General features: G+C 75.2%; 49 protein-coding genes (2 of these 49 only partly in view). 23 read left to right on the top strand and 26 right to left on the bottom strand.

Going from position 1 to position 56,381, the window contains the following annotated elements:
• Both ACZ5D2_RS07190 and ACZ5D2_RS07185 read right to left on the bottom strand, forming a co-directional pair.
• On the bottom strand, positions 1-1,022 hold the 5' end (the start) of the coding sequence (locus ACZ5D2_RS07190) for an ABC transporter permease (RefSeq protein ID WP_371680215.1). The gene continues 1,285 nt to the left of window position 1, outside the view; only the first 1,022 of its 2,307 coding nucleotides appear in the window; the start codon lies at positions 1,020-1,022; its stop codon lies beyond the left edge, outside the window.
• Positions 1,019-1,729 carry an ABC transporter ATP-binding protein gene (locus ACZ5D2_RS07185; protein WP_371680216.1) on the bottom strand — a complete coding sequence of 237 codons (711 nt, stop codon included), beginning with the start codon at positions 1,727-1,729 and terminating at the stop codon, positions 1,019-1,021. Before ACZ5D2_RS07185 ends, ACZ5D2_RS07190 begins: the two co-directional genes overlap by 4 nt.
• Before the next feature lie 482 nt (positions 1,730-2,211).
• Between ACZ5D2_RS07185 and ACZ5D2_RS07180 the strand changes: the two genes are divergently transcribed.
• Positions 2,212-3,078 (top strand): sensor histidine kinase, encoded by an 867-nt coding sequence (locus ACZ5D2_RS07180; protein ID WP_371680217.1) that lies wholly within the window; start codon positions 2,212-2,214, stop codon positions 3,076-3,078.
• Entirely contained in the window at positions 3,075-3,785 is a 711-nt protein-coding gene (locus ACZ5D2_RS07175; RefSeq protein ID WP_371680218.1) for a response regulator, read from the top strand. Before ACZ5D2_RS07180 ends, ACZ5D2_RS07175 begins: the two co-directional genes overlap by 4 nt.
• A 21-nt stretch (positions 3,786-3,806) precedes the next feature.
• Here ACZ5D2_RS07175 and ACZ5D2_RS07170 read toward each other — a convergent pair whose 3' ends face one another.
• The 3 genes from ACZ5D2_RS07170 to ACZ5D2_RS07160 form a co-directional block, all read right to left on the bottom strand.
• Positions 3,807-5,330 (bottom strand): hypothetical protein, encoded by a 1,524-nt coding sequence (locus tag ACZ5D2_RS07170; protein ID WP_468927795.1) that lies wholly within the window; start codon positions 5,328-5,330, stop codon positions 3,807-3,809.
• Positions 5,327-6,331, bottom strand: coding sequence for a LysR family transcriptional regulator (locus ACZ5D2_RS07165; protein WP_371680220.1), 1,005 nt, complete (start codon positions 6,329-6,331; stop codon positions 5,327-5,329). The genes ACZ5D2_RS07170 and ACZ5D2_RS07165 overlap by 4 nt, the downstream gene beginning before the upstream one ends.
• A gap of 192 nt (positions 6,332-6,523) precedes the next feature.
• Complete coding sequence (locus tag ACZ5D2_RS07160; RefSeq protein ID WP_371680221.1) at positions 6,524-7,276, bottom strand: GntR family transcriptional regulator; 753 nt, start codon at positions 7,274-7,276, stop codon at positions 6,524-6,526.
• Between the two features lie 231 nt (positions 7,277-7,507).
• Here ACZ5D2_RS07160 and ACZ5D2_RS07155 point away from each other — a divergent pair, with 231 nt between their 5' ends.
• Genes ACZ5D2_RS07155 through ACZ5D2_RS07135 form a run of 5 tightly spaced genes read left to right on the top strand, consistent with a single transcriptional unit; the run spans position 7,508 to position 12,300 of the window.
• The gene (locus ACZ5D2_RS07155) at positions 7,508-8,683 is read left to right on the top strand and encodes an ABC transporter substrate-binding protein (protein WP_468927790.1); all 1,176 of its coding nucleotides are present in this window, start codon (positions 7,508-7,510) and stop codon (positions 8,681-8,683) included.
• A complete protein-coding gene (locus ACZ5D2_RS07150; protein WP_468927787.1) occupies positions 8,683-9,591 on the top strand; it encodes an ABC transporter permease in 909 nt (302 codons plus the stop codon). Before ACZ5D2_RS07155 ends, ACZ5D2_RS07150 begins: the two co-directional genes overlap by 1 nt.
• The gene (locus tag ACZ5D2_RS07145) at positions 9,579-10,493 is read left to right on the top strand and encodes an ABC transporter permease (protein WP_371680225.1); all 915 of its coding nucleotides are present in this window, start codon (positions 9,579-9,581) and stop codon (positions 10,491-10,493) included. The genes ACZ5D2_RS07150 and ACZ5D2_RS07145 overlap by 13 nt, the downstream gene beginning before the upstream one ends.
• A gap of 5 nt (positions 10,494-10,498) precedes the next feature.
• Positions 10,499-11,599: an ABC transporter ATP-binding protein gene (locus ACZ5D2_RS07140; RefSeq protein WP_371680226.1), complete on the top strand. Its 1,101-nt coding sequence runs from the start codon at positions 10,499-10,501 to the stop codon at positions 11,597-11,599.
• Positions 11,596-12,300, top strand: a complete 705-nt coding sequence (locus tag ACZ5D2_RS07135; protein ID WP_371680227.1) for an HAD family hydrolase — start codon at positions 11,596-11,598, stop codon at positions 12,298-12,300. The genes ACZ5D2_RS07140 and ACZ5D2_RS07135 overlap by 4 nt, the downstream gene beginning before the upstream one ends.
• Here the strand turns inward: ACZ5D2_RS07135 and ACZ5D2_RS07130 are convergent.
• Entirely contained in the window at positions 12,258-12,737 is a 480-nt protein-coding gene (locus ACZ5D2_RS07130) for a hypothetical protein (RefSeq protein WP_468927781.1), read from the bottom strand. The two genes, ACZ5D2_RS07135 and ACZ5D2_RS07130, sit on opposite strands and share 43 nt — an antisense overlap.
• A gap of 231 nt (positions 12,738-12,968) precedes the next feature.
• On the opposite strand from ACZ5D2_RS07130, the gene ACZ5D2_RS07125 reads away from it, so the two are divergent.
• Positions 12,969-14,048, top strand: coding sequence for a DUF2330 domain-containing protein (locus tag ACZ5D2_RS07125; RefSeq protein WP_371680228.1), 1,080 nt, complete (start codon positions 12,969-12,971; stop codon positions 14,046-14,048).
• Between the two features lie 55 nt (positions 14,049-14,103).
• Here the strand turns inward: ACZ5D2_RS07125 and ACZ5D2_RS07120 are convergent, their stop codons facing one another.
• Genes ACZ5D2_RS07120 through ACZ5D2_RS07110 form a run of 3 tightly spaced genes read right to left on the bottom strand, consistent with a single transcriptional unit; the run spans position 14,104 to position 16,891 of the window.
• On the bottom strand, positions 14,104-15,153 hold the full coding sequence (locus tag ACZ5D2_RS07120) for a zinc-dependent alcohol dehydrogenase family protein (protein WP_371680229.1): 1,050 nt from the start codon (positions 15,151-15,153) through the stop codon (positions 14,104-14,106).
• Positions 15,154-15,203: 50 nt separating this feature from the next.
• Positions 15,204-15,995: an ATP-grasp domain-containing protein gene (locus ACZ5D2_RS07115; RefSeq protein WP_371680230.1), complete on the bottom strand. Its 792-nt coding sequence runs from the start codon at positions 15,993-15,995 to the stop codon at positions 15,204-15,206.
• Positions 15,992-16,891: an ATP-grasp domain-containing protein gene (locus ACZ5D2_RS07110; RefSeq protein WP_371680231.1), complete on the bottom strand. Its 900-nt coding sequence runs from the start codon at positions 16,889-16,891 to the stop codon at positions 15,992-15,994. The genes ACZ5D2_RS07115 and ACZ5D2_RS07110 overlap by 4 nt, the downstream gene beginning before the upstream one ends.
• 232 nt (positions 16,892-17,123) lie before the next feature.
• Here ACZ5D2_RS07110 and ACZ5D2_RS07105 point away from each other — a divergent pair, with 232 nt between their 5' ends.
• The 7 genes from ACZ5D2_RS07105 to ACZ5D2_RS07075 are packed head-to-tail and all read left to right on the top strand — an operon-like array spanning position 17,124 to position 23,727.
• Positions 17,124-18,653, top strand: coding sequence for a sensor histidine kinase (locus ACZ5D2_RS07105; protein WP_468927775.1), 1,530 nt, complete (start codon positions 17,124-17,126; stop codon positions 18,651-18,653).
• The gene (locus ACZ5D2_RS07100) at positions 18,650-19,051 is read left to right on the top strand and encodes a roadblock/LC7 domain-containing protein (protein ID WP_266836659.1); all 402 of its coding nucleotides are present in this window, start codon (positions 18,650-18,652) and stop codon (positions 19,049-19,051) included. Before ACZ5D2_RS07105 ends, ACZ5D2_RS07100 begins: the two co-directional genes overlap by 4 nt.
• Positions 19,048-19,404: a DUF742 domain-containing protein gene (locus ACZ5D2_RS07095; RefSeq protein ID WP_371680233.1), complete on the top strand. Its 357-nt coding sequence runs from the start codon at positions 19,048-19,050 to the stop codon at positions 19,402-19,404. Before ACZ5D2_RS07100 ends, ACZ5D2_RS07095 begins: the two co-directional genes overlap by 4 nt.
• On the top strand, positions 19,385-20,029 hold the full coding sequence (locus tag ACZ5D2_RS07090; protein ID WP_371680234.1) for a GTP-binding protein: 645 nt from the start codon (positions 19,385-19,387) through the stop codon (positions 20,027-20,029). The genes ACZ5D2_RS07095 and ACZ5D2_RS07090 overlap by 20 nt, the downstream gene beginning before the upstream one ends.
• Complete coding sequence (locus ACZ5D2_RS07085) at positions 20,026-21,255, top strand: cytochrome P450 (RefSeq protein ID WP_468927770.1); 1,230 nt, start codon at positions 20,026-20,028, stop codon at positions 21,253-21,255. Before ACZ5D2_RS07090 ends, ACZ5D2_RS07085 begins: the two co-directional genes overlap by 4 nt.
• On the top strand, positions 21,252-22,499 hold the full coding sequence (locus ACZ5D2_RS07080; protein WP_468927767.1) for a cytochrome P450 family protein: 1,248 nt from the start codon (positions 21,252-21,254) through the stop codon (positions 22,497-22,499). The genes ACZ5D2_RS07085 and ACZ5D2_RS07080 overlap by 4 nt, the downstream gene beginning before the upstream one ends.
• Before the next feature lie 58 nt (positions 22,500-22,557).
• Positions 22,558-23,727: an alpha/beta hydrolase family protein gene (locus ACZ5D2_RS07075; RefSeq protein WP_371680237.1), complete on the top strand. Its 1,170-nt coding sequence runs from the start codon at positions 22,558-22,560 to the stop codon at positions 23,725-23,727.
• Between the two features lie 137 nt (positions 23,728-23,864).
• Here ACZ5D2_RS07075 and ACZ5D2_RS07070 read toward each other — a convergent pair whose 3' ends face one another.
• The 3 genes from ACZ5D2_RS07070 to ACZ5D2_RS07060 form a co-directional block, all read right to left on the bottom strand.
• Positions 23,865-24,590: an anti-sigma factor family protein gene (locus tag ACZ5D2_RS07070; protein ID WP_371680238.1), complete on the bottom strand. Its 726-nt coding sequence runs from the start codon at positions 24,588-24,590 to the stop codon at positions 23,865-23,867.
• Positions 24,587-25,189, bottom strand: a complete 603-nt coding sequence (locus ACZ5D2_RS07065; RefSeq protein ID WP_371680239.1) for a sigma-70 family RNA polymerase sigma factor — start codon at positions 25,187-25,189, stop codon at positions 24,587-24,589. Before ACZ5D2_RS07065 ends, ACZ5D2_RS07070 begins: the two co-directional genes overlap by 4 nt.
• Positions 25,190-25,273: 84 nt before the next feature.
• Positions 25,274-26,257, bottom strand: a complete 984-nt coding sequence (locus ACZ5D2_RS07060) for a DUF1996 domain-containing protein (protein ID WP_371680240.1) — start codon at positions 26,255-26,257, stop codon at positions 25,274-25,276.
• 239 nt (positions 26,258-26,496) lie between these two features.
• On the opposite strand from ACZ5D2_RS07060, the gene ACZ5D2_RS07055 reads away from it, so the two are divergent.
• The 3 genes from ACZ5D2_RS07055 to ACZ5D2_RS07045 all read left to right on the top strand — a co-directional run bounded on the left by ACZ5D2_RS07055 (position 26,497) and on the right by ACZ5D2_RS07045 (position 32,431).
• On the top strand, positions 26,497-27,243 hold the full coding sequence (locus tag ACZ5D2_RS07055; RefSeq protein WP_371680241.1) for a DUF1838 family protein: 747 nt from the start codon (positions 26,497-26,499) through the stop codon (positions 27,241-27,243).
• A gap of 368 nt (positions 27,244-27,611) precedes the next feature.
• A complete protein-coding gene (locus ACZ5D2_RS07050) occupies positions 27,612-29,423 on the top strand; it encodes a S8 family serine peptidase (protein WP_371680242.1) in 1,812 nt (603 codons plus the stop codon).
• A 263-nt stretch (positions 29,424-29,686) separates the two neighbouring features.
• Positions 29,687-32,431 (top strand): helix-turn-helix transcriptional regulator, encoded by a 2,745-nt coding sequence (locus tag ACZ5D2_RS07045; RefSeq protein WP_468927761.1) that lies wholly within the window; start codon positions 29,687-29,689, stop codon positions 32,429-32,431.
• A gap of 49 nt (positions 32,432-32,480) precedes the next feature.
• Here ACZ5D2_RS07045 and ACZ5D2_RS07040 read toward each other — a convergent pair whose 3' ends face one another.
• The 12 genes from ACZ5D2_RS07040 to ACZ5D2_RS06985 form a co-directional block, all read right to left on the bottom strand.
• Positions 32,481-33,404 (bottom strand): glycoside hydrolase family 19 protein, encoded by a 924-nt coding sequence (locus ACZ5D2_RS07040; protein ID WP_371680244.1) that lies wholly within the window; start codon positions 33,402-33,404, stop codon positions 32,481-32,483.
• A 186-nt stretch (positions 33,405-33,590) separates the two neighbouring features.
• Positions 33,591-34,001 (bottom strand): rodlin, encoded by a 411-nt coding sequence (locus ACZ5D2_RS07035; protein WP_371680245.1) that lies wholly within the window; start codon positions 33,999-34,001, stop codon positions 33,591-33,593.
• A 228-nt stretch (positions 34,002-34,229) separates the two neighbouring features.
• Positions 34,230-34,451, bottom strand: coding sequence for a DUF5302 domain-containing protein (locus ACZ5D2_RS07030; protein WP_356212494.1), 222 nt, complete (start codon positions 34,449-34,451; stop codon positions 34,230-34,232).
• An 85-nt stretch (positions 34,452-34,536) separates the two neighbouring features.
• Positions 34,537-34,815 carry a hypothetical protein gene (locus ACZ5D2_RS07025; protein ID WP_371680246.1) on the bottom strand — a complete coding sequence of 93 codons (279 nt, stop codon included), beginning with the start codon at positions 34,813-34,815 and terminating at the stop codon, positions 34,537-34,539.
• Positions 34,812-35,573 carry a GmrSD restriction endonuclease domain-containing protein gene (locus ACZ5D2_RS07020; protein ID WP_371680247.1) on the bottom strand — a complete coding sequence of 254 codons (762 nt, stop codon included), beginning with the start codon at positions 35,571-35,573 and terminating at the stop codon, positions 34,812-34,814. The genes ACZ5D2_RS07025 and ACZ5D2_RS07020 overlap by 4 nt, the downstream gene beginning before the upstream one ends.
• 325 nt (positions 35,574-35,898) lie before the next feature.
• The gene (locus tag ACZ5D2_RS07015; RefSeq protein ID WP_468927754.1) at positions 35,899-36,546 is read right to left on the bottom strand and encodes a restriction endonuclease; all 648 of its coding nucleotides are present in this window, start codon (positions 36,544-36,546) and stop codon (positions 35,899-35,901) included.
• Positions 36,547-37,028: 482 nt separating this feature from the next.
• Positions 37,029-39,032 carry a hypothetical protein gene (locus tag ACZ5D2_RS07010; protein WP_468927751.1) on the bottom strand — a complete coding sequence of 668 codons (2,004 nt, stop codon included), beginning with the start codon at positions 39,030-39,032 and terminating at the stop codon, positions 37,029-37,031.
• Positions 39,029-42,628: a DUF5682 family protein gene (locus ACZ5D2_RS07005; RefSeq protein ID WP_468927749.1), complete on the bottom strand. Its 3,600-nt coding sequence runs from the start codon at positions 42,626-42,628 to the stop codon at positions 39,029-39,031. Before ACZ5D2_RS07005 ends, ACZ5D2_RS07010 begins: the two co-directional genes overlap by 4 nt.
• The gene (locus ACZ5D2_RS07000; protein WP_371680251.1) at positions 42,625-43,779 is read right to left on the bottom strand and encodes an ATP-binding protein; all 1,155 of its coding nucleotides are present in this window, start codon (positions 43,777-43,779) and stop codon (positions 42,625-42,627) included. The genes ACZ5D2_RS07005 and ACZ5D2_RS07000 overlap by 4 nt, the downstream gene beginning before the upstream one ends.
• Before the next feature lie 108 nt (positions 43,780-43,887).
• Positions 43,888-48,858, bottom strand: coding sequence for a DNA-binding protein (locus ACZ5D2_RS06995; RefSeq protein WP_468927746.1), 4,971 nt, complete (start codon positions 48,856-48,858; stop codon positions 43,888-43,890).
• Positions 48,855-49,712 (bottom strand): DUF4132 domain-containing protein, encoded by an 858-nt coding sequence (locus ACZ5D2_RS06990; RefSeq protein WP_468927744.1) that lies wholly within the window; start codon positions 49,710-49,712, stop codon positions 48,855-48,857. Before ACZ5D2_RS06990 ends, ACZ5D2_RS06995 begins: the two co-directional genes overlap by 4 nt.
• A gap of 207 nt (positions 49,713-49,919) precedes the next feature.
• Complete coding sequence (locus ACZ5D2_RS06985) at positions 49,920-51,476, bottom strand: MFS transporter (RefSeq protein ID WP_371680254.1); 1,557 nt, start codon at positions 51,474-51,476, stop codon at positions 49,920-49,922.
• Between the two features lie 139 nt (positions 51,477-51,615).
• Between ACZ5D2_RS06985 and ACZ5D2_RS06980 the strand changes: the two genes are divergently transcribed.
• Positions 51,616-52,056, top strand: a complete 441-nt coding sequence (locus tag ACZ5D2_RS06980) for a MarR family winged helix-turn-helix transcriptional regulator (RefSeq protein ID WP_371680255.1) — start codon at positions 51,616-51,618, stop codon at positions 52,054-52,056.
• Between the two features lie 13 nt (positions 52,057-52,069).
• Here ACZ5D2_RS06980 and ACZ5D2_RS06975 read toward each other — a convergent pair whose 3' ends face one another.
• Positions 52,070-52,543: a MarR family winged helix-turn-helix transcriptional regulator gene (locus ACZ5D2_RS06975; RefSeq protein ID WP_371680256.1), complete on the bottom strand. Its 474-nt coding sequence runs from the start codon at positions 52,541-52,543 to the stop codon at positions 52,070-52,072.
• Between the two features lie 120 nt (positions 52,544-52,663).
• Here ACZ5D2_RS06975 and ACZ5D2_RS06970 point away from each other — a divergent pair, with 120 nt between their 5' ends.
• A complete protein-coding gene (locus tag ACZ5D2_RS06970) occupies positions 52,664-53,074 on the top strand; it encodes an organic hydroperoxide resistance protein (protein ID WP_266836607.1) in 411 nt (136 codons plus the stop codon).
• 54 nt (positions 53,075-53,128) lie between these two features.
• Here ACZ5D2_RS06970 and ACZ5D2_RS06965 read toward each other — a convergent pair whose 3' ends face one another.
• Positions 53,129-53,524, bottom strand: a complete 396-nt coding sequence (locus ACZ5D2_RS06965; RefSeq protein ID WP_371680257.1) for a hypothetical protein — start codon at positions 53,522-53,524, stop codon at positions 53,129-53,131.
• Between the two features lie 176 nt (positions 53,525-53,700).
• Here ACZ5D2_RS06965 and ACZ5D2_RS06960 point away from each other — a divergent pair, with 176 nt between their 5' ends.
• The 3 genes in view from ACZ5D2_RS06960 to ACZ5D2_RS06950 are tightly spaced (each overlapping or abutting the next) and all read left to right on the top strand, a layout consistent with a single transcriptional unit that may run on beyond the window.
• The gene (locus ACZ5D2_RS06960; protein ID WP_371680258.1) at positions 53,701-54,969 is read left to right on the top strand and encodes a sensor histidine kinase; all 1,269 of its coding nucleotides are present in this window, start codon (positions 53,701-53,703) and stop codon (positions 54,967-54,969) included.
• Positions 54,957-55,613: a response regulator transcription factor gene (locus ACZ5D2_RS06955; RefSeq protein ID WP_371680259.1), complete on the top strand. Its 657-nt coding sequence runs from the start codon at positions 54,957-54,959 to the stop codon at positions 55,611-55,613. Before ACZ5D2_RS06960 ends, ACZ5D2_RS06955 begins: the two co-directional genes overlap by 13 nt.
• Positions 55,610-56,381: the 5' portion of a DUF4097 family beta strand repeat-containing protein gene (locus tag ACZ5D2_RS06950; protein WP_371680260.1), read on the top strand. It continues 50 nt past the right edge of the window; 772 of the gene's 822 nt are visible here — the first part of the coding sequence; it begins with the start codon at positions 55,610-55,612; the stop codon falls past the right edge of the window. The genes ACZ5D2_RS06955 and ACZ5D2_RS06950 overlap by 4 nt, the downstream gene beginning before the upstream one ends.

Below are 56,381 nucleotides of genomic sequence, written 5' to 3'. Positions count from 1 at the left end.
CCGTACGCGCCGACGGAGGCCCGGCCGGTCTCGATGCCGGCGAACGCGACCTTCAGGATCGGCCCCGCCAGGGCGTTGCCGGCGAGGGTGCCGAGGACGCAGCCGACGGCGGCCGGCAGGCAGACCATCGTCAGGTAGACGCCGACGACCTGGTTCGGGGTGAAGCCCACGGCCTTGAGCACGCCGATGTGCCGGTAGCCGGAGACGACGGCCCCGCTGACGACGTTCCCGACGATCAGGCAGGACACCAGGAGGCCGAGCACGCCGAAGAAGGTGATGAAGGGGAGGTAGGAGTCGGCCAGCGCCGAGAAGGCCGCCTTCAGGGTGAAGTAGTCCTGCGCGCCGGTCAGCGATCCGCCCGGGAGGTCCGCGGTGGCTTCGGCCAGGGCGGCGTCCAGCCCGCTCCGGCTCGACGCGTCGGTGAACCGGTACAGCATCTGCGCCGAGGTGGGGTGCATCGCGGCCATCTGCTCGGGCGTGACCCAGGCGCTGGCCGACTTGCTCATGCCGGCGGCGAAACCGACGACGGTCAGCTTCGGCCCCCCCGGGGAGTCGAGGGTGGTGCCGAGCAGTTCCGGGCCGGGGGAGCCCTGGGAGGGCCAGTTGACGACGATCTCCCCGGGCTCGGTGGCCCAGTGCCCTTCGAGGATTTCGAGCCGGTCCACCGGGCCCGCCGGATCGGCCCGGCCCACGACGGAGAGCGTGCCGCCCGCCGTCCAGAGCCAGCCGTCGGGAACGTTGACGACGGCCTGCCCGAAGGGGCCCGCCGAGGCCTCCACCCCCGGTCGGCCCGCGGTCCGCGCGAGCTGCTCCGGCGAGACCCTGCCGGTGTCGAAGGACGCCACCACGTGCGCGCCGCGCTGGCGGGCGTGCGCCTTCTCGAAGGGGCTCGACGCGGCGTCGAGCAGGGCGAGGGCGAGCAGCACGGTGGTGGTGGAGCACAGGACGACCAGCCCGATGACGAAGGTCTGCACCCGGCGGCGCCGGACGGCCGCGCGGGCCGCCCGCCACACGGCGTTCACGCGGTCACCGCCAGCGCGCTCTCGCGGGCCACGCGGCCGTCGGCGACCTCGACCAGGCGGCTCGCGCAGCGGGTGGCCAGGTGGGGGTCGTGGGTCACGATCAGCAGGGTCTGGCCGATCTGGTTGAGGTCGATCAGCAGGTCCATCACCTGTTCGCCGGAGCGGCTGTCGAGGGCGCCGGTCGGCTCGTCGGCGAGCAGCAGCGCGGGCCGGTTCATCAGCGCCCGGGCCACGGCGACCCGCTGGCGCTCGCCGCCGCTGAGGGTGGCGGGGTAGTGGTCGCGCCGGTCGGCGATCCCGAGCTCGTCGAGGAGTTCCAGGGCCCGGCGGCGGGCCTGACGGGCGGAGACGCCGGTCAACTGGGCGGCCAGCGCCACGTTGTCGAGGGCGGGCAGGTCGTCGATGAGGTTGAAGAACTGGAAGATCATGCCCACGCCGCGGCGGCGGAACAGGGCCAGACCGGTCTCCGACAGGGACCCCAGGTCCTGGCCGTGCACCTCGACGGTGCCCGCCGTCGGCCGGTCCAGGCCGGCCACCATGTTGAGCAGGGTCGACTTGCCGCAGCCCGAGGGCCCCATCACGGCGACCGCCTCCCCCTTGCGGATCTCCAGCGAGAGGCCGTCCAGGGCCTTCGCGTCGCCGTACTCCTTGTGCACGCCGTCCAGCCGGACGACGACCCCGGGGGCGCTGTCGTGATCTTTTGTCATGCCCCGAACTTAGAAGGCCCGCCCCGCGCCGGGCGTCACCCACCGGATGTAACCCGGGGGGCGGGTCATCCCACAGATGTACGCGGGCGCGCCGCCGCCCCTGCCCTTCTGGTGCCCGGGGGCCTTCGGGTCCCCGACCAGGCTGGGGTTGGAGAAGTGCACCCGGGTCTCCCGGCCGTCAGCCGTCGACGTCCCGGAGTTCCCTCCAGTTGCCGAGCAGTTCGCCGGGCGGCGAGTGGAAGAGGCCCGGCGGGTAGCTTCTCGTCGAGCTGATCGGCAGTGCACCACTTCACCACGGGGTTGATCCCGGCGCCGAATCCCGCGGGCGGGGCGGTGAAGGCGCGCCGTACCTGCTCGGTGGTGGGCCTTCCTTCCCCGGCGAATAGCCCGGTGCGGCCGTTCAACACGAGGGCGCGGTTAGAGTACTGGGCGGTCCGCGGGGGACGGGCCGGGTGTGCGGGGCGGATGAGGGGGAGGGTGCGGTGGGCTGGCTGACGGGGGTGGCGCTGGCGTCGGCGGGCGCGGCGGCCGTGGTCGCGCTCTGCCTGGGGGTCGCGCTGGCGCGGACCCGGCGTGCGCACCGGGCGGCCCGGGGGGAGCACGGCTGGCTGCTGGAGCGGGAGCGCGAGAGCGCCGCCCGCGGGGCGGTCGACGCGGAACGGGCCAGGATCGCCGCCGAACTCCACGACATCGTCAGTCACAACGTGAGCCTGATGATCGTGCAGGCCGGGGCGGCCCGCGAGGTGCTCGCGACCATGCCGCAGGAGGCAGCGGCCGCGATGAGCGCGGTGGAGAACGCCGGCCGGAACACCATGACCGAGCTGCGCCACCTCCTCGGCCTGCTCGCGCCCGCCCAGGACGGTGAGGACGAGCCCTACGGGGGCGTCGCCGAGCTGACCCCGCAGCCGAGCCTGAGCCGGCTGAGCCCGCTCATCGACAAGATCGCCTTCGCCGGGCTGCCGGTGGACGTACGGATCTCCGGCGAGCCGCGGCCCCTCCCGGCGGGGATCGACGTGACGGCGTACCGGATCATCCAGGAAGCGCTGACCAACGCGCTCAAACACGGGGACGGGGTGAAGGCCGAGGTGACGGTGCGGTACGCGGACAGTGCCTTGCGGGTGGAGGTGCTCAGCGGCGGCCCGAGCGTGCTGACCGCCGACGCGGGCGCGGACGACGGCGGGGCCCGCGCGGGCGGGCGGCCCGGCGGGCAGCCGAAGGCCGAGGGGACCGGTCGGGGGCTCCTGGGCCTTCGGGAACGCGTCGCCGTCTACGGGGGCGACCTCGATGCCCGCCGCCGCCTAGGCGGCGGGTTCCGGGTCCGCGCGCGCCTTCCCCTGGACCGGCCGTGACGGCGGCCGCACCCGGGCCCCGGGTGCTGATAGCCGACGACCAGGAACTCGTGCGCACCGGCTTCCGGCTGATCCTGACGGCCCGGGGGATCGAGGTGGCCGGGGTGGCCGCGGACGGGGTCGAGGCGGTGTCGATGGCGCGGAGCCTGCGCCCCGACGTGGTCCTGCTCGACATCCGGATGCCGCGCATGGACGGTCTGGAGGCCGCCCGCCGGATCATGGCCGAACTCCCCGGCTGTCGCGTCATCATGCTGACCACCTTCGACCTCGACCAGTACGTCTACGCCGCCCTCGCGGCCGGGGCCAGCGGGTTCCTGCTCAAGGACGTCACCCCCGAACACCTGGCGGCCGCCGTACGGCTGGTGGGGACAGGCGATGCCCTGCTCGCGCCCTCCATCACCCGCCGCCTGGTCGAGCGGTGCGCCCCGGCCGCCGGCCCGTCCGCGAACGCCGCGGCCGGGGGCCCGGCGCCGCACCGGGACCTGGCCGCGCTGACCCCGCGCGAGCGGGAGGTGCTGACCCTGATGGGCCACGGGCGGTCCAACGGCGAGCTGGCGGGGGAGCTGACGCTCAGCGAGGCCACCGTGAAGACCCACGTGGCGAGGATCTTCGCCAAACTCGGCCTGCGGGACCGGGCCCAGGCCGTGGTCCTCGCCTACGAGACGGGGCTGGTCACCCCGGGATCGGCCGACGGCCCTCCGGTGTAGCGGCCCCGCCGGGCGTCCCCCTCAGGGCATCGAATCCCGCATCACCGCGAGCGGGAGGGCCGGGTGGGCCGCCGCGGCCTCCACCACCTGCCAGTCCGGGTCGTCCAGCAGGCGGGGCAACTCCCGTGCGGGCAGTGCAGGATGGGCGGCGGCGTGCCGGCGGGCCCTGACGTCGGCCAGGCAGCCGAGCAGCGCGGGCCCCGTGGCGTTCGGATGCCGCGCCACGGCCCGCAGCACTCCCAGCACCGGCGGATCGTGGCGGACCAGTTCCTCCAGCAGGGCGCCCGGGGCGTCCGGGTTGGCGGCGACCTGCGCCAGGACCGCCACGCCGTGCCGCGCCGCCATCGCGCGCAGCCGGTCCTCGCCCAGGCCCGGGTGGGAGGCGACGGCCTTGACCACCTTCGCGTCAGGATCGGCGGCGAGGGCGTCGCGGACCGCGGGCGGCAGATCGCGCCGCCGCGCCACGAGCGCCCGTACGCCCGCCTCGGCCGAGGCCGCCAGCCGGTCGACCTCGGCCTCCGTCGCGGCGGCGATCCGGGGCAGCGGCTCCCGGCCGGCCCGCGCCCGGCCGACCGGCCCGGCCAGTAGGTCGAGTGGCAGGCGGGGGTGGCGGATCAGGCGGGACAGCACCTCCGGGTCCCGGACGCCGGCGAGTTCGCGGATCACCGCCTCACCGGTCCCGGGATTGCCGGCCAGGGCCCACAGGACCCCGGGCATCGGGTCGCGGGCGAGTTCCGCGTACACCCGCTGAGGCAGACCGGCCCGTGCGGCCACGCGCTCGCGCAGCAGCATCGAGGGGTCGCCGGCGAACCGGGCCACGTCATCGGCGGGAGTCGAGGGGTTGGCCAGGGCGGCCTGCCGCGTGTCCTGGACGGTGGACCGGTGGGAGCCGTCGCAGGCGGCTCCGCTGCGGACGTAGGGCTGCCACCAGCGCAGTTCCGGGTCCTTCTCGCAGACGGAACACTCGGACGCCGGGGGCAGTCCCTCGCCGGTGAGCAGCGCGGAGAGCAGGGCCGGGGGCACCGCCTCGTTCTCGTTGAGGGCGGTCATCAGGCGCACCTCGGCGTGCGGATGCGCGGCCAGCAGGGCCGCCGTTGCCGGGTCCGGGGTCCCGTACAGCGCGAGGCCGCTCACCACGTCGAGCTGGTGGTCGGCGGCCAGCAGGGCGGCGACCTCCGGCGGCAGACCGGGGCAGAAGGCCAGCTTCCGCCGGCGGTCGGAGTCGGTGTCCGTGACGAGGAGAGCGGGCCAGTGCGGCAGGCCCAGGCCCTCGTCGAGCAGGGCGAGGGCGGCGTCCGGCAGGGCCCGCGGATCGATGTCGTCGGCGCGGAGCACCCCCCGGCGGACCGGCCCGACGGCCAGGATCCCCCGGTGGGCGGCCAGGGCCAGGGCCTGGTCACGGCTCAGGTCCGCCCGGTCGGAGAGGGCGGAGTCCACCCAGCCGCCCTCCTCGGCGCCCTCCCCGACGGCGAAGGCGATCAGCCGGGCGACGAACGCGGGCGGCAGCGCCGGATTGGCGGCGAGCCCTTGCAGCAGGTGCCTCACCGGCCCACCTCCACGCCGGTCGGTGTGGCCGCGCCGGTGCCGGGGCCGGACTCGGGGCCGGACCCCGGGCCGGAGCCGGTGCCCGCGCCGGAGGCCGCCCCCGAGTCGGCCGCCGCCGCTTCGCGCAGGGCGTCCCGCAGGGCGGCGGCGAGCGGGTCGAGGGGGGTGCGGCGCGGGGTCGCCACCCCGATGTGGCGGGCCGGGCGCGGTGGGGCGAGGGCCACCGGGGCCGATCCGGCGGCCGGGGCCAGCGCGATGCGGGGGATCAGGGAGACCCCGACGCCCGCCCCGACCAGGGTCTGGGCGAAGAAGTAGTCGGTGGTCGACGCGGCGACGCGGGGCTCGAACCCGGCGCGGTCCGCGTACCGGCGAAGGAAGGCCTCCGTCTTCAGGCAGCCGAGCACCCACCGGTCGCCGGCCAGTTCCGCGGGCTCCAGCACCTCCCGCTCCGCCAGCCGGTGGCCGGGTGGCAGGACCGCGTACAGCGGGTCCTCCATCAGGGGCAGCCAGGCCGGACCGGCCGGACCGGCGCCGCCGGCCGGGAGGGGCCCGTCGAAGTGGTAGGCCAGTGCGAGGTCCGCCGCCCCGGAGCGCACCATCGCCAGCGAGACCTCCGGTTCGGCCTCCACCACCGTCAGTTCGACCTCGGGACGCACGGCCACGAAGGCGGCGAGCGCCCGCGGCAGCAGGTGCCGGCCGCCGCTGGTGAAGGTGGCCACCGTCAGGCGGGCCCGGTCGGCGGTCAGCCGGTCGATCCGCGACCGGACGAGGTCCAGCTCGGCGGTGACCGTCTCGGCCGTCTCCACCAGCAGCCGTCCGGCCTCGGTGAGCGCGACTCCGCGCGGGCTGCGCCGCGCCACCGGGTGGCCGATGCCGCGCTCCAGGGCGGCGATGTGCTGGGAGACGGCCGAAGGGGTCAGCCGCAGGGCCGTCGCCGCGCGGTTGAAGCTCCCGTGCTCGGCCACGGCGCGCAGGATGCGCAGCCGGTGCACGTCGATCAAGGTTCTCCCTCACGCAGGTTCGGCGATGGACCGGTTTTCGGTGGGGACACTACAGCGGCGGAGTCGACAGCATGATCGAGCTTCCGGTCACCGACGGCAGCCGGCGCTTCGGCGGGCACCCGGTCGCACCGCTCCGCGACGGGGCCGGCGCGGTCACCGCCCCGGCACGACGGCGGCCGCGCCGCCCCCGCCTCAGCGTTCGCCGCCCCCCGGATGCCGCTCCAGCGGTGTGGCTACCGCCGAGTTGCTCACACTGAAGGTGACGCTGCCGGCCCGGTACCGGTCGTCGGACCATTCGATCGGGCGACCCGTGCGGGTGGCCGAAGTGTGTCGCTGGCGCAGCAGCGGACCTCCCCGCCGGATCTCCAGCAGCCGGGCGTCCTCGCTGCCCGCCGGGAGCGCGTCGATGAGGTGTTCCCCGTAGTGGGCCACGATCCCGGAGTCCGCGGCGAGGCTGTCCATCACCGAGCGGCAGTCCTCCGGCAGCGCCTCCACGGCCGCCGCGACCCAGTCGGCGTAGGCGGTCCGTTCCACCATCGTCGGCTCGCCGTCGAGCGTCCGCAGCCGCAGTACGGCCATGATCTCCGTACCCGGAGGCAGGGCGAGCCGCTCCGCCTCCTCGGCGGTGGCGGGGCGCCGGGTGCGGGACAGGAAGCGGCTGCGCACCTCGTGGCCGACCCCCTCGGCCCATTGCGCGAAGCTGTTCAACTCGCCGAAACTGTGCCGTCGTTCGTGACGCAGGACGATCCTGCGAGCGCCCTGGCTGGAGCCGATGAGTCCCTCGGCGGCGAGGGTGGCCACGGCCTGGCGGACGGTTCCGCGCGAGACCGACCAGCGGGTGGCGAGGTCGCTCTCCGAGGGCAGCCGGCCCCCCACCGGGTGGGCGCCGGACAGGATCGCCCGGCGCAGCTCGTCGGCGATCTCCAGATACCGGGCCGTTCCCATGCCGTTCCCCCTCGTTGCGGTGCTCTGCGACCTCAAGGTCTTGATCATCATCGATGAGCATCCGGGCGGATCTGTCACGCCTCCTTTCGGTCATTCTCGTCTCTTCGTCGAGCCGTGCTCCACGGTCCAGCCACCGTTCACCGTCCGTACAGCGAGCACGGGCGAACTGGAGCCAACTTGTTCAGACAAGTGATCTGACAAGTGCAGCCCCCTTCGTCTCCGGGAGAGACCGTGCTCAGTTCCACCGCCCGTCGCGGCGCGGCCGTACTGCTCAGCGCCGCCGTCCTGACCACGCTCAGCGCGTGCGGCGCAGCGCCCGACCCGCAGCAGCCCGGCGGCGCCGCCTCCGGCGACGCCAAGGGCAAGACCCAGCCGGGCGCCGCGACCTCGGCGGCCGACCTCGGCGGCATGGAGGCCCTCGTCGCCGCCGCCGAGAAGGAGGGCCAGCTCAACGTCATCGCCCTGCCGCCGGACTGGGCGAACTACGGCGAGATGGTCAAGGCCTTCCAGGCGAAGTACCCGAAGATCAAGGTAGGCAGCGAGAACCCGGACGCCACCAGCGCCGACGAGATCGCCGCGGTCAAGTCCCGCAAGGGCCAGAAGCGCGCCCCCGACGTCCTCGACCTCGGCATCGCCTTCGCCCGCAGCGGCGCCGCCGAGAACCTGTTCGCGTCCTACAAGGTCACCGCCTGGGACAAGATCCCCGGCTCCCAGAAGGACGCCGACGCCCGCTGGTACAACGACTACGGCGGCTACGTCTCCATCGGCTGCGACGCCGCGCGCATCCCCAACTGCCCGCAGACCTTCGCCGATCTCCTCAAGCCCGAGTACAAGGGCAAGGTCGCCCTCAACGGCAACCCCACCAAGTCCGGCTCCGCCTTCGGCGGCGTCTACGCGGCCGCCCTCGCCAACAAGGGCTCCTTCGCCGACATCCAGCCCGGCATCGACTTCTTCGGACAGCTCCGCAAGAGCGGCAACTTCATCCCCGTCGAGTCCACCCCGGCCACCGTCGAGAAGGGGGAGACCCCCATCTCGATCGACTGGGACTACCTGAACGCCGGCTACGCCGAGCAGTTCAAGGGCAAGGGCGTCGACTGGAAGGTCTCCGTCCCCTCCGACGGCGTCTACGCCCAGTACTACTCGCAGGCCATCAACAAGGACGCCCCCAACCCGGCGGCCGCCCGCCTGTGGATGGAGTTCCTCTACAGCGCCGAGGGCCAGAACATCTGGCTGAAGGGCCACGCCCGCCCCGTGCTGCTCCCCGTGATGGCCGCCGACGGCACCGCCGACAAGGACGCCGTCACCAAGCTCCCGCAGGTCCAGGGCACCCCGTCCTTCCCGGCCTCCACCGAGCTCGACAAGGCCAAGGCCACCCTCGCCGAGAAGTGGGACAAGGCCCTCAGCTGATGTCCGCACCCACCCCCACCTCCCCCACGCGGGGGACCGCCGGCGGCACCACCCTCCGCCGCCGGCGGCGCGGCCCGCGCACCTGGCTCGCCGCCCTCCCCCTCCTCGCCTTCACCGGGCTCTGCTTCGGCCTGCCGCTCGGCGCCATCGCCTTCGGCGCCGTCACCCGCACCGACCCGGGCACCGGCGCCACCCGCGTCACCGGCGAGCACCTCGCCCGTTCCCTCCAGGGCCCCTACCTCGACTCCCTCATCGGCAGCGTCCAGCTCTCCGCCCTGACCGCACTGCTCGGCGGAGTCCTCGGCGTCCTGATCGCGCAGGCCCTGGTCACCTCCCGCTCCACCGCCCTGCGTTCCGCGGCCCTGACCGCCTCGGGCGTCCTCGCCAACTTCGGCGGGGTGCCGCTCGCCTTCGCGTTCATCGCGACCGCCGGGATCTCCGGAGTCGTCACCCAGCTCGCGGACCTCACCGACCTCGGCTGGGACCTGTACTCCTTCACCGGCCTCGCCGTGGTCTACCTGTACTTCCTCACCCCCCTGATGGTCCTGGTGATCGTGCCCGCCCTGGACGGGCTCCGCCCGCAGTGGCGCGAGGCCGCCCAGGACAACGGGGCCACCGGACGGCAGTTCTGGCGCCACGTCGGCCTGCCCGTGCTGGCACCCTCCCTGCTCGGCGGGTTCGTCCTGCTCTTCGGCACCGCCTTCGCCGCCCACGCCACGGCCGCGGCCCTCGTCGGCGGCTCCGTACCGCTGGTCACGCTGAAGATCGCCGACGCCCTCTCCGGCAACGTGCTCACCGGCCAGGAGAACGTGGCGCTCGCCCTCGGCCTCGACATGATCCTGATCGCCGGCCTGGTCATGGCGGTCTACCTGCCCCTCCAGCGACGGAGCGCCCGATGGCTGCGATGACCCCGACCGCCCCCCGGGCGGACCGTGCCGAAGCGGCCCCCGGGGCCGCCCGCGCGCGGGCCCGCCGCCCGCGTCCGCGCATCTGGCGCGGAGCCGTCCTCGCACTCGCGGGCGCCTACTTCCTGCTCCCGCTCGCCGCCTCCTTCGTGTTCACCGTGCACGTGCCCGGCCAGGGCCTCACCTTCGAGGCCTACACCGAACTCCTGGGCGCCGAGGGCTTCTTGCGGAGCCTGCTCCTCTCGCTCGGCCTGGCCGCCGCTACCATCACGCTGTCCCTGCTGCTGGCGGTGCCGGCACTGGTCGCCGTACGGATCGGCTCGCCGAGGCTGCGGCCCGTGGTGGAGGTGATGTGCATGCTGCCCCTGGTCGTACCGCCCATCGCCCTGGTCACCGGCATCACCACGGTGCTCCGCTGGGGGCCCGAGCACCTCTCGCGGACCCCGCTGTACCAGACCTTCCTCGCCGTCCAGAACCCGGACTTCCCCGTCGTCCTGGTCCTCGCCTACACCGTGCTGGCCCTGCCCTTCGTCTACCGCTCGCTCGACGCGGGACTGCGCGCCGTCGACGTCCCCACCCTGGTCGAGGCCGCCCGCAGCTGCGGAGCGAGCTGGCCGCACGTGGTCCTGCGCGTACTGCTGCCCAACCTGCGCGCCTCACTCGCCGGAGCGGCCTTCCTCACCCTGGCCCTGGTCCTCGGCGAGTTCACCATCGCCTCGCTCCTCGGCTTCCAGCCCTTCGCCGTGTGGATCGTCTCCATCTCCGGCGCCCAGGCCCGCATGTCGGTGGCCGTCTCCATCCTCAGCCTCCTCATCACCTGGCTGCTGCTGCTCGTCCTCTCGCGGGCCGGCACGAACCCCTCCTCGGTCTCCGCCGCCCCCGCCACCTCCCGCAAGGAGTCCTGACCTCCATGTCCACGACCCTCACCGCGCCGCGGAAGCCGGCCGGCCCCGGCCCCGCCGCCCCGGCGGGTGCCCGCGTCGAATTCCGCGGCCTGCGCCGGGCGTTCGGCTCCACCGTCGCGCTCGACGGCCTCGACCTCACCGTCGAACCCGGCGAACTCCTCGCCCTGCTCGGCCCCTCGGGCTGCGGCAAGACCACCGCACTGCGCGTCCTCGCGGGCTTCGAGACCCCGGACGACGGCGAAGTCCTCGTCGACGGCGAGGACATCACCCGGGTGCCGGCCAACCGCCGTGACGCCGGCATGGTCTTCCAGTCGTACAGCCTCTTCCCCCATCTCACCGCCCGCGACAACGTGGCCTTCGGCCTGCGCCTGCGCAAGGTGCCCGCAGCGCGGCGCCGCGAGCGCGCCGCCGAACTCCTCGACCTGGTGGGCCTGCCCGACCACGGCGACCGCTATCCGCACCAGATGTCCGGCGGCCAGCAGCAGCGCGTCGCCCTCGCCCGCGCGCTCGCCCTGCGCCCCCGCGTGCTCCTCCTGGACGAGCCGCTCTCTGCCCTGGACGCCAAGGTACGGGCCAACCTGCGCGAGGAGATCCGCCGCCTGCAGCTCGACCTCGGCATCACCACCGTGTTCGTCACCCACGACCAGGAGGAGGCCCTGTCCATGGCCGACCGGGTCGCCGTCCTGAACGCGGGCCGGCTGGAGCAGTGCGCCGCCCCCGCCGAACTGTACGAACGCCCCGCGACCCCCTTCGTCGCCGAGTTCGTCGGCACCATGAACCGGCTCCCCGGACGCCTCACCGACACCGGCCTCGTGGACGTCGCCGGCATCCGGCTGCCCGTCGACGGTCCCGTCCCGGCCACCGCGGACGTGGAGGTGCTGGTCCGCCCCGAGAACCTCACCGTGACCGCAGACCCGGAGGGCGGCGCCACCGTCGCGTCCGCCTCCTTCTTCGGCGCCGTCACCCGCCTCCACCTCGACCTCGCCGACGGCACCCGGGTCAAGGCCGATCTGCCGTCGCGCGACGCCGGGGACCTGGCCCCGGGCGCGCGGGCCGTCGTGGGACCGGCCGAACGGCCCGTGCTCGTCGTGGCGAGGACCGCGTGAACGCGCCCGCCGCCGTGCTCTTCGACATGGACGGCACCCTCGTCGACACCGAGGTGCTCTGGTGGGAGGCCACCGAGGAGACCGCGGAGCGGCTCGGACACCGCCTCGGCCCCGCCGACGCCCCCGAGGTCGTCGGCCGCGCCGTCCGGGACACCGCCGCCCACCTCGTACGGGTGGCGGGGCGCGGGGAGCCGGCGGAGGTCGCCGCCGAACTCACCGGGGGCTTCTTCCGCCGGGTCGCCGCCGGGGCGCCCCTGCGCCCCGGCGCCCAGCGGCTGCTGACGGCGCTGGAGGCCGAGGGCATCCCCTTCGCGCTGGTGAGCGCGTCGCCGCGGGTGGTCGTGGACGAGGTGGTCGGGGGCGCGCTCGCACACGTCCCGTTCGCCTTCACGCTCTCCGCCGACGACACCGCACGGACCAAGCCGCACCCCGAGCCCTACCGCGCCGCCGCCGCCCGCCTGGGCCTCGCGCCCGCGAGCTGCGTGGCCGTGGAGGACTCCCCGGACGGCGCGGCCTCCGCCGAGGCCGCGGGCTGCGCGCTGCTGGTGGTGCCCTCGCTGCTGGACGTACCGCGCTCGGCGCTGCGCACCTTCGCCGCCTCCCTGGAGGAGGTCACCCCGGAGCTCCTGCGCGGTATGACCGGCGCAGGGCCCGCGGATCAGGCCGACAGGACGAGCAGCTCCAGGATGCCCTCGGCGTAGGCCCCGGAGACCGACCCCGGCCCGGTCTCCATCACGCCGACCAGCAGCGGCAGGCCGGTCCGTACGTGGGCCGCGACCTGCCCGTACAGGCCCGCCCCGTACGCCTCCCCGTCGTCCTCGGCGCTCAGCAGGGACAGCAGGGTCCACAGCAGCGCCTCGCGGGTCGTCAGCCGGGGCGGGCCGGCCGACCACACCGCCATCAGCACCGCGCAGGCGGCCGGCGCCGGGGGCCACAGCCGGGTCCCGGTGAACACGTGTCCCTGCAACGCGTGGAACGCCGCCGGATGTCCCTCGGCCGCGTCCCACAGGGCGTCCTCCAGGTGTTCCGCCGAGCGGCCGCAGCCGCAGGTCACGGACGCCCAGTCCTGCCGTGCGAGCTCGGCCCGCACACCGTCCGGCACCAGCGGGCTGCTGCGCGGCTTGTCCTTCCCTCTCATGGGGCTCCTTTCACGAGGCCCCAGTATGGGAGGGAGCGGGGACCGGGTCGAGCGGGGCCGTCGCCGCTCCCGTCCGCAGGGGCGGTCCAGGGCGGTCCAGGGCGGTCCAGGGCGGTCCAGGGCGGTCCCGGTCCCGGGAACGAGGCACCGCGGGCAGCGGACGCACCCCTCACCCGCCGGCCGCGCCCGCCGGAACCGTACCGCGGGCACCTTCGTCTGAGACCCGTGTGGATGAAGCGAAGAATCCCGGCCCTGCTGCTCGCCCTGCTCGCCGTCCTGGCGGGTTCCCTGATCAGCCCCGCCTACGCGTGCGGCTGCGGGGCGATGGTCCCCGACGAGGCGTCCCGGATCGGCGTCGACCGGGAGGCCTCGGTGGTGCGCTGGGACGGCCGCAGCGAAGAGATCGTGATGCGGTTCACCGTCGGAGGTGACGCCCGCCGCGCCGCCTGGATCATGCCCGTCCCCGGCCGGGCGACCGTGGGCCTCGGCGACGCCGGGCTCTTCCCCGCGCTCACCGAACTCACCCGGCCCGTGCACCGCACCCGTACGTACTTCTGGCCGCGCGACACCGACTGGCCCTTCGCCGACGACCGGGACCGCCTCGTCGGCGCCGCACCGCCCGGCGCCGCCCCCTCGGTCGGTGTGGTCGGCCGCGAGCGGCTCGGCGACTTCGACGTCGCCCGGCTCACCGCCACCGACCCGGACGCCCTGCGCACCTGGCTGGAGACCAACGGGTTCAAGCTGCCCGACCGGCTCGCGGCCGAACTGAAGCCGTACGTCGACCAGAAGTGGGAGTACGTGGCCGTCCGCCTCGCCCCCCGCGACCAGGGCCGGCCCCTGAGCGGTGAACTGGACCCGCTGCGGATCCGGTTCGCCAGCACCCGCCTCGTCTACCCGATGCGCCTGTCCCGGCTGGCCCGGACCCCGCAGTCCCTCGGCCTGTTCGTACTGGCCGCCCACCGGATGGAGCCCGCCTCCGCGATCGGCGGCGCCACCCCGGAGGTGACCTTCGCCGGACGGATCACCCCGAAGGGCCCGCTGGCCGCACTCGCCGGCGACCAGCCGGTGTTCCTGACCGCGATCGACCAGCGGTTCCCGGAGCCGGCCCGCATCGACGGGGACCACGAACTGCGCGCCACCGCCAAGGACACCCCCTACCAGCGGGCCGTCTACCGCTACGAGGTCCTCACCGTGGGAGGCGTCCCGGTCTGGCTGCTCAGCGTGGCGGGCGCCCTCCTGACGGTGGCCGCCGGCACGGCGCTCCTGATCCGACACCGCCACCGCCACGCCCACCGGGCCGGCTCCGCCTGACGCCCCCGACTGACGCCCCCGCCGCCGGGCCCGCTCCGCCCGCCGTCCCGGGGACTCACTCCGGCGGCAGGATCACCGTGACCCCGGACCCGGGCGCCGAGCCCATCGCGGCGAGCGCGGCCGGGGCCCCAGACAGCGGGAGGGAACGGGTCACCAGCAGGTCCGGGCGCAGCGCGCCCGAGCGGACCAGTTCCAGCATCGGCGGGTAGGCGTGGGCGGCCATCCCGTGGCTGCCCAGCACCTCCAGCTCCCAGCCGATGACCCGGTCCATCGGCAGCGCCGCCGGCCCGGACCCCGCGGGGAGCAGCCCGACCTGGACGTGCCGTCCGCGCCGGCGCAGCCCGGCCACCGACGCGGCGGCCGTCGCGGGGGAGCCCAGGGCGTCCAGCGAGAGGTGCGCGCCGCCGCCGGTGAGCTCCCGTACCGCCCCGGCCGCGCCCGCGGGCCCGGCGGCCCGGGGATCGAGGGCGTGGGCCGCGCCGAAGGAGAGGGCCAGTTCCCGTGCCGCGGGGGCCGTGTCGACGGCGACGACCCGCGCGCCCGCGGCCGCCGCGATCATCACGGCGGACAGACCGACGCCGCCGCAGCCGTGGACGGCGACCCACTCGCCCGCCGCCACCCGGCCCCGGGCGACCACCGCCCGGAACGCGGTGGCGAACCGGCAGCCCAGGGCGGCGGCCGTGGCGTACGACAGCTCCCCGGGCACCGCCACCAGGTTCACGTCGGCGTGGTCCAGGGCCACGTACTCCGCGAAGGAACCCCAGTGCGTGAACCCGGGCTGCGTCTGGCGGGCGCACACCTGGTGCTCGCCGGCCGCGCAGTCGGCGCAGGTGCCGCAGGCGCAGACGAAGGGGACGGTCACCCGGTCGCCGGGCCGCCAGGCGGACACCCCGGTGCCCACCGCCTCGACGACCCCGGCCAGTTCGTGCCCGGGGACGTGCGGGAGGGTGATGTCGGGGTCGTGGCCCATCCAGCCGTGCCAGTCGCTGCGGCACAGCCCCGTCGCCTCGACGCGCACCACGACCCCGCCCGGCGCCGGCGCCGGATCGGGCACTTCCCGGACCTCGGCCGGCTCCCCGTACCGTTCGAACACCACCGCGCGCATGGGACCGCCCCTCTATAGACCGCCCCCACGCTACGCCCGCCGCCGGGGGATCAGCCCGCCGCCCGGCGCAGGGCCAGGGCCGCGAGGGCCTCGGGGGCGCCGGCCTGGCCCCGGATCCCGGGGAAGGCGTTGACGTCCACGATGAGCGGGGCGCCGCCCGCGGTGTCGATGACGTCCACGCCGTAGACGTCCAGCGCGAACACCTCGCCCACCCGGAGCGCCAGTTCGGCCCAGCCGTCGGGAAGTCGGTCCAGGCTCCGCGCCGGTTCCTTTCCTCCGGCGGCCAGTTCGGAACGCCGCAGGCCCGCGAAGACCCGGTCCCCGATCACCCACAGCTTGTGGTCCCAGCCGTCGTTGGGCGCGAACGCCTGCACCACGACCGGCTCCTCGCTCCAGTCGCCCACCAGCTCCGCCAGCCGCGAGGGGCCGTCGAGGCGGGCGACCAGGTCGTGCTTGTGGCTGCGCCGGCTCTTGACCACCATCGGCCACGGCAGCCCGGCCGCGGTCTCCAGCCGCGCCGCCGCGGCGAAGGTGCGGGTGGGGGCGAAGGGCAGCCCGGCCCGCAGGGCGAGCTCGGCCATGCCGGTGCGGTCCTGGCAGGCCTCGGTGGCGGCGGCCGAGTTCAGCACGGGCGCCCCCCGCCGCTCCAGTTCCCGGGCCAGGGCCAGCGCGGACGGGGTGCGCGCCTTCAGCAGGTATACGTCGGCCCGCGCGCCGGCCGCCGCCGCGGGTCCGGCGGCCGGATCCAGCACGTCCACCGTGTGCCCGCCGGGGGCCAGCGCCGCGACGGTGGCCGCCAGCAGCGGGTGCCCGGCGTCCGGAGTGATCAGGCCGATCCTCACGCTCCGTCCCCCGCCCCCGCGGCCACCTGGAGCGGGATCGTCACGGGCAGCACGAACGGCGCGGCGGGCGGGCACTCGCGCCGGCCGCCCGCGCGGGCCAGCGCGAGGACGGCACGGGCCACCCGGGCCGCGGCGTCCGGTACCTGGCGGAAGCTCGGGAAGTCGTTCACGTCGACCACCACCGGCCCGTCGGGACCCAGCAGGACGTCGACCCCGTACAGGTCCAGCCCGTACACCTCGCCCACGCGGGCGGCGATCCGGGCCACCTCGGCCGGCAGCGGCACCTGCCGCTCGCGCACCGCGGCGTCCGGGTGCAGGGGGGAGCAGCGTTCGGTGGCGAAGAGTTCGCCGTCGACGCAGTACACCTTGATGTCGGTGCCCGCGTTCGGGACGTACGGCTGCGCGATGAGCATGGTCTCGCCCGCGAGTTCCGGGAGGAGCGCGGGGAGCCGGTCCGGTGAGGCCAGCAGGTGCACTCCCCGCCCGGAGCTGCCGTCGGCGGGCTTGACGACGAGCGGGTACGCGCTGTCGGGTATCTCCGCGAGGAGTTCGGGCCGGGCGACGGCGTAGGTCTGCGGCTGGGGCAGGCCCCGGGCGCTGCCGATGGCGGCGGCCAGCGCCTTGTCCCGTACGCCGCGGATCGCGCGGGCGTCGTTGACCGTGGTCATGCCGGCGGCGGCCGCCGCTTCGAGGAGGGTGAGCCCCGGTCCGCCGGACACGGTCTTCAGCACCCACGCGTCGTGGGCGCCCGAGCGCACGACCTCGTCCATGCGCAGCAGGGAGCCTCCCGGACGGACCACGTCCACCCGGTGTCCCCATGCGGTCAGTTGCCGGATCACCTCGTTCGGCATGCCGTCACGGCGGTAGTGCTCTTCCACCAGGAAGCAGAGCCTCATGACCTTCCCCATATTCCCCGGACGCCCCTCCGCCGATCCCGTCCGGCGAGCTGTGACGTCACAGGATGCCATGGCATAGCCCCGAAACCGCTCCAGATACAGCCTTAGTGGGCGCTACAGAGCGTGATATTCGACAAGAGCTTTCCTAAACGATCAGCAATCCTCTTATAGTTGTGCCTCGTTGCCACAGGAACCCTCTCTTCCATTTACGCCCGGTTTGAGGCTTTGACTAATGACGGCGTCGCCCTCCCCCCTTCGCCCCTCCGCGCTCGCGCTGCTCGTCACCGCGGCGGCCACAGGTACTTTCTCCATGGCGGCGGTGGCCGCGGCCCCGTCATCCATCCAGGTTCCCCTGGGATGGTTCTCGGCCTCCGGATCACTCCTCCTCGCCGTGGCCGCCTGCGCCGTCACCTGGTGGGCGCGCAGCGCCCGGCAGCTGCGCGGCCGGCTCTCCGAGGTCACCCGTGACATCGCCGACCGCGACGCGCACATCGCCCGGCTCACCGCCGACGCGGCCCGCGAGACGGCGGCCCGCACCGCCGAGCGGAACCGGCTCGTCGCGGCGCACACCGCCGAGATGGACCACCTGACCACCGCCCGCGCCGCCGAACTGGACCGGCTGACGGCCGCCCACACCGCCGAGCTCGAGAGCATGGCCGCCGACCATCGGGCCACCGGCGAACGACTGGCCGAGGAACTGCGCCTGGCCCGGTCCGGACGGGCCGCCGCCATGGCCGCCGCCGCCAACGCGGCCGGCCGCATGCAGGCGCTCGCCACCGGAATGCTGGCCGACCTGCGCGAGATGGAGCACAGGCACGCCGACGAGGAAGTCCTCGGCGACCTGCTGCACCTCGACCACCGCACCGCCCAGGCGGGCCGCCTCGCCGACTCCATCGCCGTCCTCACCGGAGCCCGCTCGGGCCGCCGCTGGGCCAGGCCGATCGTCATGGAATCGATCCTGCGCGGCGCGATGGGACGCATCGGCGGCTACCAGCGCGTCCGCCTGCACTCCACCTGCGAGGCGGCCGTCGCCGGACACGCCGCCGAGGGCGTCATGCACGCCCTCGCGGAACTCCTCGACAACGCGGCGAACTTCTCGCCGCCGACCGCCGAGGTCCACGTCTACGTGGAGGAGGTGCCCGCCGGGATCGTCATCACCGTCGAGGACAGCGGCCTCGTCATGAGCGAGATCCAGCTGAGCCGTGCCGAACAGGCCGTCACCGCCGAGTCCCTGGACCTGGCCGGACTCTCCGGAACCCGCCTCGGCCTCGCCGTCGTCGGCCGCCTCGCCCGCAAGCACGGGCTCACGGTCTCCTTCCGGCCCTCCGCGCGCGGCGGTACCGGCGCGCTGATGATGCTCCCGCAGGACCTGATCAGCCGCACCCCGGCCGAACCCGTCCCCGCCCCGCCGCTGATCAGCGCCCCCGAGCCCGCTCCCCGGGCCGCCGCCGCGCCCGCGCAGGCGCCCGCCCCGGAGCCCGAGCCGGTCCACGACGGCGCGGACACCACCCACGACCCCGAAACCACCGGTACGACCCCGGTGCTCGGCGAGAGCGGACTGCCCCAGCGGCGGCGCGGCCGGACCCTGGCCGCCGCCCACCCCGAAGGACCCGACGCCGCCGGCGCGGCGGCCCGTACCCGGGCCACCCCCGGCAGCGCCTCCCAGTCCGCCGCCCGCTTCGGCAGCTTCCGCCAGGCCGTGCGCGGCACCTCGGCGCAGCAGCCCTCGACACCCACGCACCCGGAAGGCAACACCCCATGACCGGCTCCACCACCGACGAGACGCTCAGCTGGCTCCTGGAGGGTCTCCTGGAGCGCACCCCCGGCGCCCGGCACGCCCTCGTGCTCTCCCGCGACGGCCTCAAGCTGTGCCGCACCCCCGAGCTCTCCGTCGACCAGGCCGACCAGCTCGCGGCGATCGCCGCGGGCATCCAGAGCCTGTCCCACGGGGCGTCCATCGAGTTCGGTGACGGCAGCGGCGGGGTCCGTTCCGCCATGGCCGAGTTCTACGGCGGCATCCTCTTCATCGTCGAGGCCGGCGAGGGCGCGCACCTCGCCCTCGTCGCCGCCGACGACGCCGACGCGGGCCTCGTCGGCCACAACATGTCCGAACTGGTGGAGCAGCTGAGCGAGCATCTGATCGCCAGGCCCCGGGGATGAGCCGCGGCAGGCCGGGCCGGGACGACTCCCCGGACCGGCTCTACACCCTCACCGGCGGCCGCAGCAGCTCCGGTTCCGACGCGTTCGACCTGGTCACCCTGATCGTCGCCGAATGCGATCCGGTGCCCGGCATGCAGTCCGAGCACGCCGCGATCCTGCGGATGTCCCGCTTCCCGACGGCGGTCGTCGAGATCGCGGCCGAGCTGGGCCTGCCGGTGTCGATCGTCCGGATCCTCCTCGCCGACCTCCACGGCACCGGCCGCATCAGCGCTCGGCACCCCCGCGCCTCGACGTACCGCCTTCCCGACCTCGACATCCTGGAGCAGGTGCTCGTTGGACTCCGCAACCTCTGACCCGGGCGAACCCCGTCAGGCCCTCAGCAGCACCGCCGACAACGGTCTCAAGATCGTCATCGTGGGCGGTTTCGGCGTCGGCAAGACCACCATGGTCCGCTCCGTCAGCGAGATCCGCCCGCTGAACACCGAGGAGACGATGACGAAGGCCGGTGAGGCCGTCGACGACACCGAGGGCATCAACGCCAAGACCGCCACCACGGTCGCCTTCGACTTCGGCCGCATCACCCTCGACGCGCACAACGTGCTCTACCTCTTCGGCGCCCCCGGCCAGGAGCGGTTCTGGTTCCTGTGGGACCGGCTGTTCTCCGGCACCCTCGGCGCGGTCGTCCTCGTCGACACCCGTCGGCTCGCGGACTCCTGGTACGCCATCGACCGCCTCGAACACCACGGCACGCCCTTCGTCGTGGCCTGCAACGACTTCGGCGGCCCCACCCACACCCCGGAGCAGGTCCGCGGCGCCCTCGATCTGCCGCCCGAGGTGCCGTTGCTGTTCTGCGACGCCCGCTCCCGCGAGTCCAGCAAGCACGTGCTGATCTCCCTCGTCGAACACCTCCGGCACCTCCAGCGCGCACGACACCCCCAGACGGCCCTCCAGCCCCCGATCCCGGAGCCCACCCCGTGACCACCCCCGAGCCCCAGCCCGTCTACCTCGGCGGCCCCCGCTTCCAGACCGAACCCACCGAGCTGTACCGGGAAATGCGCCGTGACCACGGCGCCGTCGCCCCGGTCGTCCTCGACGGCGACGTCCCGGCCTGGCTGGTCCTCGGCTACCGCGAACTCCACCAGGTCACCAGCGACCCCCAGCTCTTCTCGCGCGACTCCGACCTGTGGAACCAGTGGGACCGCATCCCCGCCGACTGGCCCCTGCTCCCGATGATCGGCCGCAAGCAGCCGTCCATCCTCTACACCGTCGGCGAACGCCACCGCGAACGCGCCGCCGTGATCTCCGACGCCCTGGAGGCCGTGGACCCCTTCGAACTCAAGGGCCACGCCGAACGCTTCGCCGACGAGCTGATCGACCAGCTGTGCGGCAGGGGCGAGTGCGACATCGTCGGCGAGTACGCCATGCTCCTTCCGCTGCGCGTCCTCGCCCGCGTCTACGGCTTCTCCGACGACCAGGGCCCCGGCCTCGTCACCGCCATGAACGACATGATCAACGGGCGGGAGGGCGCCCTGGACGGCCAGCGCCACCTCGGCGAGTCGATGTACGCGCTGCTCGCCGCCAAGGCCGCCGAACCCGGTCACGACGTCGCCTCCCGGATGCTGGCCAACACCGCCGGCTTCACCCTCGACGAGGTCGCCCAGGACCTGATGGTGATGATGGCCGCCGGCCACCAGCCCACCGCGGACTGGATCGGCAACTCGCTGCGCCTGATGCTCACCGACGACCGGTTCGCCGCCTCCCTGGCCGGCGGCCGCCACAGCGTCGGCGAAGCCATGAACGAAGTGCTCTGGGAGGACACCCCGACCCAGAACGTCGCCGGCCGCTGGACCACCCGCGACACCAAGCTCGGCGGACAGCGCATCGGCAGCGGCGACCTGGTCCTGCTGGGCCTGGCCGCCGCCAACGGCGACCCGAACGTCCGCACCGACGCGGGCGCCCTCACCGGCGGGAACAACGCCTTCTTCTCCTTCGGCCACGGCGAACACCGCTGCCCCTTCACGGCCCAGGAGGTCGCCGAGGTCATCGCGCGGACCGGCATCGAGGTCCTCCTCGACCGGCTCCCCGACGTCGACCTGGCCGGCCCCGCCGAGGAGCTCACCCGGCGCCCCTCGCCGTGGCTGCGCGGACTGACCGCGCTCCCCGTGACCTTCACTCCCACCCCCGCTCTTGGAGCCACCCGATGACCTGCCCGATCGACCACACCGGCCCCGCCCCCCTCGTCCTCGACCCGTTCGTGGCCGACCTCGACGCCGAGAGCGCCGCCCTGCGCGCCGCGGGCCCGCTGGTTCCCGTCGTGCTGCCCGGCGGCGTCGGCGTGTACGCCGTCACGCACCACGCCGAGGCCAGGAGACTGCTCACCGACCCCAGAGTGGTCAAGGACATCAACGTGTGGGGAGCCTGGCAGCGCGGCGACATCCCCCTGGACTGGCCGCTGATCGGCCTCGCCAACCCCGGCCGCTCCATGCTCACCGTCGACGGCGAGGAGCACCGCCGCCTGCGCACCCTGGTCGCCCAGGCCCTGACCGTGCGCCGGGTGGAGAAGCTGCGCGCCGGCATCGAGGCCCTGACCACGGAGATGCTCGACAAGCTGGCCACCCTCCCGGCCGGCGAGAGCGTCGACCTGAAGGCGCACTTCGCCTACCCGCTCCCGATGAACGTCATCAGCGAGCTGATGGGCGTCGACGCCGCCGAACACCCCCGGCTCAAGGCGCTCTTCGAGAAGTTCTTCTCCACCCAGACCCTGCCCGAGGAGGTCCCCCGGATGATGGCGGACCTCGGCGCGCTCTTCTCCCGCATCGTGGAGTCCAAGCGCGAGACCCCGGGCGACGACCTCACCAGCGCCCTGATCGCGGCCTCCGCGGACGGCGACCACCTCAGCACCGAGGAGATCACCAACACCCTCCAGCTGATGGTCGCCGCGGGCCACGAAACCACCATCAGCCTGATCGTCAACGCCGTCGTCGCCCTGGAGACCCACCCCGAGCAGCGCGCACGCGTCCTCGCGGGGGAGGTCCCCTGGGAGAACGTCATCGAGGAGACCCTGCGCTGGTCCACCCCGACCTCGCACGTCCTCATCCGCTTCGCCACCGAGGACATCGAGGTCGGCGACCGGATCCTGCCGAAGGGGGAGGGCCTGATCGTGTCCTTCGGCGCCCTGGGCCGCGACGAGGCCCAGCACGGCGAGACCGCGGGGGAGTTCGACATCACCCGCACCCCCAACCGGCACATCTCCTTCGGCCACGGCCCGCACGTCTGCCCCGGCGCGGCCCTGTCCCGCCTGGAGGCCCTGGTGGCCCTGCCGGCCCTCTACGCCCGCTTCCCGGACCTGAGCCTGGCCGTCGGCCGCGCGGAGCTGCGCAACAAGCCGATCCTGACCCAGAACGACCTCCACGACCTGCCCGTGAGGCTCTCTGCTACCACGGTCTGACCCGGGATACCACCACCAGCTGACGCCGGGTGACCGGCCGCGGACTAGATTCGGCGTCATGAACACCACACGCCGCCGCACCGCGGCCGCCGCCGCCCTGTTAGCCCTGCTGCTGCCGCTCCCGATCACAGCCGCCTCCGCCGCGCAGGCGGCACCGGCCGCTTCGGAAGCCCAGCGCGCGGCGCTCGAACTGCCGTCGGCCACCGGCCGGTTCGCGGTCGGCCAGGAGGACCTCCACCTGGTCGACCGCAGCCGGACCGATCCCTGGGCCCACTCCGGGCCACGCGAGCTGATGGTCACCCTGCGCTATCCGGCGCAGCGCGGCACCGGGCGCGCACCCGCGCCGTACCTGAGCACCGAGGAAGCCCGCCTGATCCTCGCCGACAGGGACCTGGACAAGGTCATCGACCCGGCGGTCTTCGCCGCCACCCGGGCGCACGCCCGCACCGACGCCCGGCCCGTCCGGGGCCGCTACCCGCTCGTCGTCCTCTCGCCCGGCTTCACCGTCCCGCGCGCCACCCTCAGCTCCCTCGCCGAGGAGATCGCCTCCCGCGGCTACGTGGTGGCCGCCGTCGACCACGCGTACGAGAGCGCCGCCACCGCCTTCCCGGGCGGCCGCATCCTCACCTGCCTGGCCTGCGACCAGACCCAGGGCCCCGGCGGCCGCGAGGCCGTCACCGAGGTCCGCGCCCGCGACACCTCCTTCCTGCTCGACCGCCTGACCGGGCGTCATCCGGCCTGGAAGAACGCGGATCTCATCGATCCGTCCCGCATCGCCATGGCCGGCCACTCCATCGGCGGAGCCACGGCCCTGCCCGCGATGGCAGCCGACCCGCGGATCCGCGCGGGCATCGACATGGACGGCACCCTGCCCGAGCCCTACCCGGCGGCGGGCATCGGCGGCCGGCCCTTCATGCTGCTGGGCTCCGCCGCCAGCGTGCCCGGGGACGCCCCCGGCAGCTGGTCCGGCCCGTGGCCGCACTTCGACGGCTGGAAGCGCTGGATCACCCTCGACGGCACCGACCACTTCGGAGCGACCGACTTCCCGGCCCTGCGGGACCAGCTCGGCCTGCCCCACCCCGAGGCCCCCCTCGCCGGATCCCGCGCCGTCGAGCTGACCCGGCGCTACGTGACGGCCTTCCTGGACCTCCACCTCAAGGGACGGCCCGCCCCGGCCCTCGACGGACCCTCCGCCGAAGCGCCCGAAGCCCGCTTCCACAACCCGTGAACGGCCCGCCGCACCGAGGAGCGGTGAGCGGACCGGCGGAATCGGCGCGGTGACGCGGGACCGGGGTCCGGGAGCGGGCGATGCTCCCGGACCCCGGCACGGCGGGCCCGAAGGCCCGCTTCCCGGGCGTGCCCCCGCTACACCGGGACGGACACGAACGTCCGGCCGGACTCGTTCTCCACCAGGACCTCCCTGACGTTCGCCGGGTCCACGGCCGCGGAGCCGTCCAGCGACGCCCCCTTGCCCTCACCGTGCTCGGCCGTGCCCACGACCCAGCCGCCTGCGGTGGAGCGCGTACCGTCCTTGGCGACCACCACCAGCCGGCACCGCTCGCCCGCCGGGATCCCGGTCACCGCCGCGTGCACCCGCACCCACTTCGCGGCGGGCGTCACCTGCACGTTCATCCGCGCCCCGGTGCCCCGGTCCGTCGCGGAGGCCACCCTGGTCCCCGGTACGGGCGCCGAGGGCACCGCCGACGCGGTCGGGGACGGCGGCGGGGGCAGCGCCCCGACCTGCTCCCGGTCCCCGCCCAGCTGCGTTCCGGCCCAGAACACGGCCGCGAGCGACGCCGCCACGGCAAGACCCGCCAGCCCCACCCGGCGCCGCGCGGAGGCCGCCCGCTCCCCGCGCACCTGCCGCAGGGTCCGCTGGAGCAGCAGATCGCCGCCCTGCGGAGGCCCTTCGAGGAACGCCTCCTCGGGCACCTCGCCCAGTACGCCCTCCATCTCGCGCAACGCGGCCACCTCCTCACGGCACCGCACACAATCGCCGACGTGCTCCTCGACACGCCGTACGTCGTCCTCGTCCAGGACACCGAGCACGTAAGGGCCGAGCAGTTCCTCCTCGTGCCGCTGCCGGTTCACGCCACCACCTCCCGCAGTCCGCCGGGCTGCTGGGGCGGCCGGCCTGATCGTCTGTTCCCGGCGCCGTCCCCGGTGCCGTCCGCGAACACCTCGCGCAGGGCCTTGAGCGCGTAGTGCGAGCGGGATTTGACCGTACCGGCGGGAATGCCGAGGCGGTCTGCGGTCTCGGCCACACTGCGCTCGCGGTAGTACAACTCCGTCAGCACGTCCCGGTGTTCCGGCGTCAGCCGGTCCAGCGCGCCGAGCACCGTCATGGTGTCCACCACCGCGTCCGCGTGGTCCCCCTCGACCGGGGGAGCGGCCGCAGCACCGGAGACCTCCGGCGGCCGGGCGGCCTTGGCGCGGTACCGGTCCGTGATGATGTTGCGGGCCACCGTGAGCAGCCAGCCGCGCACCGAGCCCTTCCCGTTGACCAGGACCTCGGAATGCCTCCAGGCCCGGATCAGCGTCTCCTGCACGACGTCCTCGGCGGCGGCCCGGTCCCCGGTCAGCCGGGTGGCGTACGCGAGCAGGGCGTTGCCGTGCTCCTCGTAGACCGACCTGATCAGTGCCTCGTCGGTCGAGCCCCGCCGAGTGCGGGGCCACAGTGGTCCGGCCATCTCACCCTCTCCGTCCGCCTGGTGTTACCTGGTGCGGTCGGAACACGCCCCGGGCGCACGTCCGGTTCACGTGACGTACGTCACTCAGGTCCGGCAGTCCCGTCCCTCGTTGAGGCAGGCGACGACCGCGTCCATCTGCGCGTCCGTCATCACGTCGACGAACATCGCGTGGTCGGTCCGCGGGCTGTGCCGCTGCTCCGGGAAGGAATCCAGCGCGATCGGCACGCCCGGGGCCACCGCGTAGGCCAGCGACAGGCGCAGCTCGGGCACCGGGAAGGTGCCCTGCGGGCACACGCCCCCCGGGGAGGGGAACAGCAGGTGGGAGCGGTGGTCGGGGGCGGTGGTGTCCAGCCCGTTCCAGCAGCTGGGGAAGACGAGCGTACGGGTGACCAGGGAGCCGGCCGGGCAGCGCGGGTAGTCGGTGGTGGACCGGTCGGGGAACCCCGAACAGCCCCAGCGGGCCCGGACGTCGGCGCGCGCCCCCGCCGTGTACGCGACGGCGTCGCCGGTCATCGCGCGCAGGAACCGGGGCATCGGAACCACCTTGCTCACCGGGCTGCCGCGGAACTCCACGGTCACGGAGGCCTCGGGCAGGATCTCCCCGGTGTTGCCGTGCCCGGCCGAGTGTTCGTGCGCCCCGCTCCCCGGGCGGTCCACCCGGCGCAGCACCGGCCAGTAGTAGGTGGAGCGGTCGCCGCCCGCGCAGCTCGTGGCGGCCCCGGCGAGCGAGGCGTCGGTCGACAGGGCGTCCGTGGAGAGGTTCCCCACGTAGGCGTGGGTGTGGTGGGCGCCCGCCCGCAGTCCCGGCGAGACCACGAGGTTGTCCTCGTTCCAGTGGCCCTCCTCGTTGCGCCCGCAGTCCACCGTTACCGAGCCGGGCGAGCCCGCGGCCCCGGCCGGGGCGGGCCCCCGCGGGCCGGGTGCGACCTCGCGTATGTCCACGGTGGCGCCCGCCACGGAGGTCTGACGGGATCCGGCCGCCCGGGTGGCGCCCAGCACGGCGGCCGTCAGCCCGGTGCCCAGCACCAGGCAGACGAGCAGCGCCAGCAGTCGGTGTTCGTTGCCCATGGCGGTCACGGTTGCCGGTGCCCGGCACGGCCGTCAACCGGGCATCCCTACGAGGGCCGGCGCCGCGGCTCGTACGGGTCGTACGGCATCGCGGCTCAGGGTGCCGGCCCCTCCCCGGCGCGGAGCGGTCCGTGCCCCGGAGCCGCCCTCCGTCCCGCGCCCCACGGGCACCGGGGCCCCGGTGAGTTGGCCCGTCCGGTCCTTGTCGGGCCGCACCCGGGCCGCGCAGAGTTTGCCGTATGACACCGGAAGAGCTCCTGCACTCCCTGGCCCGCACCCGCGTCTCCCTCGACGGCGAGGAGGTCACCTACTGGTGGTCCGGCGACGTCCATTCCTGGGCCCCCGGCGAGCCCTACCGCCGCCTCTTCGGCTTCGAGGGCGTCAACGTCGCACGCCTGGAGACCGAGAACGCCGAGGACGGCGGGGCCGGCGGATACCGCATGCTCTCCCGGGAGGCGGCCTTCTACCTCGACCCGGGCACGCGCGAGATCCTCGAGACCTGGCAGGGCAAGACCGTCGTCCACGTCTGGAACGACCCGGCCAACCAGAGGTGGCGGCCCTTCCCCGTCCCCCGGACCGAACTCGGCGACCAGGTCTGCTTCAGCCTGGAGATCCCCCTCTCCTACCCCTCCCCGCTGCCCGTGGCCGACTACCCGCTGAACTCCGCCGACGACACCTACCGGGCCCTGGAACTCTTCCAGTTCTTCACCCCCGCCGCCGCCCTCGCGGGCGACGCCCCGAGCGTGCCCGCCACCATGTCCTGGACCCGCCAGTCGCCCTGGCTGCCCTGGATGGAGCAGGGACAACGCCCCGGCGGCCTCACCTTCCACTGCCGCGGCGTGAAACTCGGCTCCTACGCCGAGGTGCCCGAGCGCACCCGCGCGTACATCGCGGCCCGCCACCCCGAGTTCGCCCGCGCCCCCGAGAAGTGGACCGAGCCGAACGAGACCAGCTGGACCCACTTCCGCAGGCTCAACCCCAGGTGACCCGCGGCGTCCCCGGGGCGCGGCGGGGGAGGGGACGGGGCGGGGGAGGGGGGCCGACAGGGTCCGGACAAGGGTTTTCCCCGTATCGGGTTCACCCCCGCGTTGCCTACTGTCTGCCCACCGGCGATCTTCCGCATCCCGAACGGCCCCCGCACCAACCCCACATGGTGTGAAGCCCTACGCGGACGCGCGGATCGCGGGTACGCAGTTGTCCGGTCCCACCGTCGCGGCCGGACGACGCGGCGTGCGGCGGCGGCCGGAGCGGGCCTGACCAGCCCGCCCCCGGCGCCGCGGCCGCCGATCACCTCCCACACTGCACCGACCGGCCGCTCCGGCCTGCCCGGAACCGGCCCGCGAAGGGGAACACCGTGCACGCATCCAGACGTCGGCTCATATCCGTGGCGGCCATCTCCGTCACCCTGCTGGCGGGCTCCGCCACCGCCTCCGTGGCCGTGACCGGGGGGAACGACCCGGCCCGCACCCTCCCGGCCGCCGCGGCCCCCGCCGCGCCCGCCGCCGCCCCGGTCGAGAACCTGATCGTCGGATACAAGTCCACCGCCTCCGAGGCCAGCTCCAACACCGCCGCAGCCGACGACGCCGCGGCCAAGGGCAAGAAGGCCGGCAAGAAGGCGAAGTTCGACCGCCGCCTCGGCACCGGAGCCGCCCTCGTCAACCTCGGTGGATCCGTCGCCCCCGCCGAAGCGGCCGACGTGATGGCCCAGTTCCGTGCCGACCCCGACGTCGCCTACGTCGAGCCGGACTCCCGCGCCTACGCGATGAGCACCCCCGACGACACCGAGTACGCCAAGCAGTGGGACCTCTTCGAGCCCACCGCCGGCATGAACGTGCCCGCCGCCTGGGACAAGACCACCGGGTCCGGCGTCACCGTCGCCGTGATCGACACCGGCTACGTCGCCCACTCCGACGTGGCGCCCAACATCGTCGCGGGCTACGACTTCATCAGCAGCTCGACGGCCGCCCGCGACGGCAACGGCCGCGACAACAACCCCGCCGACCAGGGTGACTGGAGCGCCGCGGGCGAGTGCGGCACCGGCTCCAAGGCCAGCGACTCCTCCTGGCACGGCACCCACGTCGCGGGCACCATCGCCGCGGCCGCCAACAACGCCAAGGGCGTCGCGGGCATCGCCTACAACGCCAAGATCCAGCCGGTCCGCGTGCTCGGCAAGTGCGGCGGCGCCACCTCGGACATCGTCGACGCCATCACCTGGGCGTCGGGCGGCTCCGTCGCCGGCGTCCCGGCGAACGCCACCCCCGCCAAGGTCATCAACATGAGCCTCGGCGGCTCCGGCGCCTGCACCGCCACCTACCAGAACGCCATCAACGCGGCCGTCGCCCGCGGCACCACCGTCGTGGTCGCCGCAGGCAACAGCAACGCGGACGCGGCCGGGTTCTCCCCCTCCAGCTGCAACAACGTGATCAACGTCGCCGCCACCAACCGCACCGGCGACCGCTCCTTCTACTCCAACTTCGGCGCGATCATCGACGTCGCCGCCCCGGGCGGTGAGACCCGCCGCGCCACCGACACGCCCGGCACCGTCACCACCCCCGAGAACGGCATCCTCTCCTCCCTCAACGCCGGCACCACCACGCCGGGCGCCGAGATCTACAAGCCGTACCAGGGCACCAGCATGGCCGCCCCGCACGTCGCGGGCCTCGCCGCGCTGCTCGTCGCCGCCAAGCCGTCGCTGACCCCGGCCCAGGTCGAGGCGGCCATCAAGGCCAACGCCCGTCCGCTCGCCGGCACCTGCACCGGCGGCTGCGGCGCCGGCCTCGCGGACGCGGCCGCGACCGTGAACGCCGTGACGTCCACCCCCGCCACCCCGGCGTTCGAGAACACCGCGGACGTCGCCATCGGTGACAACACCACCGTGGAGAGCCCGATCACCGTCTCCGGAGTGACCGGCAACGCCCCGGCCACCCTCAAGGTCGGCGTGAACATCGTGCACACCTACATCGGTGACCTCAAGGTCGACCTGGTCGCCCCCGACGGCTCCGTCTACACGCTCCACAACCGGGCCGGCGGCGGCACCGCCAACATCAGCCAGACCTACACCGTCAACGCCTCCTCCGAGGTCGCGAACGGCACCTGGAAGCTGCGGGTGAACGACAACGCCGGCGGCGACACCGGCAAGATCGACTCCTGGAGCCTCGGCTTCTGACCGGTCCAGGTCCCCGACGGAGCCCCCCAACTCCGTTCTGACGGACCGATGGTACGGACCAAATCCCAGCACGCGGGCCTGCCGGTACCTCCCGTACCGGCAGGCCCGCCGTGCTTTCCTGTCCACCCACTGAATTCTGCGTCACAATCCGGGTCCGTCCGGCGGCTGACCTCGTATTGTCGCGTCTCACAGGAAAGGCACAGAACTGGGGCGCGAAAGGCTGGTGGCTGTGCGTGGCGGCGACGGGGCACGCTGACACCGGGGTGGGACACACCAACGTCGGACAACGCGAACTCATCGAGGCGGTCCACCGTGCGCTGACCACGCACGGCAGGGCCGTGCTCACCGGACCCGCCGGAGCGGGAAAGACCGAGGTGGCGCGCGCCGTCGCGGCCGCCGCCGCGGGCCGGCGCGAAACCGTCCTGCGGCTCGCCCCCGAAGCCGCCGACCAGGCGATACCCGAGGCAGCCGCCGCCACCCTGCTCGCCTCCGTCCCCCGCTCCGCCCTCGAACGCCTCGCCGGGCCCCAGCGCACCGCCATCGCCCTGCTCCGCCGCGAGGCCGACGCCCCCGGAGCGGGCCGCGACCACGTCGCCCTGCGCCTCGCCGTCGTCGAAGTCCTGCGCACCCTGTCCGTCCCGGGCCCGGTCCTGCTCGTCCTCGACAACGCCCAGTGGCTCGACGCCGAGAGCACCGACCTGCTCCGCTTCGTCCTGCGCCTGACCCCGCCCCGCGTACGGGTCCTCGTCGCCGAATGCGTCCAGGGCGGCACCCCCGTCGCCGAACCCCTCTGCGGCCCCGGCACCCCCGTCGTCCGCGTCCCCCCGCTCGGCGCCGACCAGGTCGCCGAGCTCCTGCTCCGCCACGGCCTGCCCGCCCGCCTCGCCGGCCGCGTCCACCAGGCCAGCGGGGGCAACCCGCGGCTCGCCCTCGCCCTCGGGCACTCCCTCGCGGAGGCCTGCGGCGGACCGGGCGGCGCCGCCCACCACGCCGACACCCCGCCCGTCTCCGGGCAGGCCCGCGAGGTCGCCCGCCGGCTCCTCGCCGAAGCCCCCGCCCGCGCCCGGCGGACCCTGCTCCTCGCCGCCCTCGCGGCCCGCCCCACCACCGCGCTGCTGCGCCGCGCCGGACGCCCCGATGCCGAAGCGGAACTCGCGGAGGCCGAACGGGCCGCGCTGGTCACCGTAGGGGAGGACGGCGCCGTCACCTTCACGGCCGGCGCCCTGCCGACCGCCCTGGCCGCCGACGCCGGCTGGCCGGAGCGCGCGGCCGGACACGCCGCCCTCGCCGCCGCCGTCGACGACCCCGTCCAGGCCGTACGCCACCGCGCGCTGGCCGTCGACACCCCCGACGCGGACCTCGCCGACCGGATCACCGACGCGGCCGCCGCGTGCCGGCGCAGGGGCCAGCGGGCCCTCGCCGCCGAACTCGGTCTGCTCGCCGCCGAACGCACCCCCCTCGCCCTGCCCCGCGAGGAACTCGCCCGGCTCGTCGCCGCCGCCGAGGACGCCGGCTGGGCCGGCCGCGCCGACCTCGCCCGCCGCGCCACCCGCGCCGTCCTCGCCCGTGACGCCTCGCCCGCCCAGCGGGTGCGCGCCCGGCTCGCCGTGATCGACGCCGCCGGGCAGGCCCTCGCCGACGCCGACGAGACCATCGCCCACGCCCTGGCCGACGCCGCGGGCGACCCCTCGCTGCGGGCCGCCGTCCTGCTGCGGATCGCCTGGAAGCACAACATCGGCGACGGCGACCCCCTGCGCTCCCGCGACGCCGCCGCCGAGGCGGGCGCCCTCGCCAAGGCCGGCGGGGACCAGGTCGCCGAGGCCATGGCCCTGACCGTACGGGCCCGCATGGGCCGCATCCTCGGGGACCCCGACGCGGAGGACATCCTCGCCGAGGCCCTCTCCCTGCCCGCCCCCGAGGTCCCCCTCGGGATGCGCAACGCGCCCCAGTACCTGGCCGTCCGCCACGCCCTCTTCGACGACCGGCTCGCCGACGCCCGCCGTCAGCTCCTCGTCCTGCTGCCCGCCGTGCAGCGCACCGGATCGGCCGAGGACGTCTTCGAGGTGCTGCGCAGCCTCACCGAGGTGGAACTGCGGCGCGGCCGCTGCGTCGCCGGGTCCGCGCACGCCCGCCGCGCGCTGGAGCTGACCATCGAGGCGGGCCTGTCACCCGGACCGGCCTGGTACGTCGCCGCGACGGCCGAGGCCGCGGCCGGCAGCTTCGCCCGCGCCGCCGGATACGCCCGCCGGGGCATCCAGGCCTCCGAGGAGGAACAGGACCAGGTCTTCCTGTCCCGGGCGCTGTACGCCCTCGGCACCGTCGAACTGGCCACCGGGGAGGCCGCGAAGGCCGTCGCCACGCTGAGCCGGGTCGCCGCGCTGGAGGAGGCCCAGCAGGTGGTGGACCCCTCGGTCCTGCGCTGGCACGGGGAGCTCGCCGAGGCCCTGGTCGCCGCCGACGATCCCGTCGGGGCTGGGGAACTGCTCGACCGGGTCACCCCCGTGGCCCGCTCCCTGGGGCGGACCACGGTGATCGCGGCCCTGGACCGGGCCCGGGCCCTGTGCCGTTCGGCACAGGGCGAACCGGAACCGGCCGTCGCCCTGCTGGAGCTGACCGCGCAGCGGTTCGGGGCCCTCGGGCTGCCCCTGGAACAGGGCCGCACGCTCCTCGCGCTGGCCCGGGTGGAACGCCGGCGCCGGCGCCGGGCCCCCGCCCGTGCCGCCCTGTCGGCGGCGGCCGAGGTCTTCGCGGGGGCCGGGGCCAAGCCCTGGCTCGGCCTCGCCCGCGAGACCCCGGCCGAGACCGCCACCCCGCGCCCCGCGGTGGCGGCCCTGACCGAGGCGGAGGCCAGACTGGCGCTGCTCGTCGGCGGGGGAGCCAGCAACCAGGAGGCCGCGGCGAAGCTCTTCCTGAGCGTGAAGACGGTGGAGGCCCGCCTCACCCGGATCTACCAGAAACTGGACGTCCGCTCCCGCGCCCAGCTGGCCACCGCGCTGCGCGGGCACTGAGCGGGTCACGCCCCGGGGCGCGACCCGCCCGGTGCCCGCGGGGTCCGCGTCAGCAGCCGAGGTTGTTGCCCGGGGTGACGCCCAGCAGCTGCGTGAAGCTCTGGTACTTGCTCACCCGGCTCTGCACCTGCGCCGGGTTGCCGCCGTTGCACTCCAGGGACCCGTTGATGGAGCGGATGGTCTCGCCGAAGCCCGCTCCGTTGACCATGGCGGCGTGGGCGGTCATCGTGCCGGGGCCGTTCTGGGTGTTCCAGTACCAGAGTGCCGTCTTCATGGCGACCGCCGGATCCTGCTCGACCAGGTAGGGGTTGGCGAGGAGGTTGATGCCCAGGGCGTCGCCCGCCGCCTTGTAGTTGAAGTTCCAGCTCAGCTGGATGGGGCCGCGCCCGTAGTAGGCGGCCTGGCCCGCGGGACAGCCGTAGGGCTGGGAGGCGTCGCAGTAGTGCGGGTAGTTGGCGGTGTTCTGCTCCACCACGTACACCAGCCCGCCCGTCTCGTGGGAGACGTTGGCGAGGAAGGCGGCCGCCTCGCGCCGCTTGACCGTGTCGTCACCGGTGTTGGCGAAGCCGGGGTAGGCGGACAGGGCCGCGACCAGGCCGTTGTACGTGTAGAACGGGTTCCGGTTCGGGAACATCTGGTTGAACTGGGCCTCGCTGACCACGAAGCCGGAGGGGTTGCCGGTGCCGGGGTCGGGGTCCGTGCCCCCGCCGCCCCCGCAGGCACCCTGGTCCGACCACACGCCCCACTGGCCGGTGGTCCCGGGCGTCTCGCCCTGGGTCCACCACTTCGCCTGCCAGTTGTGGCCGTTGTACGAGGCGCTCGCGCCGCCCGTGTAGACGGCGGAGGAAGCCCAGGCCGAGGCGCAGGCGGGGGCCGCGGCGGCGGGCGAGGCGGGCAGGGCGACGGCGAGGCCGAGCGTCACGGCTGCGGCCGCGGCGAGGGAGAGGGTACGGCGGCGTAGGGCGCGTATCACGTAACTGCTCCTGAGGTGGGGGGAGTCGTCGCGGGGGGTGGGGGGCGACGGCTACCGCCACTGAAGCGAAGATGGTCTGGACCTGTCAAGGTCTAGACCAAAGGTTTCCGGGTTGGTGCGGGACTCCGGAAACGCGGGAACGGCGTGACGACCGTGTCCGTCACGCCGTTCCGGATGCCGCTGGGGTCAGCTGCCGGCGGACAGGTTGCCGGACAGGACCGGGATGTTGTCCACGATGTGCGACAGCGACTCGTCGCCCTTGGCCTGGGTGGAGTTCTCGGCGCACTGCTGGTTCTGCGGGTTGGACAGGACGTTGATGTCCTGGACGCCGATGTTGAGGGCGGCGAGGACCGACTGCACGTTGACCTTCGCGGGCAGGCCGATGCAGAGCTTGTTCAGTGAACCCTGGACCGCGCTGAGCTGCGGGCTCATCGCGCCCTTGGTCTCCTGGTTGCCGTAGACCTGCGAGGCGCCGTTGCCGTTGACGGTGTTCACGCCGTTGTCGTTCCCGATCGCCATCGCCGGGGAGGCCGCGAGGGCGCCCGTGCCCAGTACGGAGGCGGTGACCGCGGCGGTGGCCATGAACTTCTTGAGCATGGTGGATCCTTCTGTCGCATGAGCTGTCCCCGGCGGGACGTCCTGATCAACTGCCCCCGCGTCCAGGGGTTATCGCCGATCACCCATGCGGCCCAATGATTCGCGCCGTGGCCGGCCGGCCGCCGGGGGCCGCCCGGGGCTCCAGGCGGCCCCCGGCGGCCCCCGGCGCGCTCCCCGACGGTCCCGGGTCGAGCCTGCCGGGGCCGGGGAAGGGTCCGGCCCCCGGCGTCAGCCGGTCTTGCGGCGGACCTTCTTGTTCTTGCCCCCGGCGCCGGCGCTGGAGCCCTGCACCTTCGCGCGGCTCTGGTGCGACTGCTGGGACTGGGCGCTCGCGGCGTTGCGCGCCAGTGCCTCGCGGAACTTGCGCTTGGCCTCGTCGGCCGGGGACTCGTCCTGCGGGACGTCCGCCGCGGCCCCGTCCGCCTGCGGGGTCTGTGGTGCGTCAGCCATCGGTGTGCCTCCTGGAGTGATCACGTCCGCCCAGTCTGTCAGCCAGGCCGTTCGCGGGCCATCGGGTTCGCGCCGGGGCGGCCGGTCAGCGGGGCGGGGCGGGCGCCCCGGCCCCGCCGCCGGCGCGGATGGCGCGCAGCGCGGCGGTGTGCAGGGCGTGCGGATCGCCGTGGGCCACCGGGCTGCCGGTCAGCGTGTACCACTCGTCCGCGTCCGTGTACTGGACCGCGAACCCGACCGTGCCGTCCGCCCCGCCGGTCGTCCGCAGCGTGAGCGGGCCCGTGATGACCCCGACCTCGTCGGTCATGGCCCCGCCGGGACCGGCGAGGACCTCGTCCTGCCAGGTGCGTTCGGGCCCGGTCACGAGGCGCAGGTGTCGATCATGGTGGTGAGCACGGCCCTCTCGCCGTCGGTGACGGTCAGCCCGTAGTGGGACTTGACGGTGGTCCAGGCGCGCCCGTACTGGCACCAGCTCGACTTGTCCGTCGGCTGCCACAGCTCGGGGCTCTGGTCGCCCTTGGAGCGGTTGGAGGACGCCGAGACCGCCAGCAGCTGCGGCCGTGTCAGGTCGTTGGCGAAGGCCTTGCGCCGGGCCGCGTCCCAGGCGGCGGCGCCCGAGCGCCAGGCCTCGGCGAGCGGCACCATGTGGTCGATGTCCAGCTTCGCGGCCTCGGTGACGGTCGCCCCGTCGTAGAGGCTCTTCCAGCGGCCCGTCAGGGCCCGGCACTCGGCGTCCTGCGTGACGTCGGTGCCGTCCCGCTTGAGGACCACCTCGCGGGTGTCGCACTTGTTGCCCTGCTCCGCCCAGTGCGTGAACTTGTCCCGGCTGTACCCGGCCATCGTGCCGGGCTTGCCCGTCGTCAGCGCCGCCAGCCGGGTCCGGGCGACGGCCGCGCTGACCATCCCGGGCAGCACGTCCGCGGGGGCCGGCTGTCCGGCGGCCCCCGAGGGCGCCGGCGGGGCGGAGCTCGCGCTCCCGGTCGCGCCGGTGGCCGGGCCCGGTCCGGGCGTACCCCCGGTCTTGCCGTCCCCGGAGGACCCCGGCCCACCGCATCCGCTGATACCGAGCAGCACGGCCGCCACTGCCACCGCCGCGCCGCGCACACCTGACTGACGACCCATGACCCACCCCGACGAGACTCCGCACTGACCCGGGAAGACTACCCATAACCGGACAACCAACCCCGCACCGGGCGGTGCGGAGTGTCCGGGCGGTCGAACTACGCCGTGTCCTCGGGACCACCTCGCCGACCGGATGGGGCCGGCGAGGAGAGGCGGCGTGGTGCCGGCCCTCCGGATGAGGAAGTCGAGGCGCATAGAGGGTTCCGCTGCCACCCGGCAGCAACGGTTATGGAACTCCGGCAGCCGGAGCGGGAGCAGGGGCGGCCGCCGCTCGACCGCTCGCACCGGTCGATGACGTCGGCCGAGGCGGGCCGGGCCGATGAGGCTAGGTGCGCAGGGTCCGCCATTCGCGGGGGTGCAGCGGGACCGGCGGCAGGCGCAGCAGGTCCGTCAGCGGGGCTCCCTGTTCCGCCCAGCGGCGCAGCAGCTCGCGGTCGATCCACCGCACGCCGTGCCGGTCGCCCCACGCCTTGGCGTCCTGGGTGAGGCCGCCGTTGGTGACCACCAGGGCGTGGTCGGTCCGGTGCGCCGGACCCGCCGCGCCCATCGCCTCGGCCATCACCGAGGTGCCGACGGTGGCTCCGGCGGCGCCCGCGCGGGTGTGCCGGGCGCGGACCAGGATGCGGCCGTGCCGCGCGTCCTCGCCGATCACCCCGGCGGCCCCCCGTGCGCCCCAGCCGTCCCGGACCAGCAGGTCGCGCACCGCGTACTCGAACTCCTCGTGGCCCATGGCGTCGAACTCCGCCAGGGTGATCCGCAGCGCAGCGGGGCGCGCGGCCCGGTTCAGCGTGCGCCATCCCGCGACGGCCACCGCCGCGAGGGCCGCCGCCAGGGCCACGGCCGGGCCGTGCGCGGCGGCGAACCCGGTCACGGCCATCAGGGCGACGAGCGCCAGGCCCCCGGCGGTGATCCGCCCCCCGGGCCCCCGGGTGCGGCCGCGCGCCCGTACGCGGTGGTAGCCGTCCCGTGCCATCGAGCCCCCTCCGCTCAGGGGCCGGCCGCGGGTGCGGGGCCCTCCGGGAAGAGTGTGGGCAGCACGGGGTCCAGAAAGGGTGGAATCGTCATGGACGTCGAGTCGAGGGCTCAGATCCGGCCGCACCGGCAGTCGGCCCGGCCCCCGCGCACGGGCGGCCGAAGCCCCCACGGCCGGGCCGAACGCCCGAAGGACTTGGCCGAAAACAGGGAGCGCATCGCGCCCCGCCCGCGCCGGAGCCGCCTCCCGCGCCGGATCCCGGGCCCACCCCCCGTGTGCCGCGCCGCGGACGCGTGAGGCCAGGGGGACGTACGGGGGCGGGCCCCGCCGCCGTCCCGGACGCCGGCGGCGTCACCCGCCCGTGGTGGAGGCGGACGGGTGGCCCCGGGCGGCGGGGTCCGCTCCCGCCCCGCCCGCCGACGGAGTCGACGCTCCCTGCGCGATGGCGGACGGGGCCGGCGGGGTCTGCGCCGCCGGGGCGGTCAGGTCCAGGAGGCGGTGACCAGGGAGCGCCGGGCCGCCTTCAGGTGGGTGGACGCCGCCAGCCAGGCCCAGGCGTAGCCGTCCGACGAGGGATCGGTGAGCCGGCCGAAGACGTCCCTGGGGCGCCGGTCCGCCTCGGCCACGAGAGCAGCCGTCAGGTCCGCCGCCGCCCCGAATCCGGCCCGCCGCAGGGGACCGTACGCGGTCAGCGGCTGCGGTCCCCGCGCGGTTTCGGCCACCGCGCGGCGGCCTCCCGCGACGCCCGTCTCCAGCAGCCGCCCCACCCGCCACAGCGGCGCGTCGGCCAACGGGTCCGGACCCGGAACCACCGCTTCCGCCGCGGCCGAGGGGGCCTCGCCCGGGAAGTGGCTTCCCTGGAGCCGGTCGTAGCCCAGATCGGCCCGGTCGTGCCACTCCGGCGGCAGCCGCAGCGTGTACGCGGCCCCGGGCACCGGCCCCACCGCCAGGGGGCTCAGCGTCGCCGCGCGGTCCGGGTCCGGACGGCCCAGGACGCGTAGCGCCAGCCCCGGATACCCGGCCAGGCGGCGCAGGTTGGCGGTGTGGGCCAGCTCCGGGTGCGGATGTGCGGGACGCAGCCGCAGCAACGGGGCGTCCGCGCGGCGTTCCCGTACGAGCAGGTGCTCCCCGGCCGCGCCGACGACCTCGACGTCGCAGCCCAGCAGGCCCGGTTCGGCCTCCTCCCGGGAGAGCAGCTCGGTGACGGCTTCCGCCGCCGGGCGCGCGAACAGCGCGGCCAGCGGCTCCGCCGTCCACGGCGTCACCGGCATGGGGGTGGCCCGCACCCCGCGCCCGGCGCCGAGCCGCCCGTCGGCGGAGACCGTCGCGCCGACGATGCGCAGGCCCGCCCGGGACAGCCCGGCGTGGTCGAGGGCCCCTCCGCCGAGAGCGACGGAGGCGGCCCCCGCACCCCGGGCGCGGGCGAGGCCGCCGGGCCGGACGTCCGACAGGGAGTAGGCGGAGCCGTCCGCGCCCAGCAGGTGGGTGACCACGCCCCCGTAACCCGTGGCGCTCAGCACCGGCTCCCGGCACAGGCCGTACACCCGCAGGCTGCCACCGGCCGTGTAGGCGCGGCGGCCCCCGCCGGTCAGCCCCGGACCGCCGGTGCCGGACGCCAGCAGCGCGGCGGAGGTCAGCAGTTCGCGGAAGGCGGCGGCGAGGTCGCCGAGGCGCTGCGCCGCGTGCCGTTCCCGCGCGGCGCGCAGACCCCGTACGACGCGCAGCGCGGCGGCCTCGGCCTGCGGCAGCCCGGCCACGCGTGCGGTGTGCGCGGCGCGCAGCAGTTCGGCCTGGGCCACCGCCCCGGCGGCGGTGACCCCGGCGGCCAGCGCCTCGGCCCCGACCGCCCACAACCCGGCCCCGGCCGCCCTCTGAGCAGCCGTCACCGGGGCCGTCACCCCGTCGCCGGTCCGGTCGGCGGCGCGCCCGGCCGCTGCCGCGCGGGGCGCGGTGCCGGGGGCGGCGGCCTCTCCGGGCAAGGCCCCCGGCTCCCCGTCCGCCTCCGCGCGGGCCGCCGCGCCCGCCCTGCCACGGGAACTCGCCTCCGCGGCCGGGCGGGGTCCGGCCCCCGCGCCCGCCTCCGGGACGGAACCGGCGGCCGGGACGGGCTCCGGCCCCGCGCCCGCCTCCGGGAGGGAACCGGCGGCCGCGTCGGGCTCCGGTTCCGCGCCCCCGTACGGCTCCTGCTCCGGGTCCGCCAAGGGGCTCGCGCCCAGGGCGGCCGCGCGGTGGAGGCAGCGGGGGGCCAGCAGGCAGGCGCAGACGGCCTGGGCCGGATCCGTGACCGCCCCCGACGGGCCCGGTCTCAGCGTGACCACCGCGTCCTCGCCGAAGCGGACCGTGACCGTGCCGTCCGGCCCGGCCTCGGCCCCCGCCCCGCACGCCTCGACGGCGGCGTCGAGCCGCTTGCGCAGCCGGGCGCTGAGGCCTTCCACCGCCTCCGCCAGCACCTCGGGGGCGACGGGGGGCAACAGGGTGCTGCTCATCGGGGTTCTCCACGGAGTCGGTCGCCCACCCAGCGGGCGAGGGCGAGGGGGCTGAGGGCGGCCACCGGCATGCCGGCCGCCACGAGTTGCCGCGCCACCGGCACCGAGTACCGGGGCGCGCCCGCGTCGTCGAGCGCGGCGCAGCCCAGCAGATGCGCGCCCGAGGAGGCCAGGGCGCGCACCTCCCCGAGCAGGCCCCCGAGCGGGGCGCCCTCCTCGAAGTCGCTGACCACCACGACCAGCGTGCGGCTCGGCACCGTGATCAGCGTGCGCGCGTGCGCGAGCCCCGCCGCGATGTGCGTACCGCCGCCGACCCGGACCCCCAGCAGCAGCGACAGCGGATCGTCCACGCGGTCCGTGAGGTCGGCGACCTCGGTGGAGAACGCGAGGAAGTGCGTCGACAGGGTCGGGACACCGCCCAGCACCGCCGCCGTCAGCGCCGACCAGATCACCGAGGCCTCCATCGACCCGGACACGTCGACCACCAGGATCAGCCGCCAGTCCGCCTCGCGGGAGACGCGCGTGCTGAACACCGGCCGCTCCGGGACCACCACCACCCGGCCGTCGTCCAGCCGCCGGGTGTGCGCGAGGTTGGCCCGCAGGGTGCGCGCCAGGTCGAGCGGGCCGCCCGGGCGGCGGGTCGGGCGCGGGGTGGCCAGCCCGGACAGCGCCGGCCGCAGCCGGGTGGCGAGTTCCCTGGCCAGCTCGTCGACCAGGCGCCGTACCAGGGGTCGCAGCCGGGCGAGTTGCTGCTCCGGCATGCCGCCCGCGAGCGAGAGCACCGAGGTCAGCAGCTCCACGGAAGGGCGTACGGATCCCGGGTCGAGCGTCGCGAGCACGTCGGAGCGGCCCGCGTCGGCCGCGTCGGCGAGCACTTCCTCCCGCACGTCGGAGCCGAACAGCGCCTCCAGCTCCGCCGCCCACTCCCGGGCGGTCGGGAAGGACGGGTCGTCCCCGCCGCCGGTACCGTCGCGGCCCACGTCGCCGGAGCCCTCACCACGCCCGGCCCCGTACAGCTCGTCCAGCGCCCGTGCGTAGCGGCCCGCGCCGGCCGGGAGCCGGTCGCGCTGCCGGCCGAGCAGCAGCCGCCACCGGTCGGCGGGCGCCAGGCGGCGGCCGTCCGCCGGCTCCGGCCGGGCGGGCGCGACCCCGTCCGCCCGGCCGTCCGCCCCGCCGTCCGGGACGTCGGCGTCCGCCGGACGCGCCGGTACCGGAAGGTCCTTGAGCGCCGCGAGCCCGGCGGCGTCGGCGGCGGCCCACAGCGCGAGCAGCGCGGGCGGCGCGTCCAGCGACAGGTCGACCCGGTCGCCGAGCCGCTCCGTGACGGTCGCCAGCAGCCGCTCCCGCGCCGCGGGCGCGAGCACGTCGAACCCGGCGCGCAGCGCCGGCAGCCGCTCCAGGAACGCCTCGTCGGAAAGGGCGTCCACCCGGTCCAGCAGCGGGGTCAGGGCCGCCGGAGAGGCGTCCAGCAGCGGTCCGGCGGCGCTGAGCAGGCCGGTGAGCCGCCGGGCCAGGGCCCGCCGGCCGTCGGGGCCCGCCGCGCCGTCGACCCAGGCGGCGGCGCGCCCGCCGAGCCCGGCCGCCGGGTCCAGGTCCAGCAGCACCCGTACGGCCAGGGCCGCGCCCCGCATCAACGGGCTCGCGCCGGAGGCCAGTTCCGCAAGGGCGGCGTCCATGCGCAACCCCAGGCGTCGGACGGCGGCCCGGTCGGCGAGGGCCACCAGGGTGCCCGCGTCGGCGGGGTCGTCGCTTCCGGCGAGGCCGGGCAGGGCCCGCACGGCGGCGTCGAGCAGCTCACCGGCCAGTGCGCCGGACCGGTCCCGGGCCGCGGCGGAGGCGCCGGGCAGGTGGCCGCGGCGCAGCCCCTCCAACAGGTCGACGGCGTCGAGGAGTTCCGCCGGAGCGGCACTCTCCGGCAGGACCGCCGCCAGTTCGTCCAGTCGTACGTCGACCAGCGCGGGCAGGTCGCAGCGCGCGGCGGCGGCCAGCCCGGTCAGCACCTGCGCCGCCGTCGGGCCGCCCTCGGCCGCCTCGCGGCGCGCCAGCTCGCGCAGCGTCCCCGAGGCCGCCTGGGCGGCGGTGACGCCGCGGACCCCCGCCAGGTCCAGCCGGGCCGGGACGGACGGCGTCCAGGACAGCCGCCACTTGCTCCCCAGGGCCGTGCCGTCGCCGGTGGCGGCCACGCCGACGGGCTCGCCGTAGGAGGCCCCGCAGACCAGCAGCCGCTGCAGCAGCACCTCGCGGCGCCCGTCGAGCTCGGAACGCAGCGGGTCGAGGCGGACCTCCCGGGCGGCCGGGTCCTCGGGCGACGGCAGCCGCAACGCGGCCAGCTCCGCCTCCACCGAGGGCCCGAGCCCGGAGCGCGGGGCGTGCGGGGTGGTCCGGCCGCGGCCCGTTCCCACCAGTACGGCCTCCAGGGCGCGGGCCAGCGCCCGGCCCCGGCCGAGGGGTTCGCCGTGCCCGAGCACCGTCTGGACGGCCTCCAGGATCTCCCCCCGGCCGGGCGCGGGCAGCCCGCGCAGCACCGACAGGTCGCAGGCGAGCCGCAGGGTCTCGGCGGCCTCCCCGGTGCCGGCGGTGTGCCCGGCGCGGCGCAGCTCCCGGCACACGCGCGTGACGGCGACCGAGGCGGCCTCCCGCAGGCGTTCGGGGTCGCCGCCCGCTTCGAGCACGGCCTGTTGCCAGAGCGGGTCCCGGATGCCGGCGGGGTATCCGGAGCGGGAGTCGAGCAGGTCGTGGGAGTACGCCACGAACGAGGTGACGACCTCCTCGGCATCACCCTTCGGTCCCGCCTCCGCGACGGCCTTCGCGACGGCCTCCGCGTCGGCGTCGTCGGCCGCGGAGCGGCACGCCGTCAGGGCCGGGGCGTGGAAGGCGCCGATCACGGCGGCCACCCGGCGGCCACCGGTGGCAGCGGCGGCGATCACGCGCCGCATGTGGGCCTCGCGGGCCAGGTCGACCGGGGGCACGGCGCGCGCGTCGGTCCGCAGCGCCCAGCCGACGCCGAGCGCGGCGCGGCGCACGGCCTCCGGGGTGCACCCGGGCGCCAGCACCTCCACGGCCCGGTCCCACAGGTCGTCCCCCTCGCGCCCGCTCCCGGCCGCGACGAGCCCGTCGGCGAACCGGGCCGGCCCCGCCCCGGCGGACCCGTCGGCCGCGGCCCCCCGGTCCGCCCCGGGGCCGGTCCCGTCGGCGGTCCCGTCGGCAGGGGCGGGACCCGTCGGAGCGGGGTCACCCGACCAGCCCCGGTCGGCGAGCGGGAGGTCGCAGCAGACGACCTCCACGCCCCGGCTCCGCGCCCAGCGGAGCGCCGCCAGTTCGGGGGAGAAGTCCGCGAACGGGTAGAAGGCCAGGCGGCCCTCCCGCCCCAGCCCGGCCAGGGCCACCGGCGCGACCGTCTCCGGGTCGGCCAGGTGGGCCAGCCACGGCTGGAACTCGGCGGGGAGCTCCACGCAGACGACCTCCGCCCCCGCCTCCTCCAGCAGGGCCGGGACCACCGCCGCGAGCGCGGGACTGTGGTGGCGTACGCCCAGCAGGTAGGGCTCGCGCGACGCGGCGAGCGCCGCCAGCGCCTCCCGCGGATCGGTGACCGTCAACGCAGGCTCCCGCGCAGGTCCCAGAGCCGCCGCCACATCGCCGAGCCGTCCTCGGCCCGGCGGCGGACCGGGCCGTCCCAGTAGCCCAGCAGCCGTCCGTGGTCGGCCGGGTCGTCCTTGCGCACCACACCCAGCAGGTGTCCCGGCAGCAGGTCCAGCACGTCGCCGCCCGGCAGGTACGCGGCCGCGACCCCCAGCGAGGCCGCCACCTGCACGGCCTCGGCCGTGGACATCACCGTGCCGGGCCGCTCCACGTCCCAGCCCTCGGCGCTGCGCCCGGAGCGCAGGTCCCGGAAGACGGTGACGAGGGCGTCGAGCACGGAGTCGTCCACCCCGAAGGAAGCCCCGGCGCGCTGCACGGCGGCGACGGCCTGGCGGCGGACCAGGGTGGCCTCGGCGTCCGGGTCCGCGATCGGCGCGACCGTCTCGAAGTTGAAGCGGCGCTTGAGCGCGGCGGACATCTCCGAGACGCCCCGGTCCCTCAGGTTGGCGGTGGCGATGACCGTGAACCCGGGGGCCGCGCTGACCGACGAGTCCTCGGTGGCGGTCAGTTCCGGCACGCTGACGCGCCGGTCGGACAGGATCGACACCAGGGCGTCCTGCACCTCGGGCAGGCAGCGGGTGATCTCCTCGACCCGCGCCACCCGTCCGGTGCGCATCGCGGAGAGCACCGGGGAGTCGACCAGGGCCTGCGGGGTCGGGCCCTGGGCGAGGAGGAGCGCGTAGTTCCATCCGTAGCGGAAGGCGTCCTCGGTGGTGCCCGCGGTGCCCTGCACGGTCAGGGCGCTGGTGCCGCAGACGGCGGCGGACAGCAGCTCGGACAGCATCGACTTGGCGGTGCCCGGCTCGCCGGTGAGCAGCAGTCCGCGCTCTCCGGCCAGGGTCACCACGCACCGTTCCACCAGGGCGCGTTCGCCGACGAACTTCGGCGCGATCACCAGCTTGGACGGCAGCCCGGCGCGTCGCTTGGGCAGGGCCAGCTCGGTCCCCTCGCTGCCGCACACGAAGGTGACCACCGCGCGCGGCGTCAGGGCCCAGCCGGGCGGGCGGGGGCCGGTGTCCTGGGCGGCGAGAAAGGCGAGTTCGGCGGCGTACCGCTCCTCGGCGGGCATGACCTGCCGGGCGGGAGCGGGCTGTTCGGTGACGGTCATCGGTTCCTCGGGTCCTGTGGGCTTGGGGAATTCTCGAAGGAAAGACGTGGAGAGAGCGGAGGGGGTGCGGGGGCGCGTCAGGTCGCCCCCGCACCCGCTCCGGCGGGATCAGCGGCGGCGGCCCGCCGTGCGCTTCACCCTCAGCTGCTCGAAGCGCGGGACGTCGCCCTCCCGGACCCGTCCCCATGCCCGCCGGTAGAGGTCGGCGGCCGGCTCGGTGGGCACGAGCACGCCCAGCACCGGGCTGCCGCCCGGGGCCGCCGGGTACATCGACAGCTTCCACTGCTCCACCGGCAGCACCGGCGAACCGGGCTCGGCCCAGCCCCCGGGCAGGAACAGGGTGCGTCCCGCCCGGGTGCGGCCGGCCTGCACCACCAGGTCGGTGGCGGCCAGTTCGGCCCGCGCGGCCTTGATCCGGGCCGGCTTCCAGCCCGTCCACCGCGCCGTGTTGCGGTCGGTCGGGTCGGGCATGGCGAGCAGCATCAGGTACAGGGCGGCGGCGTCGGCGCCCAGCCCGCACGCGGCCTCCGTCTCCGCCACCAGCTCGGGCACGCTGCGGGACGGGTCCTGGGTCCACCAGGTGCCGTCCTTGGCGACCGCACCCGCCACCGGCGCGCCGGGATCGGCGAGCAGGGCCGCGAACGCCGGGTCGTGGGCCAGCCGCAGCGCCGTCTCGGCCGGCGAGGGCTGCTGGTCGACGCCGCGCAGCAGCGGCAGGTACGGGTCCGAACCGGTGGAGTCCAGCAGCGCCGTGCGCAGCGCGGGCCAGGGCCGGTCGTCGTGGGTGGCCAGGACCACCGCCCCGTAACGCTCGTACCCCTCGCCGGTCTCGGTCGGGGTCCCGGCCGCGGTCCGGAAGTCGGTCAGGGAGGTGTAGTGCCCGGCGGCCAGCAGCAGCCCGGGGGCCGCCAGCCGCTGCCGGACCGCCGTGAGCGCGGGCGGCAGGCAGGCCCGTACGGGGTGGCCCGCGGGCAGGCGGTGCGCCAGCCAGGCCGTCAGGGCCATCGCCCCGCTCAGCGCCGACGCGTCGAAGCACCGGCCGACGGGGACGACGGGTTCCGCGTGGTCCCCCCTGACCGCCCACTCGACATCGGCGGACAGCACCGGGGACGACGCGGGCCCGAGGAGTTCGGGCAGCGCCCGGTGCGCCGGCCAGGAGGTGCGCACGTCCCGCGAGGCCTCCGCGAGCACCCACTCGGGAACCGGCGTACGACGGCCCACGCGCTGGTTCCACACGCGCGCGGCGGCCGCCGCGTCCGGGCCGTCGGTCCACAGCCGGGCCGGTTCGGCGGGCAGCAGCGCCGCGACGAGCTCGCGCCGCACGCCGAAGCCGAGTTCCTTCAGGTCGTCACGGGCGTGCGCGGCGTCGGTGGCCTTGACCCCGAGGACGGCGCGCAGCTCGGCGGAGAGGAACGCGCGCTCGTACGAGTCCAGCCGCGGCAGGCCCGCCAGCACCAGCGCGGCCAGCGCCGCGGACACCCCGGTCAGCCGGGCGAACTCCTCGGCGGCGGACGCGAACCACGGCGCGGGGCCCCGGCGGTCGGCCTCGTCGAGGAACGCGGCCAGCCAGCCGGCGGCCCGCTCCGGGTCGCCGACGGTCGAGCCCGCCCCGACCTGGGCGTAGGGGGCCGGTACGGCGAAGGCGCCGGACGGGTCGTGCAGCAGCCCGTCGAACTCCTGGCCGTCGGGCAGCACCTCGCTGTGGTCGGTCACGGCGAGCAGCGCGCCGCCGCCGAGCGGCAGTACGGAGCGGTGGCGCGGGTTGCGCGCACGTCCGCCGGAGCCCACCAGCAGCGCCGAGTCCAGCCGGACCCGTACCCGGCGCCACCGTGCGGCGCAGCCCTCGGCGGAGTCCACGCCCAGCGCGCCGGCCTCGCCGAGCACCCGGCGCAGCGCCGCCCGCTGCTCGTCGGTGGTACCGGCGACCGCCATCCGGTAGGCCACGGCCGCGGGCTGCTCCAGGAACGGACCGGTCCACGGGAACGCCGAGTTCGCCAGCTTCGGCACGTCGAGGTGGAGCCGGCCGGGCACCCCCTCCGCGGCGGTGTCGCCGGCCGCCTTGGCCAGCGTCCGCAGGAAGCGGTACGTGGCGTCGCTCTCCCCGCCGTGGCGGTAGTATCCGTTGCCCACCAGGCCGTCCAGGGCGCCGTCCAGGAGGTGGTCGGCCGGGCCCCGGTCCGCCGGAGCGGTGCGCGGGGCCACCGGGCCCCGGGTCAGGTCGTCCGAGACCCTGGCCAGGGCCCGCTGCTGGACCAGTGCGCCGCGGACGGCCGCGGTCACGCCGCCGAGCAGCGCGGGCGCGGCGACGCCCGGCAGGGCGGCCGCCACCAGAGCGGGCACGTCCGCGCCCTTCCCGGCCTCGGCTACGGTCTTGAGCAGCGCCCCGGCGGTGGCCGTGTCCACCGCGCGCAGTGCCGCCGAACCCTCGGGGTCCCGGGCGCGCAGGCAGTACCAGTAGGGCAGCGGCGGCAGTTCCGCGCCGTGCGTGGAGTAGGCCGCACTGTTGTGGTCGGCGCTCATCCGGGAGACGGCCGCGCCCTCGGGGTCGGTGAGGGTCAGCGTCCGCCAGTCGCTGGACACGGCGCGCGGCCGGTCGTCGCCGGGCAGGGTCACGGCGTGGTGCGGGATCCGGGAGCCCTCGCCCAGGGTCACCGACCGTCCGGCGTTGTCGGAGCCGTGCCAGCCCTGCCCGGGGACGCGGACCGCACGCCAGCCGAGCAGTCCGTCCACGGGCGCGCCGAGCACGGAGCCCTCGACGGTGGGGGTGGGGCGCAGCCAGTTCTGGCCGACGTTGTCGGGCAGGGTGCTGCCGCTCGGGTGGTCGCGCAGGGCGTCGGCGAGGAAGCCGGGCAGGGAACGCCGCCCGTGCAGCCCGGTCGTGGGGTCGTACTCGGCCCAGCCGGCCTCGCCCCCCGCCTCGCCCCGCTCCCAGACCCAGTACGAGGTGCCGTCGCTGATCACCGGCCGCTCGACGGGCAGTTTGCTGTCGCCGCGGTGCAGGACGCCGCCGCCCGTGGCGCGGCCGCCGCCCGGCAGGGGCAGGGTGACGTGCTCGGAGCGCACCGACCAGTAGTTCGCGGAGGAGTCCAGGGTCAGGACGTCGCCCGGGGAGCTGAGCCAGTAGCCCTGCACGGGGCCGTTGTACGGGACCCAGAACACCAGCAGGTCGCCGTCCGTGTAGTGGAAGCCCAGCTGGTGCTGGCCGCCGGCGGCGGGGATCCGCAGGTCGTGCGTCAGCACGGTGGAGTCGGCTTCGATGACGCGCACCTGCGCGGAGTTGGCGACGATGACGTACGGCCAGGCGTCCATGACGGTCAGGTGCCGCCGGTTGCCCGCGGGCGACAGCGCGGTGACGGCCTCTTCCCAGGTGGGCCAGACGAGTTCCTCGAACAGGCCGCCGCGCAGGGTGCGGGCGAGGATCTCGCCCAGGTCGGCGGCGGCGGCCCGGGAGACCTCCTGCGGGGCGAGCGCGAGCGCCTCCGCGGGGAGCCAGGTCAGCCGCCGGATGGCCTCGGGCAGGTCCGGCAGGGCGGCCGCCGTGGAGGCCGCGGCCACCTGGGCGACCCAGTCGGCGAGCAGCGCGCGGCTGCCGGGGCATTCGGCCAGGCGCCGCACGGTTCCGCGACCGCCGGATCCGTTTCCGTTGAAGCGGTCCAGGGTGCGCAGGAAGGCGGGCCGCAGCCGTTCGTCGGCGCACAGCGCGCTCAGGTCGCGCGGCTCGGGGGACTGGGCCCACTGGTCCAGGCCCATGAAGCCCTGCCAGGCGTTGCCGGGATCGGCGACCGGCAGGCCGAGGGAGAGCAGGAGGTCGATGAGGTTCACGTCCTGGAGGGCCAGGCGCAGGCCGTTCTCGCGTCCCGGCAGGGCCAGTTCGGTGCGCAGCCTTTCGGCGCAGCGCGTGACGAGCGAGAGGAGGGCGGGCAGCGTCGCCGGGATGCCCCAGCCCGCGTGGCGGGCCGTGTGGAAGCGCTCCAGCCAGCCGGCCGTGCCGTCGGGGCAACGCTCGGCCTCGGGCAGGGTGCCGTCGGCGAGTCCGGCGGTGGCGCCCGATTCCTCCAGCACCTCCAGCCACAGCGCGGCCAGTTCACCGGCCTCGCCGCCGCCGCTGCCGGGCATCATCGCGAGCAGGGTTCCGCGGACCGACGGAACGCGCCGGGCCAGGGCGACCAGCGCGGTGCGGTGGGACTTCCACCAGCCGGTCGCGGCCCGCAGGGTGGCCGGGAGCGGCAGCAGTTCAGCGAGGTACTCCTGCTCGGGTTCGCCGCCGGTCAGCCCGGCGGCGCGGGCGAGGCGGCGCAGCTCGGTGGTGGCCTGCGCCGAGGGCGGGAGCCCGCCCGCGGTGCGGCGCACGCACAGGCGGCGGAAGCGGTCGAAGGCCTCGGCGGGGGAGACCCGGGCCGAGAGCTCCTTGCCGTATCCGGTGAGGACCTTCACCGGCAGGGCACCGGCCAGGGCGAATTCGAGGAAGACGGCGTCGAGGCGGTCCTCGTCGACGGTCAGGCCGTAGCCGGCCTCGCTGGTCCGGGCCCGGCCGAACAGCTGGGCGGCGTACGTGGTGTTCTCGACGCCGAGGAAGACGCGCGCGGCCTGCTCGTAGAAGACGGGCAGGAAGTGCGGGACGGCGAGGGCGAGCCGGTCGGCGAGCTCGTGGCAGGCGTCGAGGGCGGCCTTGGGCTTGGTCTTGGCCTGCCGCGCGAGCCGGTCCAGCTCGGGGACCACGGCGAGGGCGTGGTGGCCGTCCTCGGGGTGGTGCACCAGCACCCATTCGGGGAAGCCGAGCGCCTGGCGCCGGCCGAGACCGACGACGGACGGCTCGCCCTGCGGCACGAGGCCGAGGAAGCCGGCGGCGAGGTCCTCGGCGGCGCCCAGCTCCGCGGCGGCGAGCCGGACGACGACCCGGTCGTCCCCGAGCGCGGGGTGACGGTAGGTCCGGGCGGTCAGCGGGACGGCGGCGGGCCCGGCACCGGTGGTGCCGACGGGCAGGACGGCTCCGGCGGCCAGCAGTGCGGCGTTCGCGCCCTCGCCGCCCTCGCCGCCCGCGGTGGTGTCAGTGGTGCTCATAGTCTCGGTGGTGCTCATGCGTCCCCGCCCTCCTCGATCTTGCGCCCGGCGTACAGCGCCGCGGCCATCCGCATCCCCTCGGACCAGGCCACCGGTCCGACCTCGCCGAGCCGTACGGCCCGGCCCTCCTCGTCGTGCCAGTTCAGCGGCCCGGTCTCCGACTCGTCCTCCCAGTAGGGCTCGCCGATCCAGACGGCCGCCTCCACCGCCCGGCCCGAGTCGCGCACCTTGCAGGTCGCGTAGCCGCCCGTGACCCGGTAGCCGAGGCCGGTGGCACGGGCGGCGAGGCTGAAGCGGGAGGGGAAGGTGCCGCCCGCGTAGTCCCGTACCTCGGTGGCGGCGGGGGAGAGGTCCGCGGGCTTCGTCCAGGTCGCCCGGTGGATCTGCTCGACCCGCTGGGTGATGTCCAGTTCGGCCGCGAACTCCCGTACGTCGTCCAGGTCGGGCAGCAGCACCGGGTGCGGCAGGGTCACCGTGAGCGGGCGCAGGCGTACGGTCTCGCCGTCGAGGTTGACCACCTTGAGCTCCCCCTCGGCGGTGGCGTCGCGCAGGAAGCCCACCTCGTCGGGGTCGCTGTCGGGGACGACGGCCAGGTCGCGCAGCGCGGCCTGCCAGGCCTCGTCGGGCCACACCCGGGCGAGGAGGGCGGTCGGCACCGGCAGGGAGGACACCATCCAGGTGTCCACCTGGGCGGCGCAGGAGGCCTCGTGGCGGTCGAGCCACTCGGCGAGCCGGCGCAGCCGGTCCACCTCGGGGTGGTCGCGCAACGCCTTCGGGTCCGTCTTCAACTGCCGCCCCGCGGGCCGACGCACCGCGACCCGCCCCTCCACGAGGGCGATCTCGTACCCCTCGTCCAACGCCAGCCAAGCCATCAGCCCGTGCCCCTCCGCCTGTCCGAAAATGGTCTTGCGCAGCCCGGTGCAAGGCGCCAACGCCTGCTGAGCTGCGGTATGTCGGGAGACTAGCGAGCCCCACTGACAACGCCGTCCGCAGGGCTGCCCGAAGCGCGCGGAGTGCGGACACGACAAGGCCCCCCGGTCCGTGGGACCGGGGGGCCGTGTGCGGGAGGTGGCGGGGGATCAGACGGCGTCGGCGGTGTCCGAGACCTTCTCCGAGACCTTCTCCGCGTCCTTCTCCGCGTCCTTCTGCGGGGCCTCCGCAGCGGCGGGGGCGCCGCCCGGGGCGGCCGTCGCGGACACCCGGGGCCCGTGGCCGGAACGCAGGCCGAGCCAGCTGATCACGGCGACCAGCGCGAAGGCTCCGGCCCCGATCCAGAAGGTGAGGGTGAACCCGGATTCGGCCGGCAGGGCCGGAACGCCCGCAGGGAGGTGCTCGATCGTCTTGGACGCCAGGATCGTGGTGACGATGGCGCTGCCGATCGCGCTGCCCGTGGAGCGGGAGATCGAGTTGATGCCGTTGGCGATGCCGCTCTGGTGGTGCGGGACGCTCGACATGATCACGGCGGGCATGGCGGCGTAGCCGAAGCTCACGGCCGCGCCGACGACCAGGCCGGCGCCGATGACCGAGAAGGTGTGGCCGTGGTCGAGGGCCAGCCAGCCGAACCCGACGGCGCCGAGGGCGGCGGCGAGGCCGAGCGCGATGCGCGGACCGCGGTGGCGGACCAGCTGGCCGCCGACGGGGGAGGCGAGCAGCGAGACGATCGCGCCGGGCAGCAGGAACTCGACGGAGGCGCGCAGGATGGACGCGTCGAAGCCGTAGCCGGTGAGCTTCTCGGGCATCTGGACGAGGTAGGAGACGCCCAGGAAGTTCGCGAACATGCCGAAGCCGACGAGGATGCCGGCCAGGTTGGCCATGAGCACCGGACGGTGGACGAACATCTTCATGTCGACGAGGGGTTCGCTCACCTTGCGCTCCACCAGGACCCAGACGGCGGTCATCACGGCGGCGCCGGCGAAGCTGCCCAGCGTACGGGCGGAGGACCAACCCCACTCGTGGCCCTGCGAGATCGGGAGCAGGAGGAGCAGCAGGGCGATGCCCAGGGTCAGCGCGCCCAGGAAGTCGGTGCGCCCGCCGGTCTTGTGGCGGGTGGCCGGGACCAGGAAGACGACGGCCAGCAGGGCCAGCGTGGCGAAGCCGGTCGCCATCCAGAAGGCGTTGCGGTAGTCGGCGTCGGTACCGGAGGTCAGCAGGCCGGTCGCGACGAGCGCCAGGCCGCTGCCGAACGCCAGGGTGCCGCTGACCAGGGCCATCGCGCCGGGCAGCTTCTGCGGGCGGACCTCCTCGCGCAGGACGGACAGGGCCAGCGGGAAGATCGCGGTGGCGGCGCCCTGGAGCACCCGGCCCAGGATCAGCAGCGGCAGCGAGGTCGCCAGCGCGGCCACCACGGAGCCCGCGACCATGACGCCGAGGACGGCCACCAGGGTGGGCTTCTTGCCGTGCTGGTCGCCGAAGCGGCCGAGCAGCGGGGTGAAGACGGCGGCGGACAGCAGGGTGGCGGTGGTCACCCAGCTGACGTTGGCGGTGGAGGTGCCGAGGTCGTTGCGGATCAGGCCCAGGATCGGTACGGGCAGGGTCTGCATCATCGACACGACCATGGCGGCGAGGCTCAGGGCGAAGACGATGACCGTCTCGTTCCTGTTCCTCGCTTCGGCGGGGGCGGATGCGGCGGAGCTCATGACTGGCAAGACCTTCTTACTGCTTCAGGACGCAGATGTTTGATGTCATCAAGTACTTGGATGAAGGTAGCCAGCAATAGTTAAGGTGGTCAAGTAAAAGGTTGATAATGTCAACGATCCTGGCGTACGCTCCGTGGGTATGAGCGCCACCGCCCCCCACACCCCCAGCAAGCTGGAACTCCTCGAACTGCTCGCCGCCATCGGCACCGCGCAGTGGCGGGACTTCGCCGCGGCGGCCGGCCGGTACGGACTGACCTCCACGCAGGCGAAGGTCCTGGCCCAGCTGGAGGGCCCGGTCCCGATGCGCGGCCTCGCGACCCTCCTGGCCTGCGACGCCTCGAACGTCACCGGGATCGTGGACCGGCTGGAGGCGCGCGGACTGGTCCGGCGCGAGGCCTCCGCCGCCGACCGGCGGGTCAAGAACGTCGTCGCGACGGACGAGGGCCGCGAGACCATCCGCCGGGTGCGCGAGGAGATGCAGGCCACGCACGGCGCGCTGGACACCCTGGACGCGGCCGAGGGTGCGACGCTCTACGCCCTGCTGGAGCGACTGCGCCCCACCATGGAGCGCAGCGCCTGACGGTCCGCCGCCCTCAGTCCTGCGGCACGGCGGCGTCGAGCGCGGCCGTGAGGCGGGCCAGGCGCACCTGGAGCTCGCGGATCTCGGCCAGCTCGAAGCCGGTGGCCGCCGCGATCCGGCGCGGGACCTCCACCGCGCGCTCGCGCAGCGCGGCGCCCTCGTCGGTGAGGACCGCGTGCACCGACCGTTCGTCCCGCACGCTGCGCTCGCGCCGGATCAGGCCGGACGCCTCCAGTCGCTTGAGGAGGGGGGAGAGCGTGCCGGAGTCGAGCCGCAGGCGCCGCCCCAGTTCCTTGACCGGGGTCGTGCCGTTCTCCCACAGCACCAGCATCACGAGGTACTGGGGGTAGGTCAGGCCCAGGTCCTTCAGCACCACCCGGTAGAGGCCCCCGAAGGCCCGGTTCGCGGCGCCCAGGGCGAAGCAGATCTGCCCGTCGAGGCGGAGGAAGTCCTGGTCGCGGAGGGCGGCTGCGGGCTGCTCGGTCATGCGCGCCAGTGTACCGGAGCACACTCGCGAGCGATTGAGTTGTGCACAACTGAATTGTGTGCTCTATTTGTGGTCAGGGGCGGCCCCGAGCCGCCCCACCCCCTGCGAAAGGACCTCCCGATGGACGCGCTGTACACCGCCGTCGCCACCGCCAACGGCCGCGAGGGCCGCGCCGTCAGCTCCGACGGCCAGATCGACCTCGCGCTCGCCATGCCCCCGGCGCTCGGCGGCAACGGCCAGGGCACCAACCCCGAGCAGCTCTTCTCCGCCGGCTACGCGGCCTGCTTCGCCAGCGCGCTCGGTCTCGTCGGCCGCCAGATGAAGGTCGACACCGGTGACATCTCCGTGACCGCCGAAACCTCCATCGGCCAGGACGCCGGCGGCTTCGGCCTCGCCGTGACCCTGCGCGTCGAACTCCCCGAGTCCCTCGCGGGCGAGACCGGCACCCTGCTGGTCAAGCAGGCCCACGAGGTGTGCCCCTACTCCAAGGCCACCCGCGGCAACATCCCGGTCGAGCTCGTCGTCGAGTAGGACCGGCACCGGGCCCCCGGGCCCGGACCCCGTGGCCCGGGCGGGCGTCCCCTCTCAGGACGCGCGCCGGGCGGCCACCACCGCGCACACCCCCGCCATCGGCAGCTCCGCCGCGAGCGCCAGCACGAGCGCCATGCCCTGACCGCTCGTGCCCGCCGAGGTGGCGACGTCGAACCAGGCGTCCATCAGGAGCAGCGCGGCGGTGGCCGCCGCCACCGGCGACACCCTCGGGTCCCCCTTGCGCAGCAGCGCCCCCGTCCCGGCCAGCCCGACGGCCAGCATCGCGTCGAGGCCGATCCACGCGGCCGACCAGTTGGACACCTCGGCCGTCGCCGGCATCGTCGTGGCCAGCACCACCATCCACGGCAGCAGCGCGACCCCCGCGCCGGTGAGCACCGTCGACAGGCGGGGGGCGCGCCGGGTCCGGAACAGGGGGGCGGCGAGGGCCATGGCTGCGGGTCTCCTTCCGGCCCGCCGGACCGTCCGCCGGGCACACCACCACTCTCGTTCCGCGCGCCGCGAAGATCAGTAGCTCCACCGTCCGAACCGGGGGTGGTGCCAGGTACACCCCCCACCGGGCACCAGGGTGGTGGTCGGCCGATGATCACTGCGATTACCGTACGGACATGACAACCCGCGGCGCCCTGCGGCGTACGTACACCTGGATCGCCGCGCACACCCCCTGGTCTGCGTGGGCCTGGCGCAACACCGTGTTCGGCGCGGCGGCGATCGTGCCCACCCTGCCCCTCGTCCTCGGGAGCGTGCTGCTCCTCGCGGCCCCCGGCCACACCCCGTACCTGCTGCTGCTCGCCGCCGTGGGCTCCCCGCTCCTGACCGGGGTCCAGCGCAGCCGCTTCCGTTCCCTGCTCGGCCTGGACATACCGCCCGTCGTCCGGGAACACCCCTGGACGACCGCCCGCGGCATCGCCGAACGGCTGCGCTCCGAATCGATCTGGCGGCAGTACGGCTACCACCTCGTGGCCGGCCCGCTCGTCGCCACCGGCGCCGCGCTCCTCGTCCTCGCCTGGGCGGTCGGCGCCGCCGCGGCGAGCGTGTACGCCTGGGCCTGGATGCTGCCCAGGGAGGAACCGTTCGGGCCGCCCACCGGCTGGCAGTCCCAGTACGACACGATCACCGTGCTCGGCGCACTGCTGCTGCTCGCCGCCCCCTGGGCGGCCGCGGCCCTGACCCGCCTGGACGCCGTCGCAGCGGCCGCCCTCCTCGGCCCCAACCGGGCCCGCGAACTGGAGCGGCGCGTCGAGGACCTCGCCGAGAGCCGGGCCGGGGTCCTGGACGCCGCCGACCTCGAACGCCGCCGCATCGAGCGCGACCTGCACGACGGCGCCCAACAGAGGCTGGTCTCCCTCGCCATGAACCTCGGCATCGCCCGCGCCACCCTCCCCGACCTGCCGCCCGAGGCCAAGGCCGTCATCGACGAGGCCCACCGCGAGGCCAAGGAGGCCATCGAGGAACTCAGCAACCTCGTCCGCGGCCTGCACCCGGCCGTCCTGGAGGACCGCGGCCTGGACGCCGCGCTCTCCGGCATCGCCGCCCGCGCGCCGCTGCCCGTCGAACTCACCGTGGACATCGCCGTCCGGCCGGGCCCCACCATCGAGGCCGTCGCCTACTTCGTGGTCTCCGAGACCCTCGCCAACGTGGCCAAGCACGCCCGGGCCCGGCGCTGTTCGGTCTCGATCGGCCGCGTCACCGGCGACCGCGGGGACCTGCTGCGCATCGTCGTCACCGACGACGGCGTCGGCGGAGCGGACCCGGCGGGCGGATCCGGCCTGGTCGGCCTGCGCAAACGCGTAGGGTCGGTCGACGGAACGATATTGATCAACAGCCCCCTCGGGGGCCCGACCGTCGTCACTGTGGAGCTGCCGTGCGGGCTGTGATCGCCGAGGACTCCGTCCTCCTGCGCATAGGTCTTGTCAAAGTCCTCGAAATGGCCGGGTTCGAGGTGTGCGCCGAGACCGGCGACGCCGAAGGGCTGCTCGCCGCGGTCGAGGAACACCGCCCCGAACTCGCCCTCGTGGACGTGCGCATGCCGCCCGGCTTCACCGACGAGGGCGTCCGGGCCGCCCTGGTGATCCGCAGCCAGAGCCCCGGCACGGCCGTGCTGCTGCTGTCCCAGTACGTGGAGGAGCGCTACGCCGCCGACCTGCTGTCCTCCCAGAACGGCGCGGGCATCGGCTACCTCCTCAAGCAACGCGTCGCCGACGTCGAGGAGTTCATCGACGCCCTGCGCCGGGTCGCGGGAGGTGGCACCGCCCTCGACCCGCAGGTCGTCGCCCAGCTGCTGCTGCGCCGCGGCGGCGGGCCCGACCCGCTGGAACGCCTGACCCCGCGCGAGCGCGAGGTGCTCGCGCTGATGGCCGAGGGCCGCTCCAACGCGGCGATCGCCGACGGGCTCGTCGTCAGCGAGAGCGCCGTGGCGAAGCACATCAACAACATCTTCGCCAAGCTCGACCTGCCCCCGGCCGCCGAGGCCCACCGCCGGGTCCTCGCCGTGCTGCGCTTCCTGGACGGCACCCCGTGACCCACCCCGCGCCCGTCGCCGCCGGGGCCGGGCACCGCGGTGCCTGGTACTGCGCCGCCGTCCTCGGCGCCGTCCTCGTCCTCCTCCCGGCCGGGTGGCAGGTGTGGGCCAAGACCAGCGGCCACACCGGCGTCCTGGAGGGCGACAGTGCCGGACGGACGGTGACCGCCGTCGAGATCTTCGCCGGTGCCGCGAACGTGGACATCACCCCGCGCGGCGACCGGGAGATCGGCTACCGGGCCGACGTCCGCTGGTCGTTCGGGCCACCGGTGATCGACGAGAGCTGGCTCGGCGACACCCTGAAGCTGACCCCGCGCTGCCCCGGCGACACCGTCACGGTGGCCGACGAAGCCGGCTGCTCCGTACGGCTGGCCGTGACCGTGCCCACGGGAGTTCCGGTCAAGGTGTCCGGAACCTCCGGACGGATCGGCGTCAGCGGCCTGGAAGGCACCGTCGACGCCGACGTGCAGTCCGGCTCGCTCAACCTGTCCGGCCTGCGCGGGCCCCTGCGGGCCAACGTCGATTCGGGCAGCCTCCACGCCGTCGGCCTCGCCTCCCGGCAGGTCGACGTCCGCGCGGGCGCCGGCCGGGCGGACGTCCGCTTCGTGGCCCCACCGGACCGCATCACCGCCCGCGCCGGCTCGGGCCGACTCGACCTCACGCTCCCCGAGGCCACCCGCTACCGCGTCACCGGCCACGTGGGCTCGGGCCGTTGCGAGGTGGACCACACCCTCCGCGACCCGTCGGCCCCGCGCACCCTGGACCTCT

Source organism: Streptomyces sp. NPDC031479, from assembly GCF_055581065.1.
This window is presented reverse-complemented; position numbering and strand designations above follow the sequence as displayed.

Coding starts and splice junctions, on each gene's coding strand:
- ACZ5D2_RS07185 (WP_371680216.1), bottom strand. CDS start 1,729: ATGACAAAAGATCACGACAGCGCCCCCGGGGTCGTCGTCCGGCTGGAC.
- ACZ5D2_RS07160 (WP_371680221.1), bottom strand. CDS start 7,276: ATGGGAACGGCCCGGTATCTGGAGATCGCCGACGAGCTGCGCCGGGCG.
- ACZ5D2_RS07150 (WP_468927787.1), top strand. CDS start 8,683: ATGTCCGCACCCACCCCCACCTCCCCCACGCGGGGGACCGCCGGCGGC.
- ACZ5D2_RS07145 (WP_371680225.1), top strand. CDS start 9,579: ATGGCTGCGATGACCCCGACCGCCCCCCGGGCGGACCGTGCCGAAGCG.
- ACZ5D2_RS07140 (WP_371680226.1), top strand. CDS start 10,499: ATGTCCACGACCCTCACCGCGCCGCGGAAGCCGGCCGGCCCCGGCCCC.
- ACZ5D2_RS07130 (WP_468927781.1), bottom strand. CDS start 12,737: ATGAGAGGGAAGGACAAGCCGCGCAGCAGCCCGCTGGTGCCGGACGGT.
- ACZ5D2_RS07125 (WP_371680228.1), top strand. CDS start 12,969: ATGAAGCGAAGAATCCCGGCCCTGCTGCTCGCCCTGCTCGCCGTCCTG.
- ACZ5D2_RS07120 (WP_371680229.1), bottom strand. CDS start 15,153: ATGCGCGCGGTGGTGTTCGAACGGTACGGGGAGCCGGCCGAGGTCCGG.
- ACZ5D2_RS07110 (WP_371680231.1), bottom strand. CDS start 16,891: ATGAGGCTCTGCTTCCTGGTGGAAGAGCACTACCGCCGTGACGGCATG.
- ACZ5D2_RS07105 (WP_468927775.1), top strand. CDS start 17,124: ATGACGGCGTCGCCCTCCCCCCTTCGCCCCTCCGCGCTCGCGCTGCTC.
- ACZ5D2_RS07100 (WP_266836659.1), top strand. CDS start 18,650: ATGACCGGCTCCACCACCGACGAGACGCTCAGCTGGCTCCTGGAGGGT.
- ACZ5D2_RS07095 (WP_371680233.1), top strand. CDS start 19,048: ATGAGCCGCGGCAGGCCGGGCCGGGACGACTCCCCGGACCGGCTCTAC.
- ACZ5D2_RS07080 (WP_468927767.1), top strand. CDS start 21,252: ATGACCTGCCCGATCGACCACACCGGCCCCGCCCCCCTCGTCCTCGAC.
- ACZ5D2_RS07075 (WP_371680237.1), top strand. CDS start 22,558: ATGAACACCACACGCCGCCGCACCGCGGCCGCCGCCGCCCTGTTAGCC.
- ACZ5D2_RS07065 (WP_371680239.1), bottom strand. CDS start 25,189: ATGGCCGGACCACTGTGGCCCCGCACTCGGCGGGGCTCGACCGACGAG.
- ACZ5D2_RS07060 (WP_371680240.1), bottom strand. CDS start 26,257: ATGGGCAACGAACACCGACTGCTGGCGCTGCTCGTCTGCCTGGTGCTG.
- ACZ5D2_RS07055 (WP_371680241.1), top strand. CDS start 26,497: ATGACACCGGAAGAGCTCCTGCACTCCCTGGCCCGCACCCGCGTCTCC.
- ACZ5D2_RS07035 (WP_371680245.1), bottom strand. CDS start 34,001: ATGCTCAAGAAGTTCATGGCCACCGCCGCGGTCACCGCCTCCGTACTG.
- ACZ5D2_RS07030 (WP_356212494.1), bottom strand. CDS start 34,451: ATGGCTGACGCACCACAGACCCCGCAGGCGGACGGGGCCGCGGCGGAC.
- ACZ5D2_RS07020 (WP_371680247.1), bottom strand. CDS start 35,573: ATGGGTCGTCAGTCAGGTGTGCGCGGCGCGGCGGTGGCAGTGGCGGCC.
- ACZ5D2_RS07015 (WP_468927754.1), bottom strand. CDS start 36,546: ATGGCACGGGACGGCTACCACCGCGTACGGGCGCGCGGCCGCACCCGG.
- ACZ5D2_RS07010 (WP_468927751.1), bottom strand. CDS start 39,032: ATGAGCAGCACCCTGTTGCCCCCCGTCGCCCCCGAGGTGCTGGCGGAG.
- ACZ5D2_RS07000 (WP_371680251.1), bottom strand. CDS start 43,779: ATGACCGTCACCGAACAGCCCGCTCCCGCCCGGCAGGTCATGCCCGCC.
- ACZ5D2_RS06995 (WP_468927746.1), bottom strand. CDS start 48,858: ATGAGCACCACCGAGACTATGAGCACCACTGACACCACCGCGGGCGGC.
- ACZ5D2_RS06990 (WP_468927744.1), bottom strand. CDS start 49,712: ATGGCTTGGCTGGCGTTGGACGAGGGGTACGAGATCGCCCTCGTGGAG.
- ACZ5D2_RS06985 (WP_371680254.1), bottom strand. CDS start 51,476: ATGAGCTCCGCCGCATCCGCCCCCGCCGAAGCGAGGAACAGGAACGAG.
- ACZ5D2_RS06980 (WP_371680255.1), top strand. CDS start 51,616: ATGAGCGCCACCGCCCCCCACACCCCCAGCAAGCTGGAACTCCTCGAA.
- ACZ5D2_RS06975 (WP_371680256.1), bottom strand. CDS start 52,543: ATGACCGAGCAGCCCGCAGCCGCCCTCCGCGACCAGGACTTCCTCCGC.
- ACZ5D2_RS06970 (WP_266836607.1), top strand. CDS start 52,664: ATGGACGCGCTGTACACCGCCGTCGCCACCGCCAACGGCCGCGAGGGC.
- ACZ5D2_RS06965 (WP_371680257.1), bottom strand. CDS start 53,524: ATGGCCCTCGCCGCCCCCCTGTTCCGGACCCGGCGCGCCCCCCGCCTG.
- ACZ5D2_RS06960 (WP_371680258.1), top strand. CDS start 53,701: ATGACAACCCGCGGCGCCCTGCGGCGTACGTACACCTGGATCGCCGCG.